At 44.8% G+C, this 57,671-nt stretch carries 45 protein-coding genes and 1 other annotated feature (1 of these 46 running past the window's edge); of the genes, 15 read left to right on the top strand and 30 right to left on the bottom strand.

Annotated features, from left to right (window positions below):
• Positions 1-379 precede the first annotated feature (379 nt).
• Together KI742_RS03610 and KI742_RS03605 are read left to right on the top strand one after the other, a co-directional pair.
• A complete protein-coding gene (locus KI742_RS03610) occupies positions 380-1,525 on the top strand; it encodes a Na/Pi symporter (RefSeq protein ID WP_025768431.1) in 1,146 nt (381 codons plus the stop codon).
• 155 nt (positions 1,526-1,680) lie between these two features.
• Positions 1,681-2,823, top strand: a complete 1,143-nt coding sequence (locus KI742_RS03605; RefSeq protein ID WP_053306894.1) for a flavohemoglobin expression-modulating QEGLA motif protein — start codon at positions 1,681-1,683, stop codon at positions 2,821-2,823.
• A gap of 70 nt (positions 2,824-2,893) precedes the next feature.
• Here the strand turns inward: KI742_RS03605 and KI742_RS03600 are convergent, their stop codons facing one another.
• The 5 genes from KI742_RS03600 to rppH form a co-directional block, all read right to left on the bottom strand.
• Positions 2,894-3,745 carry a thymidylate synthase gene (locus tag KI742_RS03600; RefSeq protein WP_005381947.1) on the bottom strand — a complete coding sequence of 284 codons (852 nt, stop codon included), beginning with the start codon at positions 3,743-3,745 and terminating at the stop codon, positions 2,894-2,896.
• A gap of 9 nt (positions 3,746-3,754) precedes the next feature.
• A complete protein-coding gene (lgt, locus tag KI742_RS03595) occupies positions 3,755-4,576 on the bottom strand; it encodes a prolipoprotein diacylglyceryl transferase (RefSeq protein WP_005381948.1) in 822 nt (273 codons plus the stop codon).
• 87 nt (positions 4,577-4,663) lie between these two features.
• Positions 4,664-5,455, bottom strand: a complete 792-nt coding sequence (locus KI742_RS03590) for a sulfite exporter TauE/SafE family protein (protein WP_005385965.1) — start codon at positions 5,453-5,455, stop codon at positions 4,664-4,666.
• Positions 5,456-5,461: 6 nt separating this feature from the next.
• Positions 5,462-7,708 carry a phosphoenolpyruvate--protein phosphotransferase gene (ptsP, locus tag KI742_RS03585; protein WP_005385966.1) on the bottom strand — a complete coding sequence of 749 codons (2,247 nt, stop codon included), beginning with the start codon at positions 7,706-7,708 and terminating at the stop codon, positions 5,462-5,464.
• A gap of 2 nt (positions 7,709-7,710) precedes the next feature.
• Positions 7,711-8,232, bottom strand: coding sequence for an RNA pyrophosphohydrolase (gene rppH / locus KI742_RS03580; protein ID WP_005381953.1), 522 nt, complete (start codon positions 8,230-8,232; stop codon positions 7,711-7,713).
• A 619-nt stretch (positions 8,233-8,851) separates the two neighbouring features.
• Here rppH and mutH point away from each other — a divergent pair.
• Complete coding sequence (gene mutH, locus KI742_RS03575) at positions 8,852-9,532, top strand: DNA mismatch repair endonuclease MutH (RefSeq protein WP_206953692.1); 681 nt, start codon at positions 8,852-8,854, stop codon at positions 9,530-9,532.
• A gap of 15 nt (positions 9,533-9,547) precedes the next feature.
• Here mutH and KI742_RS03570 read toward each other — a convergent pair whose 3' ends face one another.
• A complete protein-coding gene (locus KI742_RS03570) occupies positions 9,548-9,859 on the bottom strand; it encodes a DUF6482 family protein (protein WP_005381772.1) in 312 nt (103 codons plus the stop codon).
• A 154-nt stretch (positions 9,860-10,013) separates the two neighbouring features.
• On the opposite strand from KI742_RS03570, the gene KI742_RS03565 reads away from it, so the two are divergent.
• Positions 10,014-11,048, top strand: coding sequence for an NADP(H)-dependent aldo-keto reductase (locus tag KI742_RS03565; protein ID WP_005381774.1), 1,035 nt, complete (start codon positions 10,014-10,016; stop codon positions 11,046-11,048).
• Positions 11,049-11,179: 131 nt separating this feature from the next.
• Here KI742_RS03565 and KI742_RS03560 read toward each other — a convergent pair whose 3' ends face one another.
• The 7 genes from KI742_RS03560 to xerD form a co-directional block, all read right to left on the bottom strand.
• Positions 11,180-11,431 carry a hypothetical protein gene (locus KI742_RS03560; RefSeq protein WP_005381776.1) on the bottom strand — a complete coding sequence of 84 codons (252 nt, stop codon included), beginning with the start codon at positions 11,429-11,431 and terminating at the stop codon, positions 11,180-11,182.
• 529 nt (positions 11,432-11,960) lie between these two features.
• The gene (gene vpsR / locus KI742_RS03555; RefSeq protein ID WP_017635067.1) at positions 11,961-13,295 is read right to left on the bottom strand and encodes a cyclic-di-GMP-binding transcriptional regulator VpsR; all 1,335 of its coding nucleotides are present in this window, start codon (positions 13,293-13,295) and stop codon (positions 11,961-11,963) included.
• 242 nt (positions 13,296-13,537) lie between these two features.
• On the bottom strand, positions 13,538-15,055 hold the full coding sequence (gene lysS / locus KI742_RS03550) for a lysine--tRNA ligase (RefSeq protein ID WP_005382861.1): 1,518 nt from the start codon (positions 15,053-15,055) through the stop codon (positions 13,538-13,540).
• Positions 15,056-15,089: 34 nt separating this feature from the next.
• Positions 15,090-16,188, bottom strand: a protein-coding gene (gene prfB / locus KI742_RS03545; protein WP_171345747.1) for a peptide chain release factor 2 whose coding sequence is annotated in 2 segments (ribosomal slippage) — positions 15,090-16,112 and positions 16,114-16,188 — 1,098 coding nt in all. Because the reading frame shifts where the segments join, the coding sequence is not laid out codon by codon here.
• A 173-nt stretch (positions 16,189-16,361) separates the two neighbouring features.
• Entirely contained in the window at positions 16,362-18,101 is a 1,740-nt protein-coding gene (gene recJ, locus KI742_RS03540; RefSeq protein ID WP_017821504.1) for a single-stranded-DNA-specific exonuclease RecJ, read from the bottom strand.
• A 43-nt stretch (positions 18,102-18,144) separates the two neighbouring features.
• Complete coding sequence (dsbC, locus tag KI742_RS03535) at positions 18,145-18,933, bottom strand: bifunctional protein-disulfide isomerase/oxidoreductase DsbC (RefSeq protein WP_005381786.1); 789 nt, start codon at positions 18,931-18,933, stop codon at positions 18,145-18,147.
• Positions 18,934-18,992: 59 nt separating this feature from the next.
• Positions 18,993-19,910, bottom strand: coding sequence for a site-specific tyrosine recombinase XerD (gene xerD / locus KI742_RS03530; RefSeq protein WP_005381788.1), 918 nt, complete (start codon positions 19,908-19,910; stop codon positions 18,993-18,995).
• A gap of 157 nt (positions 19,911-20,067) precedes the next feature.
• Here xerD and fldB point away from each other — a divergent pair, with 157 nt between their 5' ends.
• Positions 20,068-20,586, top strand: a complete 519-nt coding sequence (fldB, locus tag KI742_RS03525; protein WP_005381790.1) for a flavodoxin FldB — start codon at positions 20,068-20,070, stop codon at positions 20,584-20,586.
• A gap of 85 nt (positions 20,587-20,671) precedes the next feature.
• Here fldB and brnQ read toward each other — a convergent pair whose 3' ends face one another.
• On the bottom strand, positions 20,672-21,982 hold the full coding sequence (brnQ, locus tag KI742_RS03520) for a branched-chain amino acid transport system II carrier protein (RefSeq protein WP_005382851.1): 1,311 nt from the start codon (positions 21,980-21,982) through the stop codon (positions 20,672-20,674).
• 330 nt (positions 21,983-22,312) lie between these two features.
• Between brnQ and KI742_RS03515 the strand changes: the two genes are divergently transcribed.
• Positions 22,313-23,032: a tRNA1(Val) (adenine(37)-N6)-methyltransferase gene (locus tag KI742_RS03515; protein WP_104978805.1), complete on the top strand. Its 720-nt coding sequence runs from the start codon at positions 22,313-22,315 to the stop codon at positions 23,030-23,032.
• Positions 23,033-23,139: 107 nt separating this feature from the next.
• A complete protein-coding gene (gene srmB / locus KI742_RS03510; RefSeq protein ID WP_005381797.1) occupies positions 23,140-24,363 on the top strand; it encodes an ATP-dependent RNA helicase SrmB in 1,224 nt (407 codons plus the stop codon).
• A gap of 110 nt (positions 24,364-24,473) precedes the next feature.
• Here the strand turns inward: srmB and yaaA are convergent, their stop codons facing one another.
• Both yaaA and KI742_RS03500 read right to left on the bottom strand, forming a co-directional pair.
• A complete protein-coding gene (gene yaaA / locus KI742_RS03505) occupies positions 24,474-25,250 on the bottom strand; it encodes a peroxide stress protein YaaA (RefSeq protein WP_005382848.1) in 777 nt (258 codons plus the stop codon).
• A 110-nt stretch (positions 25,251-25,360) separates the two neighbouring features.
• Positions 25,361-26,794, bottom strand: coding sequence for a sodium:alanine symporter family protein (locus KI742_RS03500; protein ID WP_005381800.1), 1,434 nt, complete (start codon positions 26,792-26,794; stop codon positions 25,361-25,363).
• A gap of 721 nt (positions 26,795-27,515) precedes the next feature.
• Between KI742_RS03500 and KI742_RS03495 the strand changes: the two genes are divergently transcribed.
• The gene (locus KI742_RS03495; protein WP_005381805.1) at positions 27,516-27,701 is read left to right on the top strand and encodes a DUF3545 family protein; all 186 of its coding nucleotides are present in this window, start codon (positions 27,516-27,518) and stop codon (positions 27,699-27,701) included.
• 236 nt (positions 27,702-27,937) lie between these two features.
• Here KI742_RS03495 and KI742_RS03490 read toward each other — a convergent pair whose 3' ends face one another.
• The 3 genes from KI742_RS03490 to nfo form a co-directional block, all read right to left on the bottom strand.
• Positions 27,938-28,489 carry a hemerythrin domain-containing protein gene (locus KI742_RS03490; RefSeq protein WP_005381807.1) on the bottom strand — a complete coding sequence of 184 codons (552 nt, stop codon included), beginning with the start codon at positions 28,487-28,489 and terminating at the stop codon, positions 27,938-27,940.
• Positions 28,490-28,602: 113 nt separating this feature from the next.
• On the bottom strand, positions 28,603-29,283 hold the full coding sequence (ung, locus tag KI742_RS03485; protein ID WP_005382846.1) for a uracil-DNA glycosylase: 681 nt from the start codon (positions 29,281-29,283) through the stop codon (positions 28,603-28,605).
• Positions 29,284-29,572: 289 nt separating this feature from the next.
• Positions 29,573-30,457 (bottom strand): deoxyribonuclease IV, encoded by an 885-nt coding sequence (gene nfo, locus KI742_RS03480; protein WP_238765049.1) that lies wholly within the window; start codon positions 30,455-30,457, stop codon positions 29,573-29,575.
• A 326-nt stretch (positions 30,458-30,783) separates the two neighbouring features.
• On the opposite strand from nfo, the gene grcA reads away from it, so the two are divergent.
• Positions 30,784-31,161: an autonomous glycyl radical cofactor GrcA gene (gene grcA, locus KI742_RS03475; protein ID WP_005381814.1), complete on the top strand. Its 378-nt coding sequence runs from the start codon at positions 30,784-30,786 to the stop codon at positions 31,159-31,161.
• Positions 31,162-31,272: 111 nt separating this feature from the next.
• Here the strand turns inward: grcA and KI742_RS03470 are convergent, their stop codons facing one another.
• From KI742_RS03470 to thrL, 5 genes are all read right to left on the bottom strand, one after another.
• Positions 31,273-31,932, bottom strand: a complete 660-nt coding sequence (locus KI742_RS03470; RefSeq protein WP_005382842.1) for an NADPH-dependent FMN reductase — start codon at positions 31,930-31,932, stop codon at positions 31,273-31,275.
• A gap of 139 nt (positions 31,933-32,071) precedes the next feature.
• On the bottom strand, positions 32,072-33,352 hold the full coding sequence (gene thrC, locus KI742_RS03465) for a threonine synthase (RefSeq protein ID WP_005381818.1): 1,281 nt from the start codon (positions 33,350-33,352) through the stop codon (positions 32,072-32,074).
• Positions 33,349-34,305, bottom strand: coding sequence for a homoserine kinase (gene thrB, locus KI742_RS03460; RefSeq protein WP_054728792.1), 957 nt, complete (start codon positions 34,303-34,305; stop codon positions 33,349-33,351). Before thrB ends, thrC begins: the two co-directional genes overlap by 4 nt.
• A gap of 20 nt (positions 34,306-34,325) precedes the next feature.
• Positions 34,326-36,785 (bottom strand): bifunctional aspartate kinase/homoserine dehydrogenase I, encoded by a 2,460-nt coding sequence (thrA, locus tag KI742_RS03455; protein ID WP_053304351.1) that lies wholly within the window; start codon positions 36,783-36,785, stop codon positions 34,326-34,328.
• Between the two features lie 53 nt (positions 36,786-36,838).
• Positions 36,839-36,958, bottom strand: a sequence feature (Thr leader region).
• The gene (gene thrL / locus KI742_RS03450) at positions 36,894-36,971 is read right to left on the bottom strand and encodes a thr operon leader peptide (RefSeq protein WP_074192076.1); all 78 of its coding nucleotides are present in this window, start codon (positions 36,969-36,971) and stop codon (positions 36,894-36,896) included. It overlaps the preceding feature by 65 nt.
• A 423-nt stretch (positions 36,972-37,394) precedes the next feature.
• Between thrL and KI742_RS03445 the strand changes: the two genes are divergently transcribed.
• Positions 37,395-37,865, top strand: coding sequence for a hypothetical protein (locus tag KI742_RS03445; RefSeq protein WP_047102035.1), 471 nt, complete (start codon positions 37,395-37,397; stop codon positions 37,863-37,865).
• Here KI742_RS03445 and KI742_RS03440 read toward each other — a convergent pair.
• On the bottom strand, positions 37,862-38,344 hold the full coding sequence (locus KI742_RS03440) for a putative 4-hydroxy-4-methyl-2-oxoglutarate aldolase (RefSeq protein ID WP_005381822.1): 483 nt from the start codon (positions 38,342-38,344) through the stop codon (positions 37,862-37,864). The genes KI742_RS03445 and KI742_RS03440 overlap by 4 nt on opposite strands.
• A 64-nt stretch (positions 38,345-38,408) precedes the next feature.
• Entirely contained in the window at positions 38,409-38,816 is a 408-nt protein-coding gene (locus tag KI742_RS03435) for a DUF3293 domain-containing protein (protein ID WP_238844411.1), read from the bottom strand.
• A 361-nt stretch (positions 38,817-39,177) separates the two neighbouring features.
• On the opposite strand from KI742_RS03435, the gene arcA reads away from it, so the two are divergent.
• Entirely contained in the window at positions 39,178-39,894 is a 717-nt protein-coding gene (gene arcA / locus KI742_RS03430) for a two-component system response regulator ArcA (protein ID WP_005381824.1), read from the top strand.
• A gap of 85 nt (positions 39,895-39,979) precedes the next feature.
• On the opposite strand, the gene KI742_RS03425 is transcribed toward arcA, so the two are convergent.
• From KI742_RS03425 to KI742_RS03410, 4 genes are all read right to left on the bottom strand, one after another.
• Positions 39,980-40,429, bottom strand: coding sequence for a hypothetical protein (locus KI742_RS03425; RefSeq protein ID WP_115385735.1), 450 nt, complete (start codon positions 40,427-40,429; stop codon positions 39,980-39,982).
• Between the two features lies 1 nt (position 40,430).
• Complete coding sequence (arcB, locus tag KI742_RS03420; RefSeq protein ID WP_005381826.1) at positions 40,431-42,785, bottom strand: aerobic respiration two-component sensor histidine kinase ArcB; 2,355 nt, start codon at positions 42,783-42,785, stop codon at positions 40,431-40,433.
• Between the two features lie 237 nt (positions 42,786-43,022).
• Positions 43,023-44,768: a GGDEF domain-containing protein gene (locus KI742_RS03415; RefSeq protein ID WP_025768422.1), complete on the bottom strand. Its 1,746-nt coding sequence runs from the start codon at positions 44,766-44,768 to the stop codon at positions 43,023-43,025.
• A 35-nt stretch (positions 44,769-44,803) separates the two neighbouring features.
• On the bottom strand, positions 44,804-45,763 hold the full coding sequence (locus tag KI742_RS03410; RefSeq protein ID WP_017633631.1) for a TIGR01212 family radical SAM protein: 960 nt from the start codon (positions 45,761-45,763) through the stop codon (positions 44,804-44,806).
• 551 nt (positions 45,764-46,314) lie between these two features.
• Here KI742_RS03410 and gltB (KI742_RS03405) point away from each other — a divergent pair.
• The 4 genes from gltB (KI742_RS03405) to KI742_RS03390 all read left to right on the top strand — a co-directional run.
• Positions 46,315-50,865: a glutamate synthase large subunit gene (gene gltB, locus KI742_RS03405; protein ID WP_047102029.1), complete on the top strand. Its 4,551-nt coding sequence runs from the start codon at positions 46,315-46,317 to the stop codon at positions 50,863-50,865.
• Positions 50,865-52,334, top strand: coding sequence for a glutamate synthase subunit beta (locus KI742_RS03400; RefSeq protein ID WP_138938955.1), 1,470 nt, complete (start codon positions 50,865-50,867; stop codon positions 52,332-52,334). The genes gltB (KI742_RS03405) and KI742_RS03400 overlap by 1 nt, the downstream gene beginning before the upstream one ends.
• A 448-nt stretch (positions 52,335-52,782) precedes the next feature.
• The gene (gene gltB / locus KI742_RS03395) at positions 52,783-57,246 is read left to right on the top strand and encodes a glutamate synthase large subunit (RefSeq protein WP_285385158.1); all 4,464 of its coding nucleotides are present in this window, start codon (positions 52,783-52,785) and stop codon (positions 57,244-57,246) included.
• Between the two features lie 20 nt (positions 57,247-57,266).
• A protein-coding gene (locus KI742_RS03390; protein WP_005381833.1) for an FAD-dependent oxidoreductase crosses the window boundary here: on the top strand, positions 57,267-57,671 show its 5' portion. Its footprint extends 1,008 nt past the window's final position; 405 of the gene's 1,413 nt are visible here — the first part of the coding sequence; the start codon lies at positions 57,267-57,269; its stop codon lies off the right edge, out of view.

Here is a 57,671-nt window from a genome sequence, read left to right as displayed (position 1 = left end):
TCCCGAAAAGAAAGTGATACTTTTTATACCAAATGTGACAGAGACAAACAATAAACTCGACAAAACCATACAATACCTTACAAAAGCATAAGTTTTACCGAAAGTATAAAGTCAACACTGTCATAAAAGTTGAACTGAGGCGCATTTTCTCTACAAAAAAAACGCAAAAACCAAACAAAACGAAATCAAAATTTAACCAGTAAAATCAACAAGTTAAAAATTAATTTTCTTCCTCTTTTACGCCATTATCAAAAAGAACAATAAAAATCTCTCACAGCAAGAAATCTGTAATATTACTGAAATATTTGTTCTCTAACATCGCCCGCAGATTCAACTACAGACCGAAAAATGAACTGAAAGGTCAACGGAGAAAATTATGATGAACCAAGCTACTTCAACAGTGGCACCAATTTCGAGCACAGCTCGTTGGTTACGCTGGGCTAACTTGGCATTCATGTTATATCTGCTTCTTCTAGCAGTATCTATGGTTGGTAGTGGCTTTAAATGGGCAACTGGCGATCAAGCTAAGGTGCTATTTGAATTTGCCGCACACCCAGTTGCAGGTCTAATGATCGGCTTGGTGGCAACAGCCTTAATTCAGTCTTCAAGTACTGTAACGTCTATTATTGTAGGCTTGGTTGCAGGTGGCTTACCTGTAGAAACCGCTATCCCTATGGTGATGGGTGCTAACATTGGTACCACAGTGACCAATACGCTTGTATCTCTTGGCCACGTGCGCTGTAAAGAAGAGTTCAAACGTGCATTTGCAAGTGCAACCATTCACGACTTCTTCAACTTGCTTGCTGTCGCTATTTTCCTTCCGTTGGAAATGATGTTCGGCATTTTAGAGAAAGTTTCTCACTGGCTTGTTTCTCCACTGCTTGCTACTGGTGATATGAGCATTAAAGGCTTCAACTTTATTAAACCAATTACAAAGCCAGTCGTAGGCGCAATTAAAGAGCCACTTTCTACCTTCGGTGATACTGTTGGCGGCGTCATGCTTATTGCTTTGGGTATTGCGACTATCTTCGTTGCAATCACAGTGATGGGTAAATTAATGAAGAGCCTAATGGTTGGTCGCGCACGTGAAATTTTGAAAAACGCCATCGGTCGTGGTCCTATTCACGGCATCGTATCAGGCTCAATCGTGACCGTTCTAGTACAATCTTCCTCAACCACGACAAGTTTAATGGTTCCGTTGGTTGGTACTGGCGTGTTGAAAGTACGAGATATCTACCCTTTCACTCTGGGTGCTAACATTGGTACTTGTATTACGGCACTACTAGCAGCGACAGCGGTATCTGGAGAGTTCGCAGTATTCGCACTACAAATCGCTCTAGTCCACTTAGTATTTAACATCATGGCGACGCTGTTTATCTTTGGAATTCCATTCCTACGTGAGATTCCGGTTAAAGGCGCTGAGATGATTTCTGAAATGGCTATTAAGAATAAAGCAGTTGTTGGTGGTTACCTAATGTCAGTATTCGTTATTCTACCAGGTGCAATTCTAGCCCTAACAACATAACAACATAACAACAACGACATACCATCGCTTATTGTTTAGGCTCCACATCGTGGAGCCTTTTTTATGATAATTAAACTGTTCAAATCGATTGTCCGGTGATAATTTGAGCCACATCAGCATGCTTATGCTGAGCTATCTCATTTGGAGTCGACAACATGACGCAGCTTAATGACGCTATTTCTGATCAGCTACTCGCAATAGACGAAAACCTAACCCAACTGGTTGCTGATATTGATATCCTCAGTAGCGTGAATCCTCTTAATTATGCTCAAGAAAGAGAACGTTTCATTAAAAACAAATATTCTCAAGAGCCTAATTTTCAATATTCAATTACTAACGTAGATACCCACAGCGCAAAGCGACGTCTATATGAGCTACCTCTAGAAAACATTCAAGACACCCAACTGCAGAGGCTGTACGCGGATGTAATTCAGTCTTATGCAGATAAACTGGATCAAGTGAATACCATAGGTACGCAAGAGTTTCTTTATAACTCCTTACGCTATTATGGGGAACCGAGCGCCAAAGATATTGCCAACGCCCATTTCATATTGCACCTTCCTACAGAAGAAGAAAAAGAACCTCAGCACGATAGCCGTGCAATAGCACGTTTCATGCAAAATTTTGCTCAACGCAATGGGTATGAATGTGAAATACAGGTGTTGGACGGGATGTTAGCAAACGCACTAGTTTCAGGGTCTCGAGTCAAAATTAACCACGCGGCGTACATCACCACTGATGAGCTGGAGGCTCTTGCACATCATGAAATGGGAGTACATCTCCTGACTACGCTTAACGGTCGTCAACAACCGCTAAAAGTCCTGAGCTTAGGTTGTCCTGCCAATACCAACACTCAAGAAGGGCTGGCTATATTATGTGAGTATCTGTCAGGACATTTCAGTATCAAACGCCTAAGAACCTTAGCCTTACGAGTTCTGGCAGTAGAGTCGATGATCAAGGATCGCGATTTCCGCCATACGTTCATGCTATTAAAAGAACAGTATAAAGCTTCTGATCTTCAAGCATTTACAACGACTGCCCGAGTCTATCGAGGTGGAGGTTTAACGAAGGATTACTTGTATCTTAGAGGATTCCGAGAGGTGCTCAATGCCTATGATAAATTGGGCGATGACTTTTCACTATTGTTGTGCGGGAAAACAGAGCTGAAGTACTTTGAGCTTATCCGTTCATTAGTGAGTAAAGAAATATTCACTCAACCTAAGTTTATTAGCCCGGCACTGTCCACACCGATGCAGACCAACCCAATTCACCGTTATATTGTCAGTGCACTAAAATAATACCTTCTAAGTACAAAAAAGAAAAAAGCTCCATTCGGAGCTTTTTCTATATCTTGAAGAACGATACTCGTTACACTGAGAATGGGTAACGAATAGGATCGTGATGCTCGTACCCTTCAACCCAAAAGTCATCCAGTGTGACCCATGTTTCCAAATCTTCTAGAGATTTAATCTCTGGGTTGATATGGAACGTCGGCGCTTTTAATGGCTCACGCTTCAACTGAACATCGCGCATCAGTTCAAGCTGATCTTCATAAATGTGAGCATTCACAATCTTATGAAATGCCTGACCAGGTTTCTTGCCCGTAATTTGCGCCATAATCGCCAAGAACACGTAAACTTGAACCATATTGAAGTTTAAGCCAAGCGGTACATCACACGAACGCTGAGTACTATTCAGGTAAAGCGTATCATCCAGCAATGAAAAATGGTGACTGTACATACAAGGACGCAAGCACCCCATGTGGAACTCACCCGGGTTGTAGAAGTTCAAGATTTCACCGCGATCATCAACACCACGCGTTAAGTCATCCACTATCTTACGTAGTTGGTCAACATGACCACCATCAGGTTTCGCCCAGGCGCGCCCTTGAACCCCATAGACACGGCCCATGTCGTCTTCGCCTTTACGGTATGGGTTATTCAACCAGGCATCATTTAGGTTGGCATTGGCATCCCAGGTTTTCGTGCCCAGCTTACGAAAATCTTCCGCATTATCGTAACCACGAATATACCCTAATAGCTCTGCAACGGCCGCTTTCCAAAAACTTTTACGTGTGGTGACCAACGGAAATTGATTGTTCGCAACATCGTAGGTTAAATCCGCGTTGATTACGGTCAGGCAGCGCTTGCCTGTACGCTCATTTTCAACCCAAACACCTTGGTCAACGATGCGTTGACACAAATCTAAATACTGTTTCACACCAATACCTTACTTCGTCTTTTGTGGTAATTCGTCTTTGTAATGACCACGTTTGTATGCCCAAACCATCATGAGGACACCGATAACCACCATTGGCAGGGATAAAATCTGTCCCATGGAAATAAAGCCACCGAATAACCCCAAATGAGCGTCTGGTTCGCGCACGTATTCTACTAGGAAACGGAAGGTTCCGTAACCCGCAAGAAAGAGTCCTGAAACAGAACCTAGAGGACGAGGTTTCTTGATGAACCAATTCAAAATGAAGAAAAGGACGATACCTTCAAGCGCCATTTCATAAAGCTGTGATGGATGACGTGGCAGTGGACCGCCATTTGGGAAAACGATCGCCCAAGGCACATCCGTTACTCGGCCCCACAACTCGCTGTTCATGAAGTTACCTAAACGCCCCATACCCAAACCAAATGGCACAAGCGGCGCGATAAAGTCAGCAACACCGAAGAAAGTTCGCCCGTTTTTGTGTGCATACCAGAACATCGCAGTAATCACACCCAGTAAGCCCCCGTGGAAAGACATACCACCGGTCCACACTTTAAATAGATACAAAGGGTCAGCCAGGAAGAGCTCAAAATTGTAGAAAAGCACGTAGCCTACACGGCCACCAATCACCACGCCAAGGAAGCCTGCGAACAACAAATCAGAAACCTGCTCTCGTGTCCAACCACTTCCAGGCTTATCCGCACGTCGGTTCGCTAACCATAGAGCAAACATAAAGCCAACAAGGTACATCAAACCGTACCAACGAACCGAAACAGGACCAATAGAGATTAAAACCGGATCAATATTGGGAAATTCAATATATCCCTGAGACATAAATCATTCTCTTCTTATCACAACAAAATAAATATACCCAAGTAACCTCTAGATGCTTGGTTCAGCGAGAATGACTTGGGTACAAACTTAGAGCAGCATGGTCGCTGCAACAAACATTAAGAACACCGCGAATATCTTTTTTAATACCGCAGTTGGAAGGTTAGTTGCGAGCTTCGCACCCACTTTTGTTGTGAGCATCGAGGCCATAGCAATCGCTAATAAAGCGGGAAGATAAACATAGCCAATACTGTATGAAGGTAAGCCTTCCACTTTATAGCCATGTAAGATGAAGCCGATCATACCAGAAATAGCAATCACGCAACCACAAACGGAGGATGAGCCCACCGCTTTACGCATCTCTATCCCATGTTTATTTAAAAATGGTACCGACAGTGAGCCACCACCAATACCAGCAAGGCTTGATACGACACCAATTCCCGTGCCGTAAACTACAGTCACAGGGCTGCTCGGCATAGGTTTACTGCTCGTAACTTTAATGGAACGAAACATTTGTACTGACAGGCAAAGAACAATGACACCAAACACTTTCGGCAAATAGTGTGTAGGGATCCACTCAGCAATATTGGCACCAACAAAGCCACCAATGACCACACCAGGCATCAACCATTTTACGACAAACATATCGACATTGCCGAGCTTAAGGTGATTCATCGCCGATGAGCCAGACGTGACAATAATACTCGCTAACGAAGTGGCTAAGGCCATGTGCATACTCATTTCTGGAGAGATCCCAGCAAGAGGAAGCAAATACAACAAGGCAGGAACAACAATCAAACCACCACCGATACCGAGTAACCCCGCCATCACACCCACAAAAGCGCCTAGCGCCAACAATAACAAAAATAAAGAGACGGTCACGATTTCCTACTTTTTACCTGCACGGATAAAGCCCGCAAAGCCCTGTTGAATGAAGAAGTCATGCATCATTTGATGAATGTCCTCCCCATAGGACTTTGTCATTGCTTGCTCCGCTAATTTTTCTAATTCTTCTTGTTGGCTATGACGAATCAAATATTTCACCTTAGCCACATTGGAGGTGTTCATACTCAAACTGGTATACCCTAACCCAAGTAAGAGAAGAGCGCCAAATGGATCACCCGCTAGCTCACCACAAATACACACGGGCACCTGATATTTATCACACACCTCATGGATTTGCTTAAGCGCTAACAGTACCGCAGGATGCATAGATTCATAGACATCCGCTACGCGCGAATTGTTCCTATCTACCGCTAATAAATACTGAGTTAAATCGTTTGTCCCGACAGAAACAAAATCAACACGGTGAGCAATCGTTGGCAACAGATACACCATCGATGGTACTTCAATCATGACCCCAATTTGTGGGAATTGAATTCTATCATCAAGCAAAACGGCTTCGCTGTGAGCTTGATTAATCAAGCTAATGGCATCGTCTAGCTCTTTTACCCCTGACACCATTGGCAATAAGATACTTAAGTTTCCGCTTTCTGCACTCGCTCTTAACATTGCACGCAGCTGGATCAAGAAAATGTCTGGATGATCCAATGTAAAACGAATGCCACGCCAGCCTAGAAACGGATTATCTTCTTCGATGGGCAAATACGGCAAAGGTTTGTCACCACCAATATCCAAAGTACGCATCACTACTCGTTGATTCGGATAGCTGTTAAGTATTGCTTGGTATTGATGATACTGCTCATCTTCCGAAGGAAAGTGATGCTGAAGTAAAAATGCAATCTCAGTTCGGTACAACCCAACACCATCAACACCTGTGTTGATGGCAATATTACTGTCTGCACTGAGTCCCGCATTCAGCATAATTTCGATATGGTGATTATCTTGCGTAACCGCAGGGAGTGCGAGGTCCTTGTTTACCATGGCAAACAGTTCAGACTCTTCGCTTACTAAGCTGCGATACTCTCGCAACAACTGGCGGTTTGGCTCTAAGAAGATCTCACCCGTATAGCCGTCGACTATCCCGAGTTTGCCATTCACCACATCCGGATTAATGTTGGCGCCCATGACTGCAGGGACCCCAAGAGCTCGAGATAAAATGGCAGCGTGAGAGTTTGCGCCTCCCTCTAATGATACGACGGCTAACAAAAACTCTTTGGGTACAGAAGCGAGCAAGGTGGCAGTGAGTTCGTTCGCCACCAAAATAATGGGACGATCAATTGCAGAATTTTCTTGCTCACTGTTGTGCAGAAAATAGAGCAGCCTTTGCCCTAACTCTCGGATATCTTGCGCTCTTTCACGCATGTATACATCCGACATTCTTGCAAATCGATTCGAGTATGACTCTACAACTTGGCGTAACGCCCAGTCTGCCCTATCTCCTTTTTCAATCTGCTTCTTCAAATCACCGCGAAGCATCGGATCATTCAGTAAGTGAGTAAACAGATCGAAGATCGCCAGCGCATCTTTGTTGATTTCACTGTCCAGCTTTTTCCGCATACGGCGAAAGTCATTTAACGCTCGCTCTATGGCCACCAGTAATGTCTCGTGCTCGCGTTCCTTATCTAACGTGGACGAAGGGAAAACATCCGATAAACTCGGCTGGGTATTGTCGAACCAAAACTCTCCAATCGCGACACCAGTAGACGCAGGCAAACCTTTTAATACCGTGGGTTTAGATGCTAACTGCCAATGCCCAAGATTCTGCGCATGTGCAATGAGCACCGCTAACTGAGCGGATAAGGTAACAAGAAACGATTCTTCCATTTCACTAAACAAGCGCGGCGTTTTTTGTTGGATCACCAACACACCTAAAACTTGTTTACGATGAATGATTGGAGTAGCTAAAAAAGAGTGGTAAATCTGTTCGCCGAGTTGAGGAAAGAATTTGAACTCGGGGTGTTTTGAGGCTTCGGCAAGGTTAAGGGGTTCAGCGCTTCGTTTTACCAACCCAACCAAGCCTTCATTGAAGTTGATATGAATACTATCACCTTCAAAAATAAGGCCTTGAGTTGCCATTAACTCAAGGCGCTGCATTTCTTCATTAGCAAGATAGATAGTACAGCACTCAGTACTAAGGGCAGCACAAGTCTCTTTCACCAATATATCGAGTGCCAGATGCACATCATCGACCCTGGAGACTTTCTCAACTATTTCCCTTAGCTGACTGAGCATGATTATCCTCTACGTTGCTTTTTTCTTTTCCCTTTCGCTTTTCTCTCTCGAAAAGGCATGGCTAAGGATGCAAATTCTTTCATCGCTCGTCGATAAACATCTCGCTTGAAAGAAACAACTTGCCTAACTGGATACCAGTAACTTACCCAGCGCCAACCATCAAATTCAGGGGATTTTCCGCGTTGCATATTAATGCGAGACTCATCGCATTCTAATCTCAGCAGAAACCATTTCTGTTTTTGGCCGATACAAACAGGCTTGGAGTCCCAACGCACCAATCGCTTTGGTAGCTTATATCTTAACCAATGACGACTTGTTGCAATGATCTTAACGTCTTTTTTCGTTAAACCGACTTCTTCGTATAACTCCCTGAACATGGCTTGTTCAGGGGTTTCACCTTCGTCAATCCCACCTTGTGGAAATTGCCATGAGTGTTGCCCGTATCGTTTAGCCCAGAAGACCTGACCATGGTTATTACATATCACAATACCAACATTAAGTCGGTAACCATCGCCATCTATCACTGGCTAACCTCTATGAATAAATTTTTTATTACCGTGATTTTTCCACATATCCCCATTACTAGCAAACTTACTGATGTGATATGAGCAAGATTTATTACCTTTTCACCATTTTTGGATATCTTTTAATCAAACCATACCTTATCAACACAAGAGTGAGACATTGCCCACATTTATTCACCTTTTCTGTGAATAACTTTGTGAAGAATTCAATTCAAATGAGTAATTCAGTTCAATCCCATCAAAAGCAAAACAGATGAAGAAACAAAAAAATAAACATAAAACATTGATAAAAAAGTATTTATTTTTAAAAACAACGATAATTCGATCTTCAGTTTCTTGATGATCTTTTCACCAAACTCAGATCGGTCAAAGATCCACCAACAGGCTATTTATCCACACTCACCTGCTATTCGTTTAGATGATTACAACAAAATCAACCCCAAAAATGCATTTTAACCCCTGTTTATTCATACAGATCCCGCCAGGATCTTATCAACACCTCCTCCACCTGTGGATAAGTTATGAATTGATCGTTCTTACACCGCCTCGGTGAAATCTTAAACAGTAGATTTGGTCGGAGTTTGATAAACTATATTTTTTGTAATACCACCTTGTAACTATGAAACCAGAACCACAAACAGAAGCAGAGCTATTGGAACGAGCGCATGATATGGCAGGACTCTGTTTTGCTGAGTTGGCCGCCGAGGCGAATATGATTGTTCCTGAAAACTTAAAACGTGATAAAGGTTGGGTGGGTCAATTACTCGAATGGCACTTGGGCGCTCCAGCTGGCAGTAAACCTCAACAAGATTTCGCAAAACTAGGGATCGAGTTGAAAAGTATTCCGATCAGTTACTCTGGCAAACCTTTAGAAACAACCTTTGTTTCTGTGGCCCCCCTCACTGGTGTTCATGGTCTTACATGGGAAACAAGTCATGTTCGAAACAAGCTATCTCGTGTGCTTTGGGTACCCGTAGAAGGAGAACGAGAAATCCCACTCGCTGAAAGACGTGTGGGCAGTCCACTCATTTGGTCACCAGATGAAGAAGAAGAACGGATTTTGCGAAATGACTGGGAAGAGTTAATGGAGATGATCGTCTTGGGAAGATTTGATCAAATTTCCGCCAGACACGGAGAAGCGCTGCATCTTCGCCCTAAAGCCGCAAATGCAAAAGCGCTCACCGAAGCATACAACTCAAATGGTAAGCCGATGAAAACTCTGCCCCGAGGCTTTTACCTTAGAACACAGTTTACTGAACAGATCTTACTCAAGCACTACATTAACACTCAACCAGAATAAAACCATATCAGCTATTTAGTGCGTCACGAGCGATAACTCAATATCGCAGTATGAGGCTGCCTCTTCAGTGCCACATTCGTCATACGCATTGCGCAGCCTTAAATACGCTTTATCGACCCCTAGCCTCAATAGTTCTTCTTTTACTAAGTCTAGAGAGCCAAAATGTATCGGGTCTTCACCGTCTTTAATCGGCTCAAGTTGATGCTTGTACTCCACAGCTAAAAGATAGTCAGAGACATCAGAACACCCAATCACAAATACTTTGGGGGTTTTATAAGTATCTTTATGTGGACCATGTAGCCACATGTCCAATTGATGCTTCTGCATAACATACCTCCTTCACACGATCATTTAAGTGTAGTTAGGCTAACTGTAGCTTTCGAGTTTGCTCTTCCTTTATACGTAAATCATTTGCGATTGCGGCTAAAAATCCCCTATATTGGAGTCACTTATTTAGTCGGTAACTCTTCAAGGACGTGATATGCAATACACAAAACTACCGCACTCATCACTTGAGATCAGTAAAATCTGCCTCGGCACTATGACGTTTGGCGAGCAAAACACAGAAAAGGACGCCTTTGAACAGCTCGACTTTGCCCTCGATCATGGGGTGAACTTCATCGATACCGCTGAGATGTACCCTGTACCGCCAAACTCGGAAACACAAGGGCTTACCGAGCAATACATCGGTAATTGGTTGGCAAAAAGCGGCAAAAGAGAAAAAGTAGTACTGGCAACAAAAGTGGCAGGCCCTCGCAATGTTCCTCACATTAGAGACAACATGAGCCTTAATCGTCGCCACATCCATACAGCAATTGATGACAGCCTTAATCGTCTACAAACCGATTATGTCGATTTGTACCAACTACATTGGCCGCAGCGTCAAACCAACTGCTTTGGTCAACTCAACTACCCATACCCTGACAAACAAGAAGAAGTCACGTTAATTGAAACGTTGGAAGCGCTTACTGAATTAGTGAATGCAGGTAAAGTGCGCTATATCGGCGTATCCAACGAGACGCCGTGGGGGGTGATGTCGCTACTGCGTTTGGCAGAAAAACACGATTTGCCAAGAATTGTCTCCATTCAAAACCCATATAACTTATTGAACCGCAGCTTCGAAGTTGGCTTGTCTGAAATCAGCCATTACGAAGGCGTTCAGTTACTTGCCTACTCTCCTTTGGCATTTGGCTGCCTGAGTGGTAAATACCTAAACGGGGCAAAACCTGAAGGCGCTCGATGCACTAAGTGGGAGCGTTTTGCGCGCTACTTCACTCCACAAGGTGTTAAAGCGACCGAAGCTTACGTCAATTTAGCTCAAGAGCATGGTCTAAACCCTGCACAAATGGCGCTCGCGTTTGTCAATCAGCGTCCATTTGTTGCTTCTAACATTATAGGAGCAACAAACCTAGACCAATTAAAAGCCAATATCGACAGTATTGATTTGCAACTTAGCGACGAACTACTTACTGAAATTCAAGCAATAGGTACAACTTACTCGAATCCTTGCCCTTAACAGTACCACCTTCAAACGAAAACAGCTGATCTTCAAGATCAGCTGTTTATCCAATGAAGTCATAATTCATATAAAAAGTTAAGCGTGTTGAATGACTCGTTAGCAACTCAGTCAGCCCAACACGCTAACGATTACGTCATTATTCGCGACGTTAAGACTCGACGAAGGTGACGAACTCGACGTTCAACTTTTACTGCATCCGGAACATTGGCACGTGTAGAACGCCCATCGCGATCTAAACCAATATCCCTCAATAGATGGACATTCGTCCATGGAATATCATGAGCAGTTCGGCGTATGGTTCGCTGCCATTGCTTTTCTTCGCGTTTAAGGTCTGCTTTCAATAGCAAAGTGGCCAATTGTAAGTAAATAGAGTGACGCATAATATTTTCTCCGATTATCGATGTATTCGACTGGGAAAAATAGTGCGTAAAATGAACAGAAATATTCTGTTGATACTAAGCCGCTACTTTCCCGCAGCCTAGCAATAAATATGATAGGTTACGGATTAATTTTTATCTTGTGAGCCAGTGGTATTGGTATCATCCGATTTAAGGGTTATCGGAGCGATAGGCATACGGTCAGCGCAAGCAGTGGTGTTAACAACGTAATGTTTCATCTTGCGCCTCCTAGCTAAAAATTAATCCGTTTATGAAAGGTATAACTCATTGAGTTACGGTTAAATTGTAAGCTTTGATGAATATATATCAAACATTTTTTGCCTTTTTGATTAAAAACAAATCAATACACCGCAATTTAGTTTCATATACTTTTATGTATAACATATTCACCTGAGGAATATATAAATTTGCGGATTTTATAAATCAAACCAAACAAAAAATAAAAAGAGCGGCTCTGTGGCCACTCTCTTTTATTGTATTTATTCGCCTATTTGACACAGGGAAAGGCCAACTACATGGCTTGTTCGGAAATCAAGTTATGTTTATTAAGTAGTCGATACATGGTTGCACGCGAAACTCCGAGCTCTTTCGCCGCATTTGAAACTTGACCAGAATGAGATTCCAAAACAACCAGCAACGCATCACGTTCACTCTTCTCTCGGATTGATTTCAAGCTGCGCTTTGAGTCATTACGTTGAGGTAAATCTAAGTGATGCTCTTCAATCATTACGCTGTCGGACATTAATACCGCTCGCTTCACTTGGTTCATCAGCTCACGCACATTTCCAGGCCAGAAATAACGTGTCAGTGCCTTGAATGCATCCTCAGAAAAGCTTTTTGCTTGCGAGTTGTACTCTTTTGAGAACTCTTGTAAGTAGAAACGAGCCAGCAATGCGATGTCACTCGCACGTTCTTTCAAGCTAGGGACATTGATGCGCAGAACGTTGATGTAATGGTAAAGTTCTTCATTGAAGTCACCGTCAATCAAAGCTTTTTCAACATCTGACGAGTTAGCAGCAAGAATGCGTACGTTAACCGCTTTTACGCCATCTTTGGTATCAATGGTGCCCTCTTGCAAGAATCTCAGCAGATTCATTTGCTGCTCTTTTGAAATGGTAAGAATGTCGTTAAACAACACGGTGCCTCCATCTGCTTGTTCAAGCAGGCATGCTTCCATATCTTCATCGGCGTTAATACCAAATACTTCAGCTTGGAAACGTTGTTCATTGAGTGCGCGACAGTTAATTGCCATAAACGGTTTATGAGAGCGTGAAGAGACTTTATGGATGGCCCTAGCAACCGCCTCTTTACCAGTCCCACTTTCCCCAGAAATCAGAATACTGACGTCCGTTGGACCAATGCGCTTCACTTGATCGCGTAAACGTTTCATCGGGATAGATTCACCGATCAAACCCATATCTAAACTGCTACCAAAACTAGGCCAAACTTTTTTCTCCAACTTAAGCATGCCAAGCTGGTGACCTATTGTGCTTAATAACTGTGCATCTGGGATCGGCGCTGTGAAAAAATCGATACAAAAGTTAACAATGAACTGGCATATGGTGTCAGTGCCAAGCTGAGATTCACGAATAAACGCTAACCAACGTACGTGTTTGTGAGAGCTGACTAAGTTCGCCAAACCATTCAAGCTGAACTCGTCATGGCTGAGATCAACAATACCGATACATGGACCAATATCTTCTAACAGCGTATTAGCTTTGCGTAAATCACCTACTTGGTGACACTTCCAGCCCACTTGCTCCAGTACCGATAACCAAGGCTCATAAGTACCGCCAACTACCACAAGCGATCCCGGGATGGAATCCATCTTAAACTGCCCAGCCATTCTCTAACCCTTTTTCATTGTTAATAGAAATTTTGTGCCACAAACTTATCTTTGCGAGCGGGTAACATTATCGAGACTCCGCCCCCTCACGTCTGTCTCAGTATTAAGACTATGCAATAGATTGAGATTTGGCGAATGTTTATTTGCATATCCCATTAAAAGCAAATGCAACAACTTGAATTAGCTTAACTAAAAGGCAAAAAAAAACCACCCGAAGGTGGTTTTTTACTCATCCTATCGAATTACGCTTGCGGGCGCATTGCAGGGAATAGGATCACGTCACGGATAGTGTGCGTGTTAGTCAGTAGCATAACCAAACGGTCGATACCGATACCTTGGCCTGCTGTTGGCGGTAGGCCGTGCTCTAGAGCAGTGATGTAGTCTGCATCGTAGAACATTGCTTCGTCGTCACCAGACTCTTTCGCTTCAACCTGTGCTTTAAAGCGTGCATCTTGGTCTTCAGCATCGTTAAGCTCTGAGAAACCGTTCGCTACTTCACGGCCTCCGATAAAGAATTCAAAGCGGTCTGTAAAGAACGGGTTGTCATCGCTACGACGAGCTAGTGGAGAGATATCTGCTGGGTAGCCAGTGATGAACGTAGGCTGCATTAGCTTAGGTTCTGCTGTTTCACCAAAGATCTCTTCAAGAAGCTGACCACATGTCCAGAAAGGTTCTACTTCAACGTGAACAGATTTCGCGATAGAAACCATTAGATCCCGGTTTTGTAGGTCTTCTTCTGTTAGCGCTTGGATTTGCGCGTGGTCTGGGTTGTAGTGCTTGATTGCTTCGAACATGCTCATACGAGTGTAAGTACCACCAAACTCAACCGTTTCATCACCGTAAGGCATTGACGTTGAACCTAGAACTTCTTGCGCCACTGAGCTTAGTAGTTCTTCAGTTAGGTCCATCAGATCTTTGTAGTCTGCGTACGCCATGTAGAATTCCATCATTGTGAATTCTGGGTTGTGGCGTGGAGAAAGGCCTTCGTTACGGAAGTTACGGTTGATTTCGAATACGCGATCAAAACCACCAACAACTAGACGCTTCAGGTATAGCTCTGGCGCGATACGTAGGTACATTGGCATGTCTAGTGCGTTGTGGTGCGTGATGAATGGACGCGCACTCGCACCGCCAGGGATAACGTGCATCATTGGCGTTTCAACTTCCATGAACTGCTTAGAGATCATGAAGTTGCGGATTGCAGACATTACTTTAGAACGTACTACGAACGCTTGACGAGAGTCTTCGTTAACGATCAGGTCAACGTAACGTTGGCGGTAACGCATCTCTTGGTCAGTTAGACCGTGGAACTTTTCTGGAAGTGGACGTAGTGCTTTGGTTAGCAACTCGTACTCTTCCATGTTCACGTATAGGTCACCCTTACCAGACTTATGAAGTGCACCTTTAACACCGATGATGTCACCGATATCTAGACCTTGGTATTTTTCTTTAAGTACTTTTTGAACCGCTTTGTCAGCATAAGCTTGGATACGGCCAGAAGTTTCTTGAATTACCAAGAATGGACCACGTTTAGCCATGATACGGCCAGCGATTGCTACTACGTGGTTAAGCTCTTCTAGCTCTTCCTTCGTCTTTTCACCGAACTCTTTCTGAAGGTCGCCCGCTAGTGCGTCACGACGGAAGTCGTTTGGATGGCCGTTCGCTTTGCAGCTCTTTCGGATTGCATCCAGTTTAGCGCGGCGTTCAGCAATCAGCTTATTTTCTTCTAGTACAGTTTCGTTTTGAACAGCATCAGTCATTTTCGATGTATCCTGTTTTTGTCGGTGAAAAGCTTTATAGACCTGATTTCAGGCTAGCTTCAATAAATTTGTCCAGATCGCCATCAAGAACCGCTTGAGTATTACGGTTTTCAATGCCCGTACGGAGGTCCTTAATACGTGAGTCATCCAATACGTAAGAACGGATCTGGCTACCCCAGCCAATGTCAGACTTAGCGTCTTCATTAGCTTGTTTTTCCGCATTTTGCTTTTGCAATTCAAGCTCAAATAGCTTCGCTCGAAGCTGTTTCATTGCCTGATCTTTGTTCTTATGTTGAGAACGGTCATTCTGACACTGAACCACTGTGTTCGTGGGTACGTGCGTAATACGTACCGCAGATTCTGTGGTGTTTACGTGCTGACCACCTGCGCCTGACGCACGGTAAACGTCAATACGTAGGTCGGAAGGATTAATGTCGATGTCGATGTTTTCATCAATCTCTGGATAGATGAACGCAGAAGCAAATGACGTATGGCGACGACCGCCTGAATCGAACGGAGATTTACGAACAAGACGATGGACGCCCGTTTCAGTGCGTAACCAACCGTACGCATACTCACCAGAGATGCGAACTGTTGCCGACTTAAGACCCGCGACTTCACCTTCAGAGACTTCAATCACTTCAGCTTTGAAGCCCTTCGCTTCTGCCCAACGTAGGTACATACGCAGCAGCATGTTAGTCCAGTCTTGTGCTTCTGTACCACCAGAGCCAGCTTGCAAATCGATGTAACAATCAGAGCTATCGTGGTCGCCAGAGAACATACGACGGAATTCAAGCTTTTCTAGCTTCTCTTCCAACTCAGCAAGTTCTGGTTCAATTTCGTCAAATGTTTCTTGATCTTCTTCTTCTACAGCCAGCTCAAGAAGACCTTCTACATCTTCCACACCTTGCTCTAGTTGATCAATGGTTTCAACAACCACTTCTAGTGATGCACGCTCTTTACCCAGTGCTTGCGCACGCTCAGGTTCGTTCCATACATCTGGTTGTTCAAGTTCTGCGTTGACTTCTTCTAGACGCTCTTTCTTCGCGTCATAGTCAAAGATACCCCCTCAGGACATTTGTGCGCTGAGACACGTCCTGCAGACGGTTTTTAATTGGATTGATTTCAAACATGTTTACTCAACATTTTAGAATAGAATTTAACCGAGAAATTCTACTGAAAAATGTGACCGAGATACAGGAAAATTTCGGATGAGAAATCAGATTGCGGTGAGAGAGAGCACGGTCATAAAATTTTACGCCCACTTAGGGGCAACCGTACTCTATAAGAAAGGTTAATCTAGGTATTACTTAGCTTCGATATGGTCGATCATCAATTGCAATGATTGATTACCACGAAATTCATTCACATCCAGCTTATACGCGAGACGTACTGTTTTAACCGATGCATCTGGCCATCGGCGTAGATCAACATTGAATGCAATGCCGTCGATCATCACATTGGTAGGGTGACCTTTATAAAGCGGCTCTAACATCAATTTAAGATGCTTCTCACCCACCAGCTTTTGATGCAGTACTTTAAACTCACCATCAAAGATTGGTTCAGGGAAGGCTTGTCCAAAAGGGCCACCCGATCGCAGCTGTTCAGCAACATGCATAGAGAACTCTTCCGGCTTAAGTTCACCATCTGACATGATCACGCCTTTTAGCGCCGCTTCATCGAGTTCCTTTTTTACCACTTCATCAAACAAACGACTGAAACGCTCAAAATCCTGCTCTTTAATCGTTAAGCCTGCTGCCATGGCGTGTCCACCAAACTTGATGATCAAACCCGGGTTTTGCGTGTCGATGAAATCCAACGCATCGCGCATGTGTAGCCCCGGAATAGAACGACACGAGCCTTTAATCGTCCCTTCTCCGCCATCAGCAAATGCAATGACTGGACGGTGAAACTTCTCTTTAATACGCGAAGCCAAAATACCAATCACACCTTGATGCCAATCACGTTGGAACAAGGCTAGGCCATAAGGAAGCTCATTGCCTTCACCAAACTGAAGGCGCTCACAGAAAGCCATCGCTTCTTGCTTCATGCCTTCTTCAATCTCTTTACGAGTTTGGTTCAAGCCATCCAATTCACTTGCCATGCGACGAGCAGCGTGGATGTTGTTACACATCAGCAGTTCAACACCGAAAGACATGTCATCAAGACGGCCTGCTGCGTTAATACGTGGACCTAAAGCAAAGCCAAAGTCAGACGCAACTAAACGACGCGCATCGCGCTTCGCGACCTCAATTAATGCTTGGATGCCGGGACGCGCTTTGCCCGCACGAATACGTTGCAAGCCTTGGTGTACAAGAATGCGGTTGTTTTCATCCAATGGAACGACGTCGGCGACGGTACCCAGTGCAACAAGGTCAATCAATTCCATCAACTTGGGCTCTTGCATCCCCTGTTCTGCAAACCAATTGTGTTTTCGCATATGAACGCATAGTGCCATCATGAGATAAAACGCGACCCCTACACCCGCAAGCGCTTTAGATGGAAAGCTACAGCTCTCAAGGTTTGGGTTCACCATTGCATCCACATCAGGCAACACTTGTCCTGGTAAGTGGTGATCGGTAACGAGCACAGTAATGCCATTTTCTTTTGCGTAACGCACGCCTTCGATTGATGAGACGCCGTTATCCACCGTCATGATCATCTCAGCGCCAAGCTCTAAGGCTTGGTCAACGACTTCTGGGCTTAACCCATAACCGTCTTCAAAACGATTTGGCACTAGGTAATCCACATTGTGACTACCAAGCATACGCAGCGCGAGCACTGATAATGCTGAGCTTGTCGCGCCATCAGCGTCAAAATCACCGACAACGATGATGCGTTTTTGTTCTTTTATCGCCTGAAACAAAAGATCGACAGCTTGCTCAATCCCCCCGAGTTTTTGATATGAATGCAACCCACGGGCCGACGTTTCTAATTGTGAAAGATCCGTTATCCCACGGTTGATGTAGATACGTTTAAGAATCGGAGGTATGGAATCAGGAAGAAGGGAAAGATCTGGTTCAGGACGTCGTTGAATTTCTATCATGCTTGAAAGAGCCGACAACTTTGCCGGCTCTGCTCCTAAAGGATTATAGTTGCTTTAAACGTTTCAATAGCTCTGCAGGTGGTAGGTAGCCACCAACCATTTCGCCATTCGGTAAGAAGATTGCTGGCGTACCAGAAATACCCAATTGGCGACCTAGATTGTAATGCGCCTGGATGGTTTCTTTACACTGTTTCAGGTCTTTCGCAGGGTTATCAAATGTACGATTCACTTTCGCGTTGTGCATTGCCGACGCCGGATCTTCAGCACACCAAATCGTTGCCATTTGTTCTGCCACAGGGCCAGTTGCACCTTGGCGAGGGTAAGCCATGTAACGCACTGTAATACCTAGATCATTATAGCCTTGCATTTGGCTATGCAGACGCACACAGTAACCACATGTGATATCGGTGAATACGGTCACAACGTACTTTTCATCGTCGGCTTTGTATTCGATCATGCTATCGGAGAACTGCGCAATTTTCTCGGCGTTAAGCGGCGCTTGACGCTCTGCTATGACATCTTTGTAACTGCCATCATCATTAATGGCATAAAGCGTACCGGCGATAAAATGGCTACCATCATTTGAAGCAAACAGGATCCCGCCATTGGTTTGAATTTCCAATAAGCCAGCGACGTCTGATGGTTGAATATCAACGATAGATAAACCAAGCTTTGAGAACTTAGTTTTTAATGCTGCTTCATCAAAGCCGCTTTGTGCAGCTGGCGCCACTTGTTGCGCAGGAGTCTCCGTTTGAGCCTGACTTTCTTCTGCACCACAAGCGGTAACAAAAAATGGTAAAGTCAGCAGAGTTAGTCGGCGTAATACGCTCATGAAATTCACCTTAATGTAAAATCGTTTTTCCAAGAGGACATGGATGAATCTAACCATTGTTATGCTCTTGGGTGGTGTTGACTGTGGATCTGCTTCAATCGTTCAGTCGCCACGTGAGTATAAATTTGCGTGGTCGATAAGTCACTATGTCCTAAAAGCATCTGTACGACCCTGAGATCTGCGCCATAGTTCAATAAATGCGTGGCAAAGGCATGACGCAGTACGTGCGGCGACAGCTGATCAGTATCAATCCCTGCTATCAAAGCATAGTATTTAATACGGTGCCAAAACGTCTGACGAGTCATCTGTCTTGCGCGTTTACTAGGAAAAACAATATCAGATGATGTATCACCAAGTAACGCAGGGCGCCCTTGTTGAATGAACGTCTCGATCCAATCGACCGCGTTTTCCCCCATAGGAACCAGGCGTTCTTTACCACCTTTACCAGTCACGCGCACCACCCCTTGGCGCAAGCTAACATTTTCCATGGTCAAACTGACGAGCTCTGTCACACGCAACCCTGTCGCGTAGAGTAGCTCTAGCATCGCTTTATCGCGCAATTCTATAGGGTCATTCGGGTCTGGCGCTTCGAGCAACGCGTCCACTTGCTCTTCACTAATATCTTTGGGTAAACGTTGTGGCAGTTTAGGGCTAACCAAGAGCGCACTCGGGTCATCAGCGCGCACCTTCTCACGATGCAGGTATTGAAATAAACGACGAATAGCCGACAACATACGCGCACGGGACGTCTGTTTGTAATCTAAGTCTACAAGGTGGCTTTGATATTCTTGCAAGCCAGACAAACTGATAAAATCAAGACGGTATCGATGTTTTTCCATCCACACGAGCAGCTTCATTAAATCGTTTCGGTAGGAAGCCAACGTGTTCTCTGATAGACCACGCTCCATCCACATCGCATCTAAGAATTGCTCAACAAGCGAAAAATCTTGTTGATTGACAGGCTGTTGTGCCGTCATGAATGCTTCCTTATCTGTTTATATTTACAGTATTTAGATTAAAGCACCTGCCAATCCAATACCATAAAAAATCATCCCACATAGGATATTCGCTGCAATCTTCCTCAATTTATGGTTAGAATCTTCCACAACAGCAACACAAATAACGACGAATATAATGAAAATCGGACTCTTTTACGGCTCAACGACCTGCTACACCGAAATGGCAGCAGAGAAAATTCGTACCCTTATTGGTGAAGACCTTGTCGACATTCACAATGTGAAAGAGACACCGTTATCACTAATGGCGGACTACGACTTATTACTCCTTGGCATCTCAACTTGGGATTTTGGTGAAATTCAAGAAGATTGGAACGCGATTTGGCAAGACATCGCGACCACGCCACTGAAAGGCAAAGTTGTAGCGCTGTTTGGCCTGGGTGACCAAGAAGGTTACGGAGAGTGGTATTTAGATGCGATGGGCTTACTTCACGATGAATTACAAGCCACAGGCGCAACCTTTATCGGTTACTGGCCAAATGAAGGCTACGAATTTGAAGCATCGAAAGCATTGATCGAAGATGGCAGCAAGTTTGTTGGACTTGCGTTAGATGAAGACTCACAGTACGAACTGAGTGATGAACGCATCGAAAAATGGTGTGAACAAGTTCTTGTGGAATTCCACGACACGCTTTAATAGCGCAAACACGTAATCATTAAAAAGTAAAAAGCCCGATGAAGTAATTCATCGGGCTTTTTATTATCTTGATAACGCGAAGTGATTACGCGGTTTCTTGTGCTAGTTCTGGGCGAGGTTTCGCGATGAAGAACATGCACACGATAGCCGCAAATGTTGGAAGCACCCAACCCATGCCGACTTCGAATAGTGGCAACATGTTAAACGCAGAAACATCAATACCCGATACTTTTGCCGCATCAACCAACGCAAACAACAGAGATACAAGCAGTACCGCGCGGTAAGCAAAACGTGGATTTGGCAGTTTGCTGCGCACAAATGTTAGTGCAACCAACGCAATCGCCACAGGGTACAGCGCAAACAATACTGGCACTGACAGAGAAATCAGCTGTGCAAGACCAACGTTTGCAACCAATGCACAAACAGAACCATTAATCAGTACCCATTGCTTGTATGACAGTGGTGTTTTCGAGCTGAAGAAATCTGAACACGCAGAAATCAAGCCAATCGCGGTTGTCAGACACGCTAGCAATACGATGACAGACAGAACGATTTGACCGTATGGACCAAACAACGCTTGAACGTATTGGCTAAGCACTAGGCCACCATTATCAGCACCAGCAGCAACCGTTGCACTCGTCGCACCTAAGTAAAATAGTGAGATGTAAACAAACGCAAGACCAGCAGCAGCAATACAACCTGCATAGATCAGATATTTAGTAGTTGCAGAGCGCTCAGTAATGCCTTTACCGCGCAGTGCATCAACCATCAGCATACCAAACATCAATGACGCGAACGTATCCATTGTGTTGTAGCCTTCTAAGAAGCCTTTGGTCAGAGGCTGCGTTAGGTATTCACCGTGCGCGCCAATCATATCGCCCTGAGGATCAAGGAAGACAGCGACAGCAAGAATGATCAAACCAACGAACAATGCTGGTGTCAGTACTTTACCGATAAGATCGATCAAACGGCCTTGGAACCATGAGAACATCATCGCCGCAATAAAGAAGATCACTGAAAATGCAGTGAGATGCGTTTGTGACGCTTCAAGGAAGAAAGGTTTCACCGCCATCTCGTAAGCCACTAGGCCAGTACGAGGCGCAGCAAACGCAGGACCGATGATGATGAAGATCAACGCAGCCATAATAACCGCTGCTTTTTTCGGAAGATCTTGCGTTAAGTGATCCCAAGAACCACCAGCAACAGCAATAGCAACGATAGTAATAAGAGGTAGACCTACCGCTGTCAGCAAGAAACCAAACATAGCTGGCATTAAGTTTTCACCCGCTAACTGACCCGCTAGAGGTGGAAAGATAATATTGCCCGCACCTAAAAAGAACGCAAATAGCATAAAGCCTACTGCGATAATATCTGTTAGTTTTAACGTCTGCTTCACAGATAACCCTTGTCTTTTAATTAATGAATGTTGTGTATGCTTAGACCACTTTTTGTATACCTAAAGTCAATAAGTACACGTGGTTCAATCTATAAAATTTTCGCCGCATAATGACGAAAGACTCATCATTTGGCAACCTTTAAGAAAAAAACACCATATTAATTTAGTTTTCAAACTTAAAAGCAGTGGATATAACCAGATCCAAATAACAGACCAGTTCTTTATCTCGATCAATTAACAATACAATTTAATAACCAACAAAACAACAATCTATACAATTAATAAACAATAGAGTAATCCACTTAATTATTGAGCAAATATAAAACAATCATGAAGAACAAAAAACTGAAAACTAAAGGTTTCAATTTTAAGCAATTTTGTATTGAGGGCGGCGAGAGTGGTATGCCAGTCAGCACAGATGGGGTAATGCTTGGTGCTTGGATTCAAAGCCCTAACGACGCTAAAATTCTCGATATTGGCACTGGCACTGGCCTGCTTGCCCTGATGTGTGCTCAACGCTTTACGGAAGCTCAAATAACCGCGGTCGATATCGAATTAACAGCCGTTGCTGCCGCGCAAAAAAATATGGCCCAGTCTCCTTGGTCAGATCGTGTAAGTGTGCATCACACCGACATACTGCACTTTACGCCGACACATTCATTCCAACGCATCATTTGTAACCCGCCCTACTTCAACAGCGGCGAGCAATCGAAACACAGTCAACGTGCAACCGCGAGGCACACTGATACGCTAGGCCATAACGCATTGCTACAGCGTTGCTATCATTTGCTTGATGACGAAGGGAGAGCTAGTTTTGTGTTGCCAATCACCGAAGGCGAGCAGTTCATTGAGCTAGCATTAAACCAAGGTTGGTATCTATCGAGGATCTGTCGTGTGCAACCATCAGAAAAGAAACCAGTACACCGATTGTTATTTGAACTGTCAAAACGACCTTGCGATTTGCAGACGTCACATTTAATTATCCGTTCAAATGACGGCTATAGTGATGATTTCATCCAGTTAACCCGCGAGTTTTATCTTAAGATGTGAAATAACATGTGATCCTTATCACCAATCACTTTATAATGTGCGACCTTTTTGTATTCTATGCTGTTGTGGCGAACCATTAACCAAGCTTTGCTTGTGGAGAACTCATTGTGATCAGAACCTTTGCTGAACTTGATCTAGACCAAAACCTACTTGAAGCCATTGAAGAGATGGGTTACGAACGCCCAACAAAAATTCAGGCAGAAGCGATTCCACAAGCGTTGGACGGTCGTGACATTCTAGCGTCAGCGCCAACAGGAACTGGTAAAACGGCCGCCTTCGTCCTGCCAGCATTGCAATACTTGCAAGACTTCCCTCGTCGTAAGCCTGGGCCTGCGCGTATTTTGATCCTAACGCCTACTCGCGAACTGGCGATGCAAATTGCCGATCAAGCACGTGCTTTGGCAAAAAATACCAAACTCAACATTTTCACTATCACTGGTGGTGTTCAGTACCAAGAGCACGCCGACATCCTTGCAACAACACAAGACATTGTGGTTGCGACACCTGGCCGTTTAAAAGAATACATTGATGCAGAACGTTTTGATTGTCGTGCAATCGAATGGTTAATCCTTGATGAAGCAGACCGTATGCTAGATATGGGTTTTGCTCCTACTGTCGATCGCCTATCTAACGAATGTCGCTGGCGTAAGCAAACCCTTCTGTTCTCAGCAACGTTAGAAGGGAAAGGCGTAGAAGGCTTTACCGCTGATCTGTTGAATGACCCAGCAGAGATTGATGCAAAATCACCGCTGCGTGAGCGTAAGAAAATTGCTCAGTGGTATCACCGAGCTGATGATGCTGAACACAAACTGGAATTACTAAAACACATTATTACTCAGCAAGCTGAGCGCACTATCGTCTTTTTAAAGACTCGTGAGCGTTTGGCTGAGCTACGAGCGCAGCTTGAAAGCGCACAGATTCCATGTTCTTGGATTCAAGGTGAAATGCCGCAAGATCGTCGTAACAATGCGATTTCTCGCTTCCGCGATGGAACTGTGAACGTGCTGCTCGCGACGGACGTTGCTGCGCGTGGTATCGATCTTCCGGATGTATCACACGTTATCAACTACGACATGCCACGCACGGCTGATGTTTACCTTCATCGTATCGGCCGTACTGCTCGCGCAGGTAAGAAAGGTAACGCTATCTCAATCGTAGAAGCACACGACCAACCAATGATGGATCGCGTTGCACGTTACGTGAAAGAAGACATCAAAGAGCGTTTCGTGAAAGAGATGCGTCCTAAACACAAAAAGCCTGTGTTTAAGAAGAAAAAGAAAAAAGACGACAAGAAAAAAGTAGCGAAAAAGAAAACCGCTAAGAAGAAGTAATCTTGTTGGGGCCAAGTAGCTCAAGCTAGAAAATAACAAAGGGTTGGCAATGCCAACCCTTTTTTCGTTTGTGCTGATAGAGATTAACGTAGACTACGTCTCAATCAGCTTTATTTTTGCTCTTCGCGTTTAAATACTAACTCTGTTGGCGTCGATTCATCTTCCACAAAGTAGTAACCCGCCGTATCAAACTTAGTCAGGTCTGCAACGCTCTCAACACGGTTTTCAATGATGTAACGCGCCATCATACCGCGCGCTTTCTTCGCGTAAAAACTGATGACCTTGTATTGACCATTCTTACAATCTTTGAATACTGGCGTGATCACTTGCGCATCTAAATTCTTTGGCTTAACCGCTTTAAAGTATTCATTTGATGCAAGGTTGATAAGGACATTATCACCTTGAGCAGAAATCGCTTCGTTAAGCTTGTCCGTAATTACATTGCCCCAAAACTGGTACAAGTTCGTACCCTTGTCGTTTGCAAGCTTGGTACCCATTTCAAGACGGTATGGCTGCATCAAATCAAGTGGTTTTAGTAAACCATAAAGACCCGATAGCATACGCAGATGATCTTGAGCATATTCGAAGTCCGCTTCAGATAAACTTTCGGCGTCTAGCCCTGTGTAAACGTCACCTTTAAATGCAAGAATGGCTTGTCGTGAGTTTTCCGTGGTAAACGTTTCACTCCACTCTTGGAATCGGCCCACATTTAAATCGGCAATCTTGTCGCTCACTTTCATTAAAGAGGCAACATCAGCAGGAGTCAGTTTGCGGCAAACATCGATAAGCTCTTTTGAGTATTCGACCAACTCAGGTTGAGTAAATTTTTCTGTCGCTAACGGAGACTCGTAATCAAGAGTCTTCGCTGGAGAAACTACGATAAGCATGACTTTCCCTTCTCTAATTTTGTTTTTAATAGGGTACAAAAAAAGCCATGCATTGTCTGCATGGCTTTTTACATCGTACTAATAGCTTTCAACTATGAGTGATAGCTCACTTAGTCTTTTTTATCGTTGTACCAAATGCCTTCTTCAAGCTGAGATTTCAGCTCCGGGAAGTCATTCGCATCAAATGTTGGCACTTTTCCTTCACCAAGCTGGCGGTTGTAATCTTTGGCCAGTTTAATCACGATGCCAGATAGCAAGATGATCGCCACCAAGTTGACTATCGCCATCAGACCCATAGAGACGTCAGCAAGCGACCATACGACTGGTAACGAAGCTAGTGCACCAAACATCACCATACCAAGAACAATAACGCGGAAAATGCTTAAGCCCGCTTTATGATTGTGCTCTAGGAAGATTAAGTTCGTTTCAGCATACGAGTAGTTTGCAATGATTGAAGTAAACGCAAAGAAGAAGATTGCCACAGCAACAAAGATGCCGCCCCAATCGCCAACTTGTGAGCTCAATGCACGCTGAGTTAGCTCGATACCCGTCACTTCTGTTGCTTGACCGACATACTCACCAGACATCAGGATGATAGCCACTGTTGCAGAACAGATAACGATCGTATCCATGAACACGCCTAGCATCTGTACGTAACCTTGAGACGCTGGGTGTGGTGGGTAAGGTGTTGCTGAAGCTGCCGCGTTAGGTGCAGAACCCATACCTGCTTCATTCGAGAATAGACCGCGCTTGATACCGTTAATCATTGCCTGTGCAATTGCGTAGCCAAGACCACCAGCTGCTGCTTCTTGCAGACCAAATGCACTCTTAAAGATAAGCATCAATACATCAGGTAATTTCTCTAGGTTAGAGAACATGATGAACAGCGCTAGAGCTAGATAAAGTAGTGCCATGATCGGAACGATCATCTCAGCAACTCTTGCGATACGCTTGATGCCACCAAAAATAACAATTGCAGACAGTAAAACAACGGCAATACCGACATACAGGTTATTCCAACCAAATGCGTTGCTCATTGCATTGGCAATTGAGTTAGCTTGTACGGCGTTGAATACCAAACCAAAAGCGATGATTAGGAAAACTGAGAACAACACGCCCATCCAACGCATGCCCAAGCCTTTTTCCATGTAGTAGGCAGGGCCACCACGGTAGTTGCCATCATCATCTTTGGTTTTGTATAGCTGCGCCAGTGTGCTCTCAGCAAACGATGTTGCCATACCAAGCATTGCAATCAGCCACATCCAGAAGATCGCACCAGGACCACCCGCAGTCAATGCAACTGCAACGCCCGCCATGTTACCTGTACCAACACGTGCAGCAAGACTAGTACAAAGCGCTTGGAAAGAGGAAATACCAGCTTTGTCTGCTTTACGACTGTTCTTAAGAACAGAGAACATGTGGCCGAAATGGCGGAACTGAATGAACCCTAATCGAACGGTGAAGTAAATACCAACACCAACAAGAAGATAAACCAGAATCGAGCCCCAGAGGAGATCGTTCATCAAATTGATTAAGTCTGTCATGTGTACCTCAAAGTGAGTTGCGCCAGTCTATGCGTCCTAGCCATCCACCAAATTGCCTGCTAAGTGTCAAAGTGTGCTTAGCTTTTTAAGTAATGTTTATGGGCAATCTAGAATCGTAAACGTCGCTTCATGCATCCATTTTACGTACCAGCGTATTTTTTGACGGGCGGATAATGCAACCTAGGAGCGCAAAAATCAATATGCAACAACAATAATAACATTGTTATTTTTCACTATAAAGTCACCAAAAAATAACATAAATAGAAGACTTAACACTCAAACTGCGCAACATTTCAATTACCAAACACCAACATAAATAATTATTCCTCATTAAATGGAATGGCAAACCGTATAAACAAGAACAAGCTAGTATTCACAAGGTGTTACATAAATTTACGCTAGTGGCTTACCATCTAATTGAACACTATTTCATCAAACTGATTTTATGCAACTTTAACCTTTGCGCAGAGCACCCATTCATCAAATCGAATTAACATAGAAAATCTCTCTATTTAATCGTTTTCTTGAGATCGTTTGTGCATTTTTTATCCACATCGTTGCAATAAAAAGTGTGATTTTGAGAATATTTTTGCACGAAAATGTCATGCTACCGACACAAATGCGAAATATATCATGGTTATTCTCACGGCTATTGTGGTACTTAAAAAACTCCACAAGGACTGGTTACAACAGTTTAGCTTAAGAAAGGTAAAGGTGGCTTATGGAAGGCTTTCAACTAGATGACATTTTTAATCTGGATACTACCTCAACAACCAAATCTCGTGCCAAACCAGTAAAGCGAAAGTGGCGTGAAATAGAAGAGATGAACGACAGACGCAATTTGCTTAAAGAGCTGCGCGAACTTGATGTCTGTACCGATTATAACTTGGAAGACATTAAACTCTAATTCAAACAAAAGGCACCTTACAGGTGCCTTTTGTTTTTTGTTTACAGTGACCGTAAACACCGTGAGTTTATGTACCAAGGTTTAAGTATGAATACCATTATTACTCAATGAGAATCTTCCGTACTTTTTGCCGAGAAATATGCACACTAAATTTTCGGTTGATTCCCAATAAATAAGAAATGTATCTCACAAACCCGAGAGACGGCTTTCGCTCGCTCAGGTTTCATCACTCAGGCTTAAACATACTCAGTATCACTTTGACGAACACGTTCGGCCAACTGCTTATAACGATCAGCAATCGTGTCACCAAACACAGGATCATCCTCACTGACGCTCCATAAGCTCTCGACGTGCTGCCAATCTTCTGTGGTAAATAACTCTTCAATGAGAGGCAAAATTTTTCGCTCTTCTAGCTCCAAGTGGTGCCTTTGCGATTCTATGAAATCTTCTAGGTGAGCGACAAACATGTCTTGTGGCACAACAGCATCCTGAAGGATCATCTCTATCACGGATGAAAACTCTCTGGTTTTACTCGCTAACTCTAGATGTTCTTTCTCTAAATTTTCCATGGTTTGTTGCTTACCATAGTGTTCAAGAAAGTGGTGATAGAGGATATCTTCTTTCGGGTGGTGTACTTTCTCCGAATGATTAGAGAGGTAATCAACAATCTCGCTTACTAACGCATAGTTGATTACACGTTCTTTTTTTATCTCATTAAGCTTATGGCGCAGTATCGCCAACAGACGAACCATATAACCATGTTCGCGTCGAATTCTTTCGATCATCATAGCGTCTCTCCTTAACACCTACTTTTAGTAAGTGTACATGAGAAATTTACTATCAGCCTCGAGCGTGCTCAAAAAAACAGCGATCATACCACCCATGATCGCTGTCTCTTCATTTATACCGTTAATGGCAAATGCCAGTTAATTGGTGCTTTTTCTTGTGATGTAAGCAACTGGTTTGCTTGAGAGAAATGCTTACAACCGAAAAAGCCTCGATGTGCAGAAAGTGGCGATGGGTGTGGGGCAGCTAACACATGGTGCTTATTGCGATCGATAAAACGACCTTTCTTCTGTGCATGTGAACCCCACAGCAAGAACACTACACCTTCTTGATGCTGATTAATGGCTTCAATCACTCGATCAGTAAACGTTTCCCAACCTGTCTTTGAATGTGAATGCGCTTTACCTTGCTCCACCGTTAATACCGTATTGAGTAACAATACGCCTTGTTCAGCCCAGCTTTGCAAAAAACCATGCTGAGGGATTTGGAAACCTTCAATATCTTGCGCCAGCTCTTTATACATATTAACCAGTGACGGTGGCGTTTTAATGCCAGGAAGTACAGAGAAACACAGGCCATGCGCCTGATTTGGGCCGTGGTATGGGTCTTGTCCTAGAATCACGACCTTAACGTCTTTGAACTCGGTAAAACGAAACGCGTTAAAGACATCTTTTGCGGGAGGAAAAATAGCTTTGCCTGCGGCGCGTTCGGCTTCAACAAAATTCAAGGTGTCTACAAAGTAGCTCTGCTTTTTCTCTTCGCCGATCACATCGTGCCAAGTGGGTGACTGATTCATGGAAAGTTCCTGTCCTAAATTTTGCTTCTATTCTAACGAGCGAAACTCAAACAAACAAAAACTTACCACGAACTTGAGACAAGTAATAAAAGACTAATGCTTCTGTGGCGTTCGAAAGTGCCCCTGTCCGGTAATGTGACGATTAGGCATCGGTAAGCGAAGCACGCGACGAGTGTAAGCATAAGGAGTAAAAGAGAGTGGTCGAGACATGTTGGCATCCTTCTTTGCTAATTCAGAGATTGATGTTCAATGACTAAGAAAGAAAGGTGCCAACTTTGTGGTTACGCCATTAACTGTCAATGGCCGTTAAATGGAATTGACGCAACGTGTTGATCTCTTGCTGCCAAATATCTGGATCAATTGTTTCTAAAATCAGAGGGATACCATCAAAACGAGGGTCTTTCGCGATGTACTCAAAGCAATCCCACCCGATCTCTCCTTTACCAAGAGAATGGTGGCGATCTACTTTGCTGGCAAACTCTACTTTTGAATCATTTAGATGCATTGCTCTTAAATAGTGCATACCTACGATACGGTCGAACTCTGCAAAGGTGCGCTCGCAATCTTCTTTTGTACGTAAGTCATAACCAGCCGTAAAGGTATGGCAGGTATCAATACAAACGCCGACACGATCTTTATCTTCCACTTGCTCGATGATTTCAGCAAGGTGCTCAAACTTCCAGCCTAAGTTAGTGCCTTGACCTGCCGTATTTTCGATAACAGCGATCACATTCGGCACCGCTTTATGCGCAAGATTGATCGACTCGGCGATCGTTGCGAGGCACTCCTGTTCAGAGACTTTCTTTAGGTGACTACCCGGGTGGAAGTTAAGCAAAGTCAGCCCTAACTGATTACAACGCTCCATTTCATCAATAAATGCCGCGCGGGATTTATTCAGCTTTTCTTCTTCCGGCGCACCCAAGTTAATCAGATAAGAATCATGGGGAAGAATATGTTCTGCTCCGAAACCCAGCATTTTACAGTTCGCTTTAAACGCACTGATGGTTTTTGCTTCTAAAGGCTTCGCCACCCACTGGCGTTGGTTTTTTGTAAATAGTGCGAATGCATTCGCGCCAATTTCACGAGCTCTCAACGGAGCTTGATCGACCCCACCAGCAGCAGAGACATGTGCACCAATGAGTTTATTCCCAAGCTTGTTTTTCATGTTTGTCATTTAATCACTTTAGACTTTCAGTATTGCTACCTAAATACAGATAGTTGCGTTAACCAGTTTAAACTTTAATCTCAATTTGTAGTAAATTTACAACAAAATCAGTTATTAAATATTTTTTATATTATCAAATAAATTGTAATTAGTTTGTTTTCAAAGGTTTTATTGATTTAATTCAATAAAATCACCTTAATAAAAATAATGTTTTTGGTTGTTTATTGACTTAAATCAATATTAAAATAGTGGATATTAGCTATATAATACTCAGCTCAACGAAAATTCGAAAATTAACACCAATAATCACCACGTAAGTGGTCTAGGAGATAGTGATGATCCAAGGTATCCAAATTACAAAAGCGGCAAACGACGACCTACTAAACTCTATCTGGCTATTAGATAGCGAAAAAAATGAAGCTCGTTGTGTTGCTGCAACTGCTGGCTACGAAGCAGACCAAGTTATCGCAATCAGCGACCTAGGTGAATACGAAAGCCGTGAAGTTGCAATCGAAACTGCTCCTCGTATCGAAGGCGGCCAACACCTAAACGTGAACGTGCTTAAACGCGAAACACTAGAAGATGCAGTTGCACACCCAGAGAAATACCCACAACTAACTATTCGTGTTTCTGGTTACGCAGTACGTTTTAACTCGCTAACTCCAGAGCAACAACGTGATGTAATCGCTCGTACTTTTACTGAGACTCTATAATCTCTCAGTAAACTAGCTCGCTAGAATTTAAAAAGCTTGGTCAGCAATGACCAAGCTTTTTTTGTTTCAGAATCCTTCTAACCCCTTTCTATAATGGAAAGCAACTCGCCTCTAAGGTGCATTTCTTTGCGAAGGATCTTTCTGAAACGCTTGCGCTACAGAGGTTGGATCAAGCCTATCTCTTTGCAGTGACGCCCCTTCTGCCCACCAAATCAATTGATGCATAGTGCGATTCATATAGTTGTCCCACTGCGTCTGCTCCGACTCATCCGCAGCAACGCCCTGTTCATCAAAGACTTCTTGCGCTTTCGGAATGTGGATCATCGCAGAGACAGGTAGACATCCAAGTTCAGATAAGAAGGTACGCATCGACACTGCAGCACGAGCGCCACCCCATTGCCCTGCAGAGTAGGTCACGATAGCACTCGGCTTGTAAGAAAACAGCGAACTGCCGAAATGGTTAAGCATGTTCGCCAAAGCAGGACTCATCGAATGGTTATATTCCGGGCTAACCATCACATACCCATCCGCATGTTTGATTTTGTCTGCTAGCTCACTTAGGTGCTGCGGAACTTTAGAGCGGTGATAAGCAAACTCGGGCTTAAACACATCACCAAAGTCGTAATTCAAAGGGTCGATGATTTCGACCGTATGTTGCGAATGTTGACTCGCGATGAGTTTTTCACACGCTTTACTGACTCGCATTCCTAAACGGGCTGGTCGTGGTGGCGTGCTGTCTCTCACTGAGCCAAGAAAAATCAAAAAATGCATGCTTCTCTTTCCATCTCATTTAGTTAAGTTCGTTTCTCAATCATAAAGAGAGTCAAAACTTACCGACAATAAAAAAGGTGAATGATTACTCATTCACCTCTCGTTATTTCTGTTTTTGATACTTACTATACTTTGAAGCTTACTGCACGCGGCGCAGTACTTGTTTCAATGCGTCAAAGTCTGCGTCGAGCTCTTCCGATAGCAGCTCCATCGCAGCGTGCTTCGCTAGTGGCGCAGGAAGCTCGATATCGGATTCTAGAATATCATCCACGACTTCTTTGAACTTCGCAGGGTGAGCAGTACATAGGAACAGACCGGTTTCACCGTCTTGCAATTGTTCTTCAAGAACGCGGTAAGCAATCGCACCGTGCGGTTCGCATAGATAGCCTAGAGCATGTAAGTCTTTCACTGACTGTGCGCTTTGCTCATCAGATACTGCACCTTTACCTAACGTCTCCAAGCCCCACTCTTTCACACGGCACAGCTCTTCGATACGAGGCCAGTTGTTTGGTTGGCTCACGTCCATCGCGTTCGATGTTGTTGCGACTGTTGGTTTTGGCTCCCACTTACCTGTTTCTAGGTAGCGAGGAACCGTGTCATTGGCATTAGTTGCAGCGATAAAGCGTTTGATAGGCAAGCCCAACGCTTTTGCCAATAGACCAGCAGTTAGGTTACCGAAGTTACCGCTTGGTACTGATACCACTAGGTTTTCACGCTCTTGCTTGCTCATTTGCGCAGCTGCTTCAAAGTAGTAACAGATTTGCGCCATCAAACGGCTGATGTTGATTGAGTTTGCAGAGTTCAGACCGATCTCTTCACGCAGTGCAGAATCATCAAAAGCTTGCTTAACCAGTGCCTGACACGCATCGAAGTCTCCATCGATCGCGACAGTATGGATGTTCTTACCAAGCGTACAGAATAGCTTCTCTTGCAGTGGGCTAATCTTACCTTTCGGGTAAAGAATCACAACGTTGATGTCTTCCATACCGTAGAAAGCATGCGCAACGGCTGCGCCAGTATCGCCGGAAGTTGCAGTCAGAATAGTGATCTTGCCGCCGTCCGAAACCGCAGCAAGAGATTGCGCCATAAAGCGACCACCAAAGTCTTTAAATGCAAGCGTTGGACCATGGAACAGTTCCAGAGCGTAAACACCGTCTTTGACCTGATTAATTGGCGCAGGGAATTGGAATGCAGCATCAACAAGAGCATTCACTTGCTCCTCTGTAAGTTCATCTCCAATTAACGCCGATAAAATCTTAGTGCTACGAGAGACAAAGTCTTCTGCAAGCAGCGCATCGATATCTTCAAATTTTGGTAATTCCGATGGGAAAAATAGACCTTGGTTACGGCCTAACCCTTGGCGAACGGCTTGGCCAAAGGAAACTTGTTCATCATTTTCTTTTATATTGTAAAGCTTCATAGCTCACTTCCTGTTACTTTCGAACCCTGCTTATCTAGACGACAAACGTGGACGAATCCTTCTTCGTTTTGTACGTAGTTTTGTTCTAACCAGCGAGCAACTCGCTCAGCGACATCTTTCTCTTTGCAAATACTGAACAGTGTCGGCCCACTGCCAGAAATACCGGTAGCCAATGCACCCGCAGACGCTGCGTATTGACGTGCATTCGCAAAACCCGGAAGCAGTTTCTCACGATACGGTTCTGCGATCACGTCTTTGATCATTTTTGCAGCAAGTTCTGGCTGACCAGAATGACACGCATGAATAAAGCCCGCAAGGTGGCGACCATGAGCAATGATATCTTGTCGGCGGTATTGAGATGGTAGGATCTCACGCGCTTCCGCCGTTGATACCTTGATACCCGGATACGCCATCACCCAGTACCAATCATCAAAACAAGGCACTTTTTGACTGATGATACCAAGCTCTTCAAGCATCAACTGGACACCACCAAGGTAACATGGCGCAACGTTGTCGTAGTGAATACCACCAGAGATCTTGCCTTCCATCTCTCCCATCAGCGCTAGTAATTCTGTCTCGTTAAGTGGCTGTCCATGGAATCGGTTCAATGCATCTAATGCAGCAACGATAGAACATGCACTTGAGCCTAAACCAGAGCCAATTGGCATGTTCTTTTCTAGCGTCATCTCAAGTGGTTTTAGCTCAACGCCTTTTTTGTCTAACTCACGAGCAAACACAAGCCAACAGTCGTAGACGATGTTCTCTTTTGGTTCAGTTGGCAATTTCTCAACAAAATCACCCGCCGTTTTAAGGCTGAACGGGTCAGCCCCAGATTTCACCAATACACGGTCACCCAATAGTGTGCCATCCACTGGAGACACGGCAGCCCCCAGCACATCAAAGCCAACGCTTACATTACCAATTGATGCTGGGGCATAAACCACTACATCCATATCACTTGAACTCATTATTGTTATACCCCTAGTTTCCAACCTAAAGTACGCATCACGTCAGAAAATACACCCGCAGCCGTTACTTCGGTGCCTGCACCATAGCCACGTAACACTAGTGGGATTGGCTGATAGTAACGGCTGTAAAATGCCAGTGCGTTTTCACCGTCCTTGATTTTATACATTGGATCGTTTTCATCCACCGCAGCGATGCTTACTGTGCACTTGCCCTCATTAATCTCACCAACGTAGCGCAGTACTTTGCCTTCTTCCGCTGCCTTTGCAGATAATTCTTTAAAGTAGGCGTCTGCTTCAGGTAAACGCGCCATAAATTCATCAACGCTACCAGAATCATCAAAACCTGGTGGCAGTGCTTGATCAACCACAACGTCTTCTAGTTCTAGAGACATGCCTGCTTCACGAGCTAGGATCAGAAGCTTACGCGCGACATCCATACCAGAAAGGTCATCACGAGGATCCGGTTCAGTAAAACCATTTTCTTTTGCGATATTAGTTGCTTCACTTAGGCTCATACCTTCATCTAACTTACCGAAGATGTATGACAGAGAGCCAGAAAGAATACCGCTGAAGCGCTCTAGCTCATCACCCGCTGAGATTAGGTTTTGCAGGTTTTCGATTACCGGTAGACCCGCCCCCACAGTTGTTTCGTACATCAGCTTGCGACGAGAGCTGCGCGCAACATCGCGAAGCTGATGGTAGTAAGCCATGCTTGCTGTATTTGCTTTTTTATTTGGTGTAACGACATGGAAACCAGCAGCTAGGAAATCAGCGTATTGATTCGCAATATCTTCACTTGATGTACAGTCAACCAATACTGGGTTGATGATGTGGTTACGTTGAACCAAAGAAATCAAACGCGCTAGGCTGAACTCTTCTGTCGCTGCCGACATACGATCACGCCAATGATCGAGTGGCAGACCTTCACTATCAAGCAGAAGACCTTTGCTGTTTGCCAAGCCACACACGCGAATAACGATGCCTTTTTCCGCAAGCTTCGCCTGTTGACGCTCGATCTGATCCACCAGCTCACCACCAACGCCACCAATACCAACCACGAATACGTCTAAGAAGTGCTTAGAGTTGAATAGGTTTTCGTGACACGCTTTGATCGCTTCAGAGATTTTATCTTCAGGAATCACGGCTGAGATAGCACGCTCAGATGAGCCCTGTGCGATGGCTACAATGTTTACGTTCACTTCAGCAAGAGATGAGAAGAAGCGAGATGCAACACCGCGCGATGTACGCATGCCGTCACCAACCAACGTTATGATTGAAACATTATCAATAAACTCGACCGGCTCTAATAAGCTATCTTTCAGTTCCAACTCAAACGCATCGGCCAGTACTTGTTGCGCTTTTGCTTTATCTTCTGCCTCAATACAGAAGCTAATGCTGTACTCAGAAGAAGACTGAGTAATAAGAACAATAGACACACCAGCGGAAGACATTGCGCCAAATACGCGGCTTGCCATGCCAACCATACCCTTCATACCTGGGCCGGAGACGTTAACCATAGTTAGGTCGTTTAGCGTCGTGATACCTTTGATCGCCAGATTGTCTTCACCAGTGTCTTGCCCAATCAAAGTTCCTGCACCTTGTGGGTTAAAGCTGTTTTTGATCAGACATGGGATGTGGAACTGTGCGATTGGGGCGATGGTTTTCGGGTGCAGAACGGAAGCACCGAAGTAAGAAAGCTCCATCGCTTCTTGATAGCTAAGAGATTTAAGTAGGCGAGCATCTTCGACTAAGCGAGGGTCACAGTTGTACACACCATCTACGTCTGTCCAGATCTCACAGCAATCTGCGCGCAGACACGCCGCAAGAACCGCCGCCGAATAATCAGAGCCATTGCGACCAAGTGTTACCAATTCACCTTTCTCGTTACCTGCGGTAAAGCCAGGCATGATGTTCACATGACCTTGAGGAAGAGGATTCTGGCGGAAGTTCTGAGTCGAAACTTCAACATCGACCATGGCTTCAAGGTGATCACCTTTTGCGTATAGGTATTCAACTGGGTCGATAAGATGTGCAGGCTGGCCTTTGGCTTCTAACACCGCTTTCATCAATTGAATCGAAACGCGTTCGCCTTTGCTAATAATACGTGCATTAACATTGTTTGGGCACATGCCAAGAAGGTTGATGCCATGAACGAACTGGCGTAATTGAGAGAGAGAAGTTTTCACTTGGTTATCGAAAGCTGAACCATCGATATTGGGTAGTACTGCTTGGATTTGAGTGAAGAGCGTTTTAAACGACTCCTCCAACTCTTTGATTTGTAGTTCTGCTTCACCATTGCGCAATGCGCCTTCAATGACCGCAACCAATTTGTTTGTTGTTTTACCAGGAGCGGAAAGAACAACCGCTACTTCTTCTTGTTGAGCGTTATTGGCAATAATGTCTGCCGCTCTCAAAAAGCGATCTGCATCAGCTAGTGATGATCCGCCAAACTTCAATACTCGCATCCCTTCCTCCGGTATATCTTCTTAAATTTGTCTAAATTCTGGATAAAAAAGCATAAAAAAAGGCCTGTATCTTGTTGGATACAGGCCTTTTTTGTGAATTTCTTTCGCTCAGCAGCCTGCCCCAACATGTGTCGTGTCGGTAATAATAATGGTCGTGGTCATTACTACTAGGCTGTTAGATGGCATAAATAAATATTCAACGTTAATTGTGTTTGCTTAACTCTACGTTTACCGAGTTTCTGATACATAGTCAACAAAAAATTGTTTGTTTTTCCATCTTTCAGAGATTTCTGCTAAGCAATGTCATTGATATTTATAGTTAATTACACATTATTGATCATTTGGAAATCTACAGTTAGTTTTTGTAAAGGACTTAACTATCATCACCAGTTCGGTTTTTTATCTAATAACTAGTCTAATCTTTGCCATAAAACGTACGATCAAATAATTCGAGAGGGTTGTGACACATAACAACAACTTAACTGTGACTTATGTTCATAGGATCGAATTATTTAGAAAATAGGTGAGCTAGCTTTCATATTCTATGCTTTAATAGTGAGAAGCTTTGGGCGCATACTAATAAAAAAGTTGACACAAGGAGTGGTGAACATGAAAAGATGGCTTTTTCTGTTGCTGTTTTTTGTGCCTGGTGTTTGTCTAGCCAACGAGCTTCCGCCGCTTCCAGGTAAAACATCCCCTTCTCCTCATAAACTATTCATTTCCAGCGACAGTTATCAGTCTGACAGTTTTGATGTTTGGAATATCGATACGGGTTACGCTTACGAACTTTTTGATTCGGTAGACGTTTATGTCGGTGCACGAGTCAATAACTCTCCTACCCAAAATCAAAGTGGTTTTTTGAGTGGGATCAGCTATCACTTTAATGATCGTGTCACGCTGAAAAGTACAGTTCGCTCTTACAAGAACGAAACAGCGGAAGGTATTCGCCAAGACGACAGTAGCCTCGCGGCTGAAGTCTCAAGTCGCGTAAAAATTACCGATAAACTGGATCTTCACGCGACTCTTGATTACCAAGATTGGCAACAAGGCTTTGAAGTTGGTCTAGGCTTTCGTTTTTAGAAGTCCAGCTTTTGCTTAGAAATCAATACACCGTTCCAGTCCGCGTAAACGTAGTGCTTAGGTTGAACGATTTGGTTTTGCATCGTTAAGGTTACGTTTACCTCTCCTATCCCACGCTTCTCTGTTTTAAACGGGTTAGTGCCAAGAGCTTGAACGCCAATGTCCATTTGAGATATTTGTGCTACGTCGCGTATTGCACCATAGACAATGATGCCTTCCCACCCATTTTCTATTCCGAGTATCGCTAATTGATCGCCGAGTAATGCTCTCTGACACGATCCATGTCCGTCAACAATCAATACTTTACCCGTTCCATCTTCGCCCAGTACTTCACGCACTTTCGAGTTATCGTGATAGCAGCGCACCGTAACGATTTCACCGTAAAAAGCGCTACGTTGACCAAAGTTCTGCAATGGTAAAGTAAGCAAGCTCACTTGGTCTTCAAATTGGTCACAAATATCGGGTGTAATGTCTCTCATATTTCCTCCGTGAATTTTCTCACCCAAGCGATGCTTCAGTGAGCAGTATCCTTTTCTATACCTTCTATACGAGCCGAGGTTTAATGGAGCCTAACGTATGAAAAACTTTCGGCTGCGAGCACGCAATAAGATAAAGTTGGTCATTAATGACGTAATAAATCGCGTTTTGTTGAAAGTCATTCGCCAATTCAACGGCTACCTCTGGCGACAACTCGACGGCAAAGCTTTCCTCATACCATGTAAAAGCGCTATCACCTACCGTGACAGGCGCGTAATTAACGTGCTGTAGCTGTTTTTCTAACGCGTGATTGTTTATGCTGTTCTCTTCTTTGGACCTCAAGTTACTGTATGGGTTCCAAGCGGTTATCACAGCATAGTTTGAAACACGCCACTCGGCTTCGAATCTGAAAAAAGATTCTGAATAAGCATTCCATAACGATGAGTCTATGTTCGTATTACTTTTTTCTATCATAAGTCTTAAACGATTAATAACAGTTACATTTCATCAATTGATATAAATCAACAAACTGAATGGAATTAACATTTGAGCATTGTTAGCATGCTGTTAACAATATAAAATCCGCTCAATATCTTAGGGTGTTTACGTTTCAGGCCCCACTGAAAGCAGGAAATGAAAGGTAAACAAGCCCTTTAGAATAAACGTCGCCATTGGATACTGGTGAGTTGGCAAAATTCCATGGAGGGCGGATAACTGAAAGAAGTGTTTTTTTGATCAACTTGATTTATTATCAAAATCACATTACCTGTATGTTATATTTTTGCCTAGAATTTATTCTATTAGCACAATTTTGTCACAAATTTAGGTACCGCCAATGCAAACCCCGCAGATTCTTATCGTTGAAGATGAGCAAGTAACTCGTAACACTCTTAAGAGTATTTTTGAAGCAGAGGGATACGCTGTTTTTGAAGCCAGTGACGGTGAAGAGATGCACCAAGTGTTGTCTGATAACTCAGTCAACTTGGTTATTATGGACATTAATCTTCCAGGCAAGAATGGCCTTCTACTAGCGCGTGAATTACGCGAGCAAGCGAACATTGCTTTAATGTTCCTGACAGGCCGTGACAATGAAGTAGACAAGATCCTAGGTCTTGAGATTGGTGCAGATGACTACATCACTAAACCATTCAACCCACGTGAACTAACTATTCGTGCACGTAACCTACTTAGTCGCTCAATGAGCTCTAACGCGGTGCAAGAAGAGAAGCGCTCGGTAGAAAAGTATGAATTCAACGGTTGGGTACTAGACATCAACAGCCGCTCTCTAGTAAGCCCTGCTGGTGATAGCTACAAGCTACCTCGCTCTGAGTTCCGCGCACTACTGCACTTCTGTGAGAACCCGGGTAAGATTCAAACTCGTGCAGATCTTCTTAAGAAGATGACTGGTCGTGAACTTAAGCCACACGACCGTACTGTAGACGTAACGATTCGTCGTATCCGTAAGCACTTTGAGTCTGTTTCAGGTACGCCAGAAATCATCGCCACTATCCACGGCGAAGGTTACCGCTTCTGTGGCGATCTAGAAGACTAGATTTAACCGCTAATATGCGAAGGGCTTGCTCATTGAGCAAGCCCTTTTTGTTTTAGGTCTAACGACTAATGCAACATCATTGCGGTTAATAAACCTTGTTAATCTTCACGTACTTTTCGACTAACCAACGCTGTTTACCCGCATCGTCTAGAAGCACTGCGACATCAACCGATTTTTCTGTGTTCACATCAATATAAGACGAGAACGCCACCTCCCATCGGCTTTCACTGTGCGTTCGAGTATCTAAAGACGCACTGTCCACCAACCACTCTTTTTGCCCCTGTTTAATAATAAGAGCTTCTGCCGTTAGATTTGCAGGAAGTAACTGATCTCCTTCGAGGTAAAGTGCACCTTGAATACTTTGCTCTTCCACGTCCCCAATATTCGGCATGAGGTTCACCCATAAATTACTTTTGAGCTCAACATTAACCTCATTAATCGTAATCTGACTGTTTTGTTGCCAATTCACATTTGGAACGGAACTACAGCCTGCCATCAATGCCATGGCTAATGCCAATGGTGCGATTCTTTTCATGTTATTTCCTTTGTTCCAACCAACTTTTGAGGACTTGAATATCGTTTTGGTATTCATTTTTGATCTCTTCAACCCAGTCTGAAATGTTTTCCCACCATGCTGGCATATCGGGCGATTGCGCTTTTTGCGCCACACTTTGGATACGTTTCAGGCCAATTGAACCTGCAGCACCTTTGATTTTATGCGCTTCAGAAACAATCCCATCTTGATCTTTCGCTGTCATGTTCGAATCTAAGACATCGATATAGTCTGGCATCATATCTTCAAACATTTTTATGCTGTCGTAGACAGGTTTTGCACCAACAATGTCGACGTAAGACTCTAACATATCCATATCGAGCAAATGTGTCTCAATCACAGGAGAAGGCACTGGCTCTTCCACTGTTTCGGGACCGCTCACCACTTCCTTAGGTTGTTCTAACTGGTGAGCGAAGAATTTATCAATCACTGACTGAATAGCATTCACTGCCAGCGGCTTACTGATCGCATCATCCATGCCGTTATCTAAGTATTCACGACGATCTTTCATTACATTAGCAGTTAAGGCGACCAATGGAGGAAGATTGTTATAATGCTTGCGGTAATAATTGGCGACATCAAAGCCCGTCATATCAGGCAGTTGGATATCCAACAACGCTAAGTCGTATTTTTCTGGCACAAAGTTCACTAACGCTTCTTGGCCCGTCATTGCCACGGTGACAGAGTGCCCTAGGCTCTCTAGTAACGATTTAGCCACAGTTACGTTAAGCTCGATGTCTTCGACCATAAATATGTTGAGGCGCACATTGTCGCGTTTCGCATCAATGACTGGCTCAGCTAGTTCAACAATCGGAACGTGGATCGATACAGTAAAAGTGCTACCAAAGCCTTCCTCACTGGTAACCGTAATGTCACCATCCATCATATTGATCAGTTGCTTAGATACCGCCAAACCAATACCTGTACCGACCGCATGCAGGTTGTCCTTGCCTGATTTCACTTGGTAGTACATCGCAAAGATCTTATCTAGCTCTTCGTCTGGAATACCAATACCTGTGTCTTCCACTTCCATAATAATGGTCGCAAAATCGTCTTCGACATCCGCACTCACTGTCATCACAACGCCACCTTCTTTGGTGAACTTCATTGCGTTGCTGACTAGGTTCCAAATCACCTGACGTAGACGGGTTGCATCCACTTCAATTGCTTTTGGCAAGTCGCTTAAACGTTCTAAATCAAAGCGTAACCCTTTTTGTTCCGCCATCAGAGCTGAGATACTCTCAATCTCTGCGACGAAGTCTTCGAAGTTAAGTGGCGCAGGTAATAGTTCTAACTTACGGCGATCAAATTTATCCATATCGATAATATCGTTGAAGATGTTACCTAGCGTAATCGCACTCACATTGATGGTCTGCATGTGTTTACGCTGCTCTTCTGTCAACGGACTATCTAGAAGCATACGACTTAAGCCTACAATGCCATTCAGCGGCGTTCGCAGCTCATGACTGATGGTTGAGATGAAGGTAGTTTTGTCGCGGCTTGCTTTCTCTAACGACTCTTCATGGCGCTTACGTTCAGTGATATCACGACCGAACCCAACGAGACCAAGGTGGCGGCCATCTTTGCTGTAAAATGGCACTTTACGCAGCTCAAAGTAATGCTTGCGACCATCTGGGTATTCGAGCCATTGCTCGTAAGTAATCGCTTGATTATCGGCAAAAACCTTTTGGTCAGTATCAACGATATGCTCGGCGATTTCTTTGCTATACACATCCCAAGGGCTTAATCCGACTAACTGGTGCTCTTTCTTGCCCGTTAGCTCTTCCATCGCGCGGTTACAGCCAGAGAAAACACCATCCGCATTGCGGTAGTAAATTAAGTCTGGTGAGGCATCAATAAATGAACGCAGTAATGCGGTACGTTCTGCCAACTCTAATTGAGTACGTTCGCGTTGGAACACCTCATTTTCGAGGTCTTGCATCGCCTCTTCACGTGCTTCTTCCGCTTTAATACGCTCTTCAATTTCTTGGTTAAGCTTTTCAATGTTTTGTTGAAGTTGGTAATTCAGCTCTTGATCTCGCGAACGCATGTCCTTCAGTTTGGACACCAGCTTAGTTAAACGCTGGCGAGACTCTTCTAGTTGATCGACAACCACAGAGAGGAAGTAAACCGCCCAAGGGGTGATCAATAGACCAAAAAACACCGAACGGACAATGTCGATATCATCTACTCGCCCTTTAAGAGCTAAAGTAATCCCTACCTGCACCACAACAGCTAATGCCACCAGCGCAAGGGCTAGCAAAATAGAGAAGCGAACAATCCCCAGTTTGACTAGCAAGTCGACATAATACTGGGCGAGATTTTTCATGGGTTTCATTAACTACTCCATGGTGGTGGCTAGATAGCGCCATTCGATGATGAAAAACAGGTAAATGCACTCGACCTAACGCAATTTAGGTCTGTTTGATTAGTGAAAAACACACGGTGCGATCTGCGCTTGTGACACGAGATAGAAAGATAAACCAACGAGCGCACAGGCTTCTGTAAGTTTAACGTGTTTAATACGGTGATTTAAACAATCAGCTATCAACTTAGAGCAAGCGGTCACAAAGCGTTAGCAAGAACTGGGGTGAATACAGGTGCGATTACGTCCATCAGCTTTAGCTTGATATAACGCACTGTCAGCCATAGCGATGCCCATTTCGGGTTCATCACCATGCTGAGGAATGTAAGAGACCAGACCGATACTGACGGTAAGGCGTTCAGATGCTTCTGAACTGTCGTGTTCCATATCAAGCTGTAGAATTTTCTCATGAATACGCTGCGCTACGTTGCGCGCACCTTCCGTGGTGGTATTCGGCAATATAAAACCAAACTCCTCGCCACCATAACGCGCAACACAATCCGAAGAACGATTGATGACTTGTGTAAACACGGTAGCGACACTGACTAACGCTTCATCACCTTGTTGGTGACCGTAGCAGTCGTTGTAATCTTTGAAAAAGTCGATGTCACATAACATGATGGTGAGCGGCAGCTTTTCTCTAGCATGGTGGTACCACAATACCTGCAGTTGTTCGTCGAAACGGCGTCGGTTCGATACTTGAGTTAAGCTATCCATAAAGCTCAATTTTTCTAACTCTAGGTTGGCTTTTTCCAACTTTTGTTCTGCAAGATAACGCTCAGAAATATCACGCGCCATGATCAGCACACCATTCGTTCCTGATGCTTTATCTTTAAAAGGCGATTTCACCACATCAAACCACGTACTTTTACCATCACTACTCACGACTTTATCTATGTATCGAACTGGCTCTAACTGGCGTAATGCTTCTAAGTCACTGTCTGCTAAGCGCGCGTACATCTCTTTAGGAATCACGTCTTGGAGGCGCTTACCTATCAAATCAGAAATTTTTGAAATGCCTAACGCCTTAACAAAAGGCTGATTACACGCTTGATAGACCATGTTCTCATTGAAAATACCAATAGAGTCCGGACTGGCATCCAGAATCGTTTGTAAGATAGTATCTCTTTGCGCTAGCGCCACCTCTGTATCTTTGCGACGCTCCATTTCATCTCGCAGATTCTGTTGCATCTTGTGCCATTCAGTCACGTCATGACTAATAGACAGCGTACCGATAAGCTCACCACTCGGCGAAACAAGAGAGTTTTGATTGACTTCCAATAAGCAACTTCGACCTTGTGGATCCGTTGTCCATTTACGTTCGCTCTTTCTGGTCATCTCACCCAAGGCCTTGGATGCGCAAGCTTCTTCCCTTCGCCCTTGCCAGAATTGATCAAATGCTCGATTGGTCGTTAACAGATTGCCTTGGCGGTCTTGGGTACAAATTAGCTCTGAAAGTGAGTCTAATGCCGAACGTGCGATGATTAATTGGGCAAGTTCTTGTTGCTGCTCTTGGTGAGTGGCTTGATATGGCTGAGCATAAAGAATCCAAACTCGATGATTGCGCAATAAACTCTTTCTGCCTGACAGCTCCACTTTAATAGATTCACTATCAGATAGTCGCCAGTCAAAAGCCTGCTGACGAAAATGACGACTAGAGAAGCGCTCGAGAAACTGCTCAAGCTCATGAATATCGAATAAAGCAGGATACAAATACCCCGTTCCCAAAGAGCGAATGCCTAATAACTGCATCGCAGCCTGGTTAGATAGCAAGAGCTGAGCATGGCTAGTGTCCACCACTATGACTGGATAGGGAGAATCCGTTACTAGTTGCTTAAGTGACGTCTGAAAGTGCAAATAGATCAGTGCTAACGCGCACACGCCTGCGATTAACAACAAGACGACATAGCCATAACCGCCTTGACCACCCCAAAGCCAATTGAGTAACTGATCCATCGTTTAAACCTTCAAAGAACACTGGTTAAAATATATCAGTTATTTATTGAGCGATCTGCTATTAATTCCGGTTTAGTATAGATAAAGGTATTCCCCGTAAGACTCCCTTGAGCACCATGAGCACTGAGATCTCGACCAATTTCCGTCATCGCTAGCCAACGGTTTTCACACCACAGAGGCGATAATAACGTGGGCCTCCTGGCTGCTGATGAAACGCGATGATAAATCACATCTGGTGGTGTCATACGAATCATTTCACTGGCGATCGCAACATATTCTTCTAATTCAGGGGCTTCTAGCTTTCCAGCACGCCAAGCTTTCGCCATGGTGCTACCTTCGACAATATGCAAGCCATGTAACTTGATGCCATCCGTTCCCACGGCCAACACTTTTTGCAGCGTTTCAATATTTTCGGCGCGGGTTTCTTTGGGTAAACCCACAATTAAGTGAGTACAAACCTTGATTCCGAGTGTTCGAGCACGCTTAGTGATTTCGGCATAACACTCAAAGTCATGACCACGATTGATACGTTTTAGGGTGTCATTGTTGGCGGTTTGAAGACCTAGTTCTAGCCAAATTTCATAACCTTGCTGTACATAGCCCGACAGTAAATCCAATACCGCATCAGGGACGCAATCAGGACGCGTCCCCACACAAAGACCAACCATGTCTGCAGCCTTTAGTGCTTCCTCATACATGTTTTTGAGAACTTGTACCTCGGCATAGGTACTGGTGTAGGCCTGAAAATAAGCGAGATATTTCTTCGCTCTGTGAATTTCACCTGCGCGATCTTTTAACTGTTCGTGAATGCTTTTTATCTGGACTTCTTCATCTGCAAACGAAGCCACATTGCAAAATGTACATCCTCCCCGCCCAATCGTGCCATCGCGGTTAGGGCAACTAAATCCACCGTGCAATGTTAACTTATGAACCTTTTCACCGTATCGACGCTGAAGATCTTGGCCGATTGTATTGACCAACTCATGTAACTGCATAAATTCTCACCAACAATAAATCGTAATCAATCTCACTACGATCTGTGTAAATAAATTACATCCCTGCAAGAAAAAACACACAATATTAATCAATTCAAACACCCATCATGCGGGTCAAAATCAATAAACTTGCATAATTAAAGACAAAAATCGTTCATGTTGCGTAAATGTTAAACTAAAAATGCATAATTAAACGAAAAAATTGGGTCACAACGCCGAGTTTTTCATTGCATTCTGAAGTGACAAAATTGTAGGATACTTACACAACCCCGTTATTTTTGTGACTTTTATTACAAAGCACACTGCGGGATTTGTCGGTGTTATCCCACTCCTACCTATATAAATCACTAGATAGTGATAATAAATAAAGGGATACCACCAAGGATTGTTTTTCTCGCAAAACTTTTCCTGCGAGATACGGAAAGGAATCAAGACCGGTCAACCTAGATCGGTGGCGATAATAAATATAAAGGACAAGACGTAATCAATAGTCTAGGTAGTATTTGCTGCCCGGTACTTTTGCGTCGACATTGAACTGGAAGGATGTATCTATGGTAGATAGAGAGCAAAATCCACAGGGTCTGTACACTCCGGAACTGGAGCATGACGCTTGTGGTATCGGTTTTGTTGCTCACCTTAAAAACCGTAAATCTCATGAAGTAGTGACTCAAGCATTGGATATGCTGGCTCGCATGGAACACCGTGGTGGTCAAGGTTGTGACCCATGCAGCGGTGATGGTGCGGGTATCTTGCTACAAAAACCTCATGAATTCCTATTAGAAGAAGCCGTTAAGCTAGGCATTAAACTGCCTTCGTTTGAAAAGTATGGTGTTGGTGTCGTTCTTTTCCCGAAAGACGAATACAAACGCGAGCAATGCCGTGACATTCTAGAACGTAACGCACAACGTCTAGATCTTGAAGTTATCGGCTACCGCGTATTGCCAACCGATAACTCAATGATTGGTGCAGACCCACTAAGCACAGAGCCTCAGTTTGAGCATGTGTTTATCTCTGGTGGCCCTGGCATCACACCTGAAGAACTAGAACGCAAACTGTACGTGCTTCGTAACTACACAGTACGTGTTTGCCTAGAAAGCGTTTCGAACATTGGTGACGACTTCTACATTAACTCCATGTCTTACAAGACATTGGTGTACAAAGGTCAGTTAACGACCGAGCAAGTACCTCAGTACTTCCTCGATCTGCAAAACCCGACCATGGTGACTGCACTGGCACTGGTACACTCTCGTTTCTCTACCAACACCTTCCCGAAATGGCGTCTTGCACAGCCTTTCCGTTACATTGCCCACAACGGCGAAATCAATACAGTTCGCGGTAACTTGAACTGGATGAAAGCCCGTGAAGCAATCCTAGAATCAGACCTGTTTACTCAGGCTGAAATCGACATGCTTCTTCCAATCTGTCAGGAAGGCAGCTCGGATTCATCTAACTTCGATATGGCACTTGAGCTCCTAGTTCTTTCTGGTCGCAGCCTGCCACACGCATTGATGATGATGATCCCGGAAGCATGGCAAGAAAACAAAAACATGGATCCTAAACGTCGCGCGTTCTATCAGTACCACGCGAACATCATGGAACCATGGGATGGCCCGGCTTCCGTATGTTTTACTGATGGTGTTCAAGTTGGTGCGACACTAGACCGTAACGGTTTGCGCCCTTCTCGCTACACAGTGACCAAAGATAACTTCCTAGTGATGGCATCTGAATCTGGTGTTGTGGATATTGAACCAGAGAACGTAGAGTTCCGTGGTCGTCTACAACCGGGTCGTATCTTCGTTGCAGACCTAGAGCAAGGTCGCATCATCTCCGATGAAGAAGTGAAAGACACCATCGCAACGGCACAGCCTTACGAGAAATGGGTAGAAGAAAACCTACTGAGCTTGAAGAAGCTGCCAGATGCGAGCAACCAGTTCAGCCAACCTAAGCCAGAACACCTTCTACACCGCCAACAAGCGTTTGGCGTAAGCACTGAAGAAGTGAACGAAATCATCGTTCCAATGGCGAATGACGCGAAAGAGCCATTATCAGCAATGGGTGCCGACTGGCCTCTTGCGGTTCTATCTCATCAGTCTCAACATCTTTCTAACTACTTCAAGCAGCTGTTCGCACAGGTAACCAACCCACCGATCGACCCGATCCGTGAGCGTATGGTTATGTCGCTGAACACTTACTTGGGTAAAGACCAAAACCTTCTGACTGAAACACCACTTCACTGTCAGAAAGTCGAATTAGAATCGCCTGTTCTAGCCAACTCTGAGCTTGAAAAATTGCGTGCGATCGATAACGAGCACCTACAAGCGAAAACGTTGGATATCGTATTCCAAGCTAGTGAAGATCAAGGCAAACTTGAGCGTGCATTAAAACGTATCTGCCAATACGCAGAAGACGCGGTTATCGATGGTTATTCAATCATCCTACTCACTGACCGCGCAGTGAATTCAAACCACGCGGCGATCCCAGCAATGCTGGCAGTTGGCGCAGTACACCACCACTTGATCCGTAAAGGTCTACGTGCGAAGTGTGACATCGTGGTTGAAACTGGTGACGCGCGTGAAACGCACCACTTTGCAACGCTACTTGGTTACGGTGCGAATGCGGTTAACCCTTACCTAGTGATTGAAACCATCATTGAACTTCAACGTACCAAGAAGTTGGATCCAGAAGCGAACCCTCGTGATCTGTTCAACAACTACCGTAAAGCGATCAATGGCGGTCTTCTGAAGATCTTCTCGAAGATGGGTATCTCAACGCTACAGTCGTACCATGGTGCGCAAATCTTCGAAGCCTTGGGCATCCATAAATCCGTGGTAGACAAATACTTCACAGGTACAGTTTCTCGTATCCAAGGTCTAACCCTTGATGATATCGCCAAAGAAGTGCTGATCCGTCACCGCATCGGTTACCCACAACGCGAAATCCCAATTCAAATGCTGGATGTTGGTGGTGTTTACCAATGGAAACAGCGTGGTGAGAAGCACCTATTCAACCCAGAAACCATTTCTCTACTGCAAGAGTCTACGCGCAACAAGAACTACGATCAGTTCAAGCAGTACGCGACAGCCGTAGATAAACAAGGTGACAACGCAGTAACTCTGCGTAGCCAGCTAGAATTCATTAAGAACCCAGCAGGTTCTATCTCTATCGACGAAGTCGAACCAATTGAAAGCATCGTGAAACGCTTCGCGACGGGCGCTATGTCATTCGGTTCTATTTCTTACGAAGCACACTCCACACTAGCTGTTGCGATGAACCGTCTTGGCGCGAAATCGAACTCTGGTGAAGGTGGTGAAGACCCAATGCGTTTCGAGCGCAAAGAGAACGGCGATTGGGAACGCTCTGCAATCAAGCAGGTGGCTTCAGGTCGTTTCGGCGTAACCTCTTACTACCTAACTAACGCTGAAGAGCTGCAAATCAAAATGGCTCAAGGTGCGAAGCCAGGTGAAGGTGGTCAGCTACCAGGCGATAAAGTAGATGACTGGATCGGTGCAACGCGTCACTCGACTCCGGGCGTTGGCCTTATCTCTCCACCACCACACCACGATATCTACTCAATCGAAGATTTGGCTCAGCTTATCTACGACTTGAAGAACGCGAACCGCGCAGGCCGTGTAAACGTGAAGCTGGTATCAGAAGCAGGCGTAGGTACGATCGCTTCTGGTGTAGCGAAAGCGAAAGCGGACGTTGTACTAATCGCAGGTTTCGACGGCGGTACAGGTGCATCACCAATGTCTTCAATCCGCCATACAGGTCTTCCTTGGGAACTTGGCTTGGCAGAAACGCACCAAACGCTACTGAAGAACGGTCTACGTAACCGTATCGTGGTTCAAGCGGATGGTCAGATGAAGACACCTCGCGACCTTGCAGTGGCAACACTACTCGGTGCAGAAGAATGGGGCGTGGCAACCGCAGCATTGGTGGTTGAAGGTTGTATTATGATGCGTAAGTGTCATAAGAACACCTGTCCTGTTGGTATCGCGACTCAAAATAAGACACTTCGCGAGCGCTTTGATGGCCGCGTAGAAGACGTCGTAACCTTCTTCCAATACATGGCACAAGGTCTACGTGAAATCATGGCTGAACTTGGCTTCCGCACTATCGATGAGATGGTCGGTCAAGGTCAGAAGCTGAAGATTCGCCAAGACGTTTCTCACTGGAAATACAAGAACCTAGATCTGTCTCCTGTTCTTCACGTTGAGCAACCACGTGAAGCTGATGGTGTATTCAACCAAGCTCAGCAGAACCACAACTTAGAAGAAGTGCTAGACCGTAAGCTGATTCAAGCAGCGATTCCTGCACTCGAGAAAGGCGAAGCGGTGAATGCCGAGTTCCCTATCGTTAACACGGACCGCTCTGCAGGTACCATGTTGTCGAACGAAATCTCGAAAGTGTACAAAGATGCCGGTCTACCTCAGCCAATGAACGTGAAGTTCAAAGGTTCTGCGGGTCAGTCATTCGGCGCATTCCTAGCTAAGGGCGTGAAGTTCGAAGTAGAAGGCGACGCGAACGACTACTGGGGTAAAGGCTTATCTGGCGGTACCTTAGTACTTTACCCAGATGCAAAATCAAGTATTGTCGCGGAAGACAACATCGTGGTTGGTAACGTGTGTTTCTACGGTGCAACTTCGGGTGAGTCTTTCATTCGCGGTATGGCTGGTGAACGTTTCTGTGTTCGTAACTCAGGCGCGAAAGTAGTAGTAGAAGGCGTCGGTGACCACGGTTGTGAATACATGACTGGCGGTGCAGCCATCATCCTTGGTTCAACAGGTCGTAACTTTGCCGCTGGTATGAGTGGCGGCGTGGCTTACGTATGGGATAAATCAGGTGACTTTGAGTCAAAACTGAACCCAGAGCTAGTAGACCTAGATCCAATCGAGCAAGAAGACAGAGATCTATTACTCGACATGCTAACTAAGCATGTTCAATTCACAGGAAGTGAAGTCGCTCAGTCTTTCCTAGACAACTTTGAAGCAAGCCTAGCCTCTATGGTTAAGGTAATGCCGCGTGACTACAAAGCGGTTCTTCAAAAGCGTAAAGCTGAAGCACAGTCTCAAGGAAACGAAACTCAAGTGGAGGCCGTATAATGGGTAAGCCTACTGGATTTTTAGAGCATGGTCGTGAACTACCACAGAAGATCGACCCAGCTGAACGCATCAAGAACAACAAAGAGTTCGTTCTGAACGAGGAGTTTGGTGACAAGATCAATACTCAGGCTTCTCGTTGTATGGATTGCGGTGTGCCGTTTTGTCATAACGGCTGCCCTATCGGTAACATCATCCCAGAGTTTAACGATGCGGTTTATCGTGATAGCTGGGAAGAAGCTTGGAACATCCTAAGCTCGACGAACAACTTCCCAGAGTTTACTGGTCGTGTTTGCCCTGCTCCATGTGAAAGTGCTTGTGTTCTTGGTATCAACCAAGACCCAATCACTATCTGTAATATCGAAAAAACTATCGTAGAAACGGCGTATCGTGAAGGGTACGCCAAACCAAAAACACCACGTTCTCGCACTGGTAAAACGGTGGCGATCATTGGTTCTGGACCTGCTGGTCTTGCGGCTGCTGAGCAGCTAAACAGCGCAGGCCATACCGTGACAGTATTCGAGCGAGACGAGAAAGTGGGCGGTCTGCTACGTTTTGGTATCCCAGACTTTAAACTGAGCATGGAAGTCATTGATCGCAAGATCAATCTAATGGCAGAAGCTGGCATTGAGTTTAAAGTAAACCAACACGTCGGTGTTGATGTAAATGCTCAGCAACTGCGTCAAGAATTCGATGTGGTTCTACTGACGGGAGGCTCAACAGTTCCACGTGATTTGCCAGTTCCGGGTCGTGAGCTCAAAGGCGTTCACTTCGCAATGGAATTCCTAGGTCAAAACAACCGCCGTGCAAATAACATGGACCTGAAAACGGAAGAGATTCACGCAAAAGGTAAACATGTGGTTGTCATCGGTGGTGGTGATACCGGTTCAGACTGTGTAGGTACGTCAAACCGTCACGGCGCAGCAAGCGTAACTCAAGTGGAAATCATGCCGATTCCACCAGAGAAGCGCCCAGCCAATATGCCTTGGCCTCAATACCCAATGATCCTACGTACTTCGACCTCTCATGAAGAAGGTGTCGATCGTCACTGGAACATCCTGACCAAAGAGTTCATCGGAAATGACAAAGGTGAAGTCACAGGCCTTCGTCTTGCTGATATCGTTTGGCAAGATGCAAAACCAGGCGAGCGCCCAAGCTTCAAAGAAGTAGAAGGCAGCGAGCGTGTGATTCCATGTGATATGGCATTTCTAGCGATGGGCTTCCTACACCCTGAACCAACAGGCGTACTTGCTCAACTGGATATCGCACTAGACGATCGCGGTAACGTAGCAACTCAAGATTTTGCTACTAACCAAGAAGGCGTATTTGCTGCTGGTGATATGCGAACAGGCCAATCTTTGGTGGTTCGTTGTATCAATGAAGGCCGCGAATGTGCCCGTGCTATCGATGATTACCTAATGGGTGGCACAAACCTAGAAGCAAAAGCAGATTCACTGATGCTTTCTGCTTAACGAAGCAGTCATGCTTCTCTCTTTCAATTGCCTAATAGCCATCAGCAATATCGATGGCTATCGGTGAAGAAAGAAAACAATTCCTTCCAATCTTTCTATTTTGACCAGCATTTTATGCTGGTCTTTTTTATCTCCCACAGAATCAAATGTTACTTTTTTGTAACAATCAATTTTCTATCTATTTGAAATTATTAAACTATTTTAGCTTATTAAATGGTAAATCGTATATTCACGTGATGATCCACTAATAACTTGACCTTTTTTACAATAAGCTATAGCTTGTGAAGTTGATGAAAATAAAACACTCAAAAAATGTTAAATATTTCACAACTTTTACTGAATAATTATACATAAAGCTATAAAGATGACGCATAGTTAGTCATCGATATCAACGTAAGCAGTGTTGATATATCTGTCGGGATGACGGATAAGCAAAGGGAGAATTGCAATGGCTCTTTATGATCCAAGTCTTGAGAAAGACAACTGTGGATTTGGCTTGATCGCGCATATGGAAGGCGAACAAAGCCACAAGCTGGTACGTACAGCAATTTCTGCACTTGACCGCATGACTCACCGTGGTGGTATCGCCGCCGATGGTAAAACTGGTGATGGTTGTGGTCTTCTATTACAAAAGCCCGATTCCTATTTACGTCTTATTGCCGAAGAAAATGGTTTCAACCTTGGCAAGCAATACGCCGTAGGGATGATTTTCTTCAACCAAGATCCAGTCAAAGCTCAACTCGCTAAAGACATCGTCAACAAAGAACTGGCGCAAGAGACGCTAACTGTGGCTGGTTGGCGTGAAGTACCAACTAATTCAGAAGTACTCGGTCCAATTGCGGCCAACTCGCTTCCAAATATTCAGCAAGTCTTTGTCTCTGCACCGGCAGGTTGGCGCGAACGCGACATTGAACGTCGTCTCTACATCGCACGCCGTCGCATCGAGAAACAAATCACCGAAGATCCGGATTTCTACATCTGTAGCTTGTCGACTCAAGTTTTGGTGTACAAAGGCCTATGCATGCCTGCAGACTTACCGCGCTTTTATCTTGATCTAGCCGATCTACGTATGGAATCTGCTATCTGTCTGTTCCACCAGCGTTTCTCTACCAACACTCAACCGCGTTGGCCATTAGCTCAACCGTTCCGCTACCTTGCTCATAATGGTGAGATCAATACCATTGAAGGTAACCGACAATGGGCACGCGCTCGTGCTTATAAGTTCTCGTCACCACTGCTGCCTGACCTACAAACTGCAGCACCGTTTGTGAACGAGACAGGATCAGACTCGTCTAGCTTAGATAATATGCTAGATCTCTTTTTAGCTGGCGGCATGGATATCTTCCGTGCCATGCGTATGCTTGTGCCGCCAGCATGGCAAAACCACCCTGACATGGATCCGGATTTGCGTGCGTTTTACGATTTCAACTCCAAACACATGGAACCATGGGATGGTCCAGCAGGTATCGTACTGTCCGATGGTCGTTATGCTGCTTGTAACCTAGACCGAAACGGTCTGCGTCCAGCTCGTTATGTAATTACCAAAGACAAGTTGATCACTCTGGCATCTGAGGTAGGGATTTGGAATTACGCCCCAGATGAAGTTGCCAAAAAAGGTCGTGTAGGTCCGGGGGAATTGCTCGTCATCGACACTCGTAAAGGTAAGCTTTGGCAGTCTAGCGAGATCGATAATGACCTGAAATCTCGTCACCCTTATCGCGAATGGATGGAGAACAACGTTCGCAAACTAACACCGTTCTCTCAGCTGCCTGAAGATCAAGTAGGTGAGCGTAGCTTTGATGAAGACTTGCTTAAGACTTATCAAAAGCAGTTTGCCATGAGCAATGAAGAAGTCGATCAAGTATTGCGTGTCCTCGGTGATATGGGGCAAGAAGCCGTCGGTTCGATGGGTGATGACACCCCGATGGCGGTTCTTTCTTCGAAAGAGCGCTTGGTGACTGATTACTTCCGTCAGAAGTTCGCGCAGGTCACCAACCCACCAATCGATCCGCTGCGTGAGAAACACGTCATGTCGCTAGCGACCAGCATCGGCCAGGAGATGAATGTCTTCTGTGAAACCGATGGCCACGCGCATCGTGTAACCTTTGATTCTCCAGTACTGCTCTATTCAGACATGCAGCAACTACTAGAGCTGAGTGACGATCATTACCGTAATACCATTCTCGATATCAACTACGACCCACAACAAAAAGATCTTAAACAAGCCATTAATGATCTGTGTGAGCAAGCAGAGCAAGTCGTTCGTGAAGGCACGGTTTTAGTGGTGCTTTCGGACAGAGCCTTGGTCAAAGGTAAGTTGCCAATTCCGGCAGCAATGGCAGTCGGCGCCGTTCAAACTCGTCTGATTGACGCGAACTTGCGTTGCGATGCCAACATTGTTGTCGAAACCGCAACAGCCCGTGATCCACACCAATTTGCTGTCTTGCTTGGCTTTGGTGCTACTGCGGTTTACCCATACCTTGCTTATGAAGCGTTAGGTAAACTGATTGATGATAAAGCACTAGAGAAAGACTACCGCGATGTGATGCAAAACTACCAATACGGCATCAACAAAGGCCTGTACAAGATCATTTCGAAAATGGGGATCTCAACCATCGCCTCTTACCGCTGCTCACAACTGTTTGAAGCAGTTGGCTTGAGCCAAGATGTGGTCGATCTGTGTTTTAAAGGCGTCACAACTCGAATTGAAGGCGCGAATTTTGACGACTTCCAGCAAGATCTTACAAACTTATCTCGTAAAGCATGGGCGAAACGCAAATCGATTGATCATGGCGGCTTGTTAAAGTACGTCCATGGAGGTGAATATCATGCTTACAACCCGGATGTCGTCGGCACGCTGCAACAGGCCGTTAAATCTGGCGAAAGTAACGACTATCAGAGCTTTGCTAAGCAGGTAAACCAACGCCCTGTTGCCATGCTGCGTGACTTAATGTCGCTGAAAAAATCAGACTCACCGCTGCCACTTGAGCAAATAGAACCACGCACTGAACTGTTCAAACGCTTTGACTCTGCGGCAATGTCCATTGGCGCACTTAGCCCAGAAGCGCATGAAGCACTTGCAACGGCGATGAACCGTCTTGGTGGTTACTCTAACTCGGGTGAAGGCGGTGAAGACCCTCGCCGCTTCGGTACTGAGCGTAACTCACGTATCAAACAGATTGCTTCTGGCCGATTTGGTGTAACGCCGCATTACCTGACTAATGCGGATGTACTGCAAATCAAGGTGGCACAAGGTGCGAAACCGGGTGAAGGTGGACAGCTACCAGGACACAAAGTCACCGCAGAAATCGCAAAACTGCGTTATTCGGTACAAGGCGTGACTCTGATCTCCCCTCCTCCGCACCACGATATCTATTCGATTGAAGATTTGGCCCAGCTGATCTTCGACCTTAAACAAGTCAACCCGAATGCGCTGGTTTCGGTAAAACTCGTCTCCGAGCCAGGTGTCGGCACCATCGCAACGGGCGTAGCCAAGGCTTACGCTGATCTTATTACCATTTCGGGTTACGACGGTGGTACCGCAGCAAGCCCATTAACTTCGGTAAAATACGCTGGTAGCCCTTGGGAGTTGGGGTTGGCAGAGACACAACAAGCTCTGGTTGCTAATGGTCTGCGTCATAAGATCCGCTTACAGGTAGACGGTGGTCTAAAGACTGGTTTAGACGTAGTTAAAGCCGCAATTTTAGGTGCAGAAAGCTTCGGTTTTGGTACTGCGCCAATGGTCGCTATGGGTTGTAAGTTCCTACGAATTTGTCACCTCAACAACTGTGCAACTGGGGTTGCGACTCAAGACGAGACACTGCGTAAAGAATACTTCAAAGGTCTACCAGAAATGGTGATGAATTACTTCATCGGCTTGGCAGACGAAGTGCGTGGATTACTCGCCGAACTTGGCGTTGAAAAGCTGACGGACTTGATTGGTCGTACCGATTTACTTGAGGCAGTAGAGGGATTTACAGCGAAACAGACCAAGCTGGATCTATCCAATATTCTAGAAGCTCCAGTATCACCTGAGGGTCATCCGCTATTTTGGACAGAGCCAAACAAACCGTTTGATAAAGCTGAGCTCAACCAAAAGATCGTTGATGATGCCATGCATGCGGCCGAAAACAGTCAATCGGCAAGTTTCTTCTACAATGTCATCAACACTGATCGTTCTGTTGGTGCACGCTTATCTGGCGAAATAGCAAAACGCTATGGCAACCAAGGATTGGCGGCTTCCCCTATCAAAATCTATCTTGACGGCACCGCAGGTCAGTCCTTTGGTGTTTGGAACGCAGGTGGTGTAGAGCTTTACCTCACGGGCGATGCGAACGACTACGTGGGAAAAGGCATGGCGGGTGGTAAAGTGGTTATCAAACCTCACCTTGGCACTGCATTTAAGTGTAATGAAGCAACCATCATTGGTAACACCTGTCTGTACGGCGCGACCGGCGGTAAACTATTTGCAGCCGGTAAAGCAGGTGAGCGTTTCGGCGTACGAAACTCAGGTACGATAGCCGTCATTGAAGGTGCTGGCGATAACGCTTGTGAGTACATGACTGGCGGTATTGTTGCCATTCTTGGTGCGACAGGTGTGAACTTTGGCGCGGGTATGACTGGAGGCTTTGCCTATGTTCTGGATGAGAACCAAAGCTTTGAAGGTCGAGTTAATACTGAGTCTGTCGAAGCCATCTCATTGTCCGATCTTTACATCCACCAAGAACATTTGCGTGGCCTAATTGCGGAACACCTTGAAGAAACAGGGTCGAGTCATGCTGAAAATATTTTGGCGAACTTTGATGAATGGATTCCAAAGTTCTATTTGGTGAAACCACAAGCGGCAGATCTTCGCACGCTACTTGGTCACCAGAGCCGCAGTGCCGCAGAGCTGCGTGTTCAAGCACAGTAATCATGGAGGATGTTTGAATCATGAGCCAGAACGTTTATCAATTTATCGATGTGCAGCGTGTAGATCCTGCGAAAAAGCCTATCAAAGTTCGTAAGATCGAGTTCGTTGAAATCTATGAACCGTTCACTAAACAACAGGCGACTGCACAAGCGGATCGCTGCTTAGATTGTGGCAACCCATATTGTGAATGGAAATGCCCAGTCCACAACTACATCCCTCAATGGTTAAAACTTGCCAATGAAGGTCGTATTCTTGAAGCGGTTGAACTATCGCATCAAACCAACAGCCTACCGGAAGTATGTGGGCGCGTTTGTCCTCAAGACCGCCTATGTGAAGGTTCATGCACGCTTAATGATGACTTTGGTGCCGTCACCATCGGTAACATAGAAAAGTACATTACCGACAAAGCGTTTGAAATGGGCTGG

Origin of the sequence: Vibrio sp. D417a (assembly GCF_030248595.1) — a bacterium.
GTDB lineage: Bacteria > Pseudomonadota > Gammaproteobacteria > Enterobacterales > Vibrionaceae > Vibrio > Vibrio alginolyticus.
Note: the sequence above shows the minus strand (reverse complement) of the source record. Positions and strands in the feature narration are given on the sequence as shown.

Bases quoted from the DNA above. Each gene is read 5' to 3' on its own strand.
- lgt (WP_005381948.1), bottom strand. From the start codon at position 4,576: ATGTCTCAGGGATATATTGAATTTCCCAATATTGATCCGGTTTTAATC.
- arcB (WP_005381826.1), bottom strand. From the start codon at position 42,785: ATGAAACCCATGAAAAATCTCGCCCAGTATTATGTCGACTTGCTAGTC.
- mutH (WP_206953692.1), top strand. From the start codon at position 8,852: ATGAAACCAGAACCACAAACAGAAGCAGAGCTATTGGAACGAGCGCAT.
- arcA (WP_005381824.1), top strand. From the start codon at position 39,178: ATGCAAACCCCGCAGATTCTTATCGTTGAAGATGAGCAAGTAACTCGT.
- ptsP (WP_005385966.1), bottom strand. From the start codon at position 7,708: ATGCTCAGTCAGCTAAGGGAAATAGTTGAGAAAGTCTCCAGGGTCGAT.
- ung (WP_005382846.1), bottom strand. From the start codon at position 29,283: ATGAATCAGTCACCCACTTGGCACGATGTGATCGGCGAAGAGAAAAAG.
- KI742_RS03570 (WP_005381772.1), bottom strand. From the start codon at position 9,859: ATGCAGAAGCATCAATTGGACATGTGGCTACATGGTCCACATAAAGAT.
- KI742_RS03500 (WP_005381800.1), bottom strand. From the start codon at position 26,794: ATGACAGACTTAATCAATTTGATGAACGATCTCCTCTGGGGCTCGATT.
- KI742_RS03435 (WP_238844411.1), bottom strand. From the start codon at position 38,816: ATGATAGAAAAAAGTAATACGAACATAGACTCATCGTTATGGAATGCT.
- KI742_RS03605 (WP_053306894.1), top strand. From the start codon at position 1,681: ATGACGCAGCTTAATGACGCTATTTCTGATCAGCTACTCGCAATAGAC.
- fldB (WP_005381790.1), top strand. From the start codon at position 20,068: ATGAAAATCGGACTCTTTTACGGCTCAACGACCTGCTACACCGAAATG.
- lysS (WP_005382861.1), bottom strand. From the start codon at position 15,055: ATGACTGATGCTGTTCAAAACGAAACTGTACTAGAAGAAAATAAGCTG.
- gltB (WP_047102029.1), top strand. From the start codon at position 46,315: ATGGTAGATAGAGAGCAAAATCCACAGGGTCTGTACACTCCGGAACTG.
- KI742_RS03470 (WP_005382842.1), bottom strand. From the start codon at position 31,932: ATGCATTTTTTGATTTTTCTTGGCTCAGTGAGAGACAGCACGCCACCA.
- KI742_RS03410 (WP_017633631.1), bottom strand. From the start codon at position 45,763: ATGCAGTTACATGAGTTGGTCAATACAATCGGCCAAGATCTTCAGCGT.
- KI742_RS03440 (WP_005381822.1), bottom strand. From the start codon at position 38,344: ATGAGAGACATTACACCCGATATTTGTGACCAATTTGAAGACCAAGTG.
- KI742_RS03445 (WP_047102035.1), top strand. From the start codon at position 37,395: ATGAAAAGATGGCTTTTTCTGTTGCTGTTTTTTGTGCCTGGTGTTTGT.
- KI742_RS03495 (WP_005381805.1), top strand. From the start codon at position 27,516: ATGGAAGGCTTTCAACTAGATGACATTTTTAATCTGGATACTACCTCA.
- KI742_RS03415 (WP_025768422.1), bottom strand. From the start codon at position 44,768: ATGGATCAGTTACTCAATTGGCTTTGGGGTGGTCAAGGCGGTTATGGC.
- xerD (WP_005381788.1), bottom strand. From the start codon at position 19,910: ATGACGGCACAACAGCCTGTCAATCAACAAGATTTTTCGCTTGTTGAG.
- thrC (WP_005381818.1), bottom strand. From the start codon at position 33,352: ATGAAGCTTTACAATATAAAAGAAAATGATGAACAAGTTTCCTTTGGC.
- yaaA (WP_005382848.1), bottom strand. From the start codon at position 25,250: ATGCTTATCGTAGTTTCTCCAGCGAAGACTCTTGATTACGAGTCTCCG.
- grcA (WP_005381814.1), top strand. From the start codon at position 30,784: ATGATCCAAGGTATCCAAATTACAAAAGCGGCAAACGACGACCTACTA.
- gltB (WP_285385158.1), top strand. From the start codon at position 52,783: ATGGCTCTTTATGATCCAAGTCTTGAGAAAGACAACTGTGGATTTGGC.
- KI742_RS03490 (WP_005381807.1), bottom strand. From the start codon at position 28,489: ATGATGATCGAAAGAATTCGACGCGAACATGGTTATATGGTTCGTCTG.
- dsbC (WP_005381786.1), bottom strand. From the start codon at position 18,933: ATGAGCGTATTACGCCGACTAACTCTGCTGACTTTACCATTTTTTGTT.
- vpsR (WP_017635067.1), bottom strand. From the start codon at position 13,295: ATGGCTGGGCAGTTTAAGATGGATTCCATCCCGGGATCGCTTGTGGTA.
- KI742_RS03560 (WP_005381776.1), bottom strand. From the start codon at position 11,431: ATGCGTCACTCTATTTACTTACAATTGGCCACTTTGCTATTGAAAGCA.
- thrL (WP_074192076.1), bottom strand. From the start codon at position 36,971: ATGCCATCTAACAGCCTAGTAGTAATGACCACGACCATTATTATTACC.
- thrA (WP_053304351.1), bottom strand. From the start codon at position 36,785: ATGCGAGTATTGAAGTTTGGCGGATCATCACTAGCTGATGCAGATCGC.
- nfo (WP_238765049.1), bottom strand. From the start codon at position 30,457: ATGACAAACATGAAAAACAAGCTTGGGAATAAACTCATTGGTGCACAT.
- thrB (WP_054728792.1), bottom strand. From the start codon at position 34,305: ATGGATGTAGTGGTTTATGCCCCAGCATCAATTGGTAATGTAAGCGTT.
- KI742_RS03425 (WP_115385735.1), bottom strand. From the start codon at position 40,429: ATGAAAAGAATCGCACCATTGGCATTAGCCATGGCATTGATGGCAGGC.
- KI742_RS03515 (WP_104978805.1), top strand. From the start codon at position 22,313: ATGAAGAACAAAAAACTGAAAACTAAAGGTTTCAATTTTAAGCAATTT.
- KI742_RS03610 (WP_025768431.1), top strand. From the start codon at position 380: ATGAACCAAGCTACTTCAACAGTGGCACCAATTTCGAGCACAGCTCGT.
- recJ (WP_017821504.1), bottom strand. From the start codon at position 18,101: ATGATAGAAATTCAACGACGTCCTGAACCAGATCTTTCCCTTCTTCCT.
- KI742_RS03400 (WP_138938955.1), top strand. From the start codon at position 50,865: ATGGGTAAGCCTACTGGATTTTTAGAGCATGGTCGTGAACTACCACAG.
- KI742_RS03565 (WP_005381774.1), top strand. From the start codon at position 10,014: ATGCAATACACAAAACTACCGCACTCATCACTTGAGATCAGTAAAATC.